Genomic DNA, 43,348 nt, shown 5'->3' with positions numbered 1-43,348 from the left:
SSRCCCCCCGACCCCCTCCCGCTTGCGGGAGGGGGGGAAGTGAGTCTCTGGACTTCCGCCGAGATCGCGGCCGCTACTGGCGGTGTCGCGTCTGGTGATTTCTCCGTCAGCGGCGTCGCGTTCGACTCGCGCGAGGTTGGCCCCGGCGATTTGTTTGTCGCGATGAAGGGGGAGGCCAGTGACGGGCACCTGTTCCTTGACCAGGCCTTCGCACAAGGTGCGGCGGGGGCGATCGTTTTCCAGCCTTGCGACCATCCGCACGTGCTCGTGGCGGACAGTTTTGCCGCATTGAACGCGCTTGGCGCCGCCAGCCGCGCACGCTCGTCCGCTAAGATTATCGGCGTCACCGGTTCCGTCGGCAAGACCAGCGCGAAGGAGGCTCTCTTTGCGTGTCTCGATCGCGGGGCGCCCGGCGAAGTGCATCGCTCCGTCAAGAGCTATAATAACCACACCGGCGTCCCGCTGAGCCTCGCCCGCATGCCGCGCGACGCGAAATTCGGCGTGTTCGAGATGGGGATGAACCATGCCGGCGAACTCGCCGAGCTGACCCAACTCGTCCGCCCGCACATCGCGATGATCACCGCGATCGCGCCGGCGCATACCGCGTTCTTCCCCGACGAAAGCGCGATCGCCGATGCTAAGGGCGAAATCTTCGCCGGGCTCGAACCGGACGGCGCCGCGATCATCCCCTACGACAGCCCGCATCGCGACCGCCTGCTCGGCCACGCCACGCCGCATGCCGCGCACATCGTCACGTTCGGTAGCGAGAAGGGCGCCGATGTCCGCGCGATCGAGGCCATGCGCCTCCCGACCGGCGGGACGTTCGTCACCGCGCGGATGGGGCAGGGGGCGGAGCACGAGCTGAGCTTCACGGTCGCGCAGCCCGGCGCGCATTGGGTATCGAACGCGCTGGGCGTGTTGGCGTGCGTGCAGGCGGCGGGGGGCGATCTCGGTTTGGCTGGGCTCGCGCTGGCCGAGCTTGGTGGGCTGCAAGGTCGCGGTGCGCGGTCGCTCGTCGAGGTTGGCGACGGTCAGGCGCTGGTGATCGACGAGAGCTACAACGCCAACCCCGCCTCGATGCGCGCAACGCTCAGCGTCCTCAGCCACGAACCCGGCCGGCACATCGCAGTGCTCGGCGAGATGCGCGAGCTGGGCGAGGGCTCGGACGACTATCATGCCGGCCTCGCCGAGCCGATCCTCGCCGCGCGCGTCGAAATGGCGCTGCTCGTCGGTGAAGCGATGGCGCCGCTTGCGCAGGTGCTTGAGGGACAAGTCGAAACCGTCCATGTGGGCGACGCTGCGGCCGCGCTCGCGTCGTTACGGACGATCCTGGCGCCGGGCGATGTCGTGCTCGTCAAGGGATCGAACGGAGTGGGCCTCGCCCGCGTCGTGGCTGGTCTTCAAGCTGGCCTCAAAGGCGGGATTAACTGAATGTTGTACTGGCTCGCCGAGCATCTGGGGTTTCCCGGCCTGCTGAACCTCATCCGGTACCAGACGGTGCGGACCGGCGGTGCCGTCGCGACCGCGCTGATCATCGGCCTGATCATCGGGCCGAAGTTCATCGGCTGGTTGCGCGTGCGGCAGGGCAAGGGCCAGCCGATCCGCGCCGACGGTCCGCAGTCGCACCTGTCGAAGCGCGGCACGCCGACAATGGGCGGGCTGATGATCCTGACCTCGATGTGCCTCGCGATCTTCCTGTGGATGGACCTGAGCAACCCCTATGTCTGGGCGTGCGTGTTCGTGACACTCGGCTTCGGGACGATCGGGTTCCTCGACGACTACGACAAGGTGCGAAAGGCGAGCACCGCGGGAATCAGCGGCCGCACGCGGCTGCTGCTCGAATTCGCGATCGCCGGGATCGCCGCGACGATCATCATGTCGCAGAACGGGCCGCATCTGTATCTGCCGTTCACCTCGCGCATGTATCTGGATCTGGGCTGGTTCTTCCCGGTGTTCGCGGCGTTCACGATCGTGTCGTTCGGCAATGCGGTGAACCTGACCGACGGGCTCGACGGGCTGGCGACGATGCCGGTGATCATTGCTAGCGTTGCGTTCATGGTGATCGTGTATCTCGTCGGGAACGTGAAGTTCGCGGATTACCTCGGCATCCCGCATGTGCCGCGTGCGGGTGAGCTGGCAATCTTCTGCGGCGCGATCGTCGGCGCCGGGCTCGCATTCCTGTGGTTCAACGCGCCGCCGGCTGCGGTGTTCATGGGCGATACCGGGAGCCTCGCTCTCGGTGGCGCGCTGGGCACGATCGCGGTCGTCGCGCATCACGAGATCGTGCTGGGGATCATCGGCGGGCTGTTCGTGATCGAGGCGCTGTCGGTGATCATCCAGGTGTTCTTCTACAAGCGCACCGGCAAGCGCGTGTTCCGGATGGCGCCGATCCACCATCATTTCGAACAGCTCGGCTGGGCCGAGGCGACCGTCGTGATCCGCTTCTGGATCATCGCGCTGGTGCTGGCGCTGGTCGGCCTCTCGACGCTGAAGCTGCGGTGATTATCGCGCAGGCCTGGCGCGGGAAACGCTTTGCGGTGCTGGGGTTGGCGCGGTCTGGGGCTGCGACTGTGCGGGCGCTGGTCGCCGGTGGCGCGAGCGTGGTCGCTTGGGATTCGGATGAAGTTCGGCGTGACGCAATCCTCCCCGGCACGGGGAGGGGGACCAGCTCTGCTGGTGGAGGGGGGGCGGTTTCGGGCGTTACGCTTGCGGATGCCCCTCTCCACCCCCAGCCTGCGGCTGGCGGTCCCCCTCCCCGTGCCGGGGAGGATTTGATCGTCGCGCCGTTGGAGGATCTTTCGGGGTTCGACGCGCTCGTCGTGTCGCCGGGAGTGCCTCTGAACACGCATCCGCTCGCCGCCGCCGCGCGCGCGGCTGGCGTGCCCGTCATCGGCGACATCGAATTCTTCGCGCAGGCCCAAGCCGACCTCCCCCCGCACAAGGTCGTCGGCATCACCGGGACCAACGGCAAGTCCACGACCACCGCGCTCGTCCACCACATCCTCAAGACCGCCGGCATGCCGACCCTGATGGGCGGCAATATCGGCCTGCCGATCCTCGAACAGCAACCGCTCCCCGAGGGCGGCGTCTATGTGCTCGAACTGTCGAGTTATCAGATCGACCTGACGCAGACGCTCGATTGCGACGTCGCGGTGTTGCTGAACATCACCCCCGATCATCTCGACCGCTATGACGGCTTCGAAGGCTATGCGGCGTCGAAGGCGCGGCTGTTCGCGATGCAGTCGGCCGAGCATGACGCGGTCATCGGGATCGGCGATGCGCCGTCCGCGCAGATAGCGCGCGGGCTGTTGGTGAAGGGCGAGCATCTTACCAAGATCGCGCCCGGCGTGTGCATGGATCAGAGCAACTGGCCCGCGCTCCAGGGTCCGCACAACGCGCAGAACGCGCTCGCCGCGATCGCCGTCGTGAAGGCGCTGGGCGTGAGCGAGGTCGATATCGATCGTGGCCTCGCCAGCTTTACCGGCCTGCCGCACCGTATGCAGCAGATCGCGTCCTATAGCGGCGTCGCCTATGTCGACGACAGCAAGGCGACCAATCCCGAGAGCACCGCGCCAGCCCTCGCCGCGTTCGACCGCGTCCACTGGATCGTCGGCGGGCGCGCGAAGGGCGACGACCTCGACGCGTGCAAGCCCGCCTTCGGTCACGTCGTCCGTGCCTACACGATCGGCGAGGCTGGCCCGAAGTTTGCCGAGATCCTGAAAGATTCCACGCCCGTCGAGAATGTCGGCACGCTCGACGCCGCCGTCCGCGCCGCCGCTGCCAACGCCAAGCCCGGCGACACTGTCTTGTTATCCCCCGCCTGTGCTAGCTTCGACCAGTTTCGCGATTACGAAGCGCGCGGGGCGGCGTTCCGCGCTGCGGTGGAGTCGCTGGCATGACCGATATGCGCGCTGGGACCATGGATATGGGTGTGTCCGGACAGAAGAACGGGATCGTCGCGAAGATGAAGCGGCGCGGCGGGCGGGGCGATCAGTCGCCGCTCGGCACGTGGTTCTGGGATATCGACCGGATGCTGCTGCTGCTGACGCTGTTCCTGATCGCGATCGGGCTGATCGCGGTGGCGGCGGCGTCGCCGGCGAGCGCGGTCCGCTATTCGGGCGAGCATCACAAGATCGCGCCACTCTATTATTTCTGGCGGCAGTTGATGTGGGTCGGCGTGTCGCTCCCCGTGCTGTTCGGCGTGTCGATGATGCCGGTGTCGATGGCGCGGCGGATGGCGATCGGCGGGTGTGCGCTGTTCGTGCTGATGCTGATGGTGACGCCGTTCATCGGGGTCGAGGCGAATGGCGCACGCCGCTGGCTCGGCTTCGGGTTCGCACAGTTCCAGCCCTCGGAGTTCCTCAAACCCCTGTTCATCGTCACGGTCGCGTGGCTGTTGTCGCTGCGCGCGAAGGATGCCGAGCTGCCGACCGTGCTGATCACCGGCGCGATGACCGCTGGCGTCGCGGTGCTGCTGATGCTGCAACCCGATTTCGGGCAGACGATCATCTTCTGTACGGTGTGGATGACGCTGCTGATGATCGCGGGGACGCCGGCCAAGGTGATGTTCGGGCTGATGGCGATGGCGCCGGCGGGGCTGGTCGCGGCCTATATCTTCTACGGCGTGGCGCGGTCGCGGATCGATGCGTTCCTGTTTCCGGGGGTCGAGGGCGAGGGCGCGGGCGATCATTTCCAGACCAATGCCGCGCATAATACGCTGACCGCGGGTGGCTGGACCGGGACGGGGCCGGGCGCCGGTGCGGCGAAGTTCGGGCTGCCCGAGGCACATACCGACTATATCTTCTCGGTGATCGGCGAGGAATTCGGGCTGATCGCCTGTTCGGTGATCGCGGTGATCTTCCTCGCGATCGTGGTGCGCGTGTTCGTCAAGCTGCTGGACGAGCAGGACGAATTCAAATTGCTCGCCTCCGCCGGGCTCGCGACGCAGTTCGGCGCGCAGGCGCTGGTGAGTATGGCGGTCAACACCGGCCTCGCGCCATCGAAGGGTATGACGCTGCCGTTCATCAGCTATGGCGGCTCGTCGATGATCGCGTTGTCGGTCGGCATGGGGTTGCTGCTGGCGTTTACCCGGCGCAATCCGTTTCTCACGCGGAGCCCCTATGTCGTCCGCTGGAGTGGTGAATGAACGTTGATCGGTCTCGGCATTACGTCCTGGCCGCCGGTGGCACCGGCGGACACATGGTCCCGGCAGCGGCGCTTGCCGCCGAGCTGACCAAGCGCGGCCACCGCGTCGCGCTGGTCAGCGATGCGCGCGGCGTGCGGTTTCCTGGGCTGTTCGAGGAAATTCAGACGCATATCCTGCCGGCTGGGCGCTTCAGTGGCGGGCCGCTCGGCTGGGCGAAGGCGACGCGTGAGATGTGGCGTGGGCGGGCGATGGCGCGCGAGCTCTACCGGACGTTCAAGCCGGCTGCGGTGATCGGCTTTGGCGGATACCCCGCACTGCCGGCGCTGCTGGCGGCGTTCGCGGACAAGATCCCGACTGCGGTGCATGAGCAGAACGCGGTGCTGGGCCGTGTGAACCGTTTCGTCGCGGGGCGCGTGGACGCGATCGCGACGTCGTCCGAGCCGACCGAGCGGTTGGCGCCGAAGCTGCTGGGGAAGACGCATCTGGTCGGCAATCCGGTGCGCGAGGCGGTGCTGGCATTGCGCGCGCGCCCGTATCCGTTGCTGGAGGAAGACGGCATCTTTCGCGTGCTCGTGACCGGCGGAAGCCAGGGGGCGAGCATCCTGTCGCAGGTCGTGCCCGACGGTCTGGCGATGCTGCCGGTAACGTTCCGGCGGCGGTTGCAGGTGACTCACCAGGCGCGGATCGAGGATATCGACGCGGTGCGCGCCAAGTACGCCGAGCACCATATTCCGGCCGAACTCGCGACGTATCTGCCCGATATGCCCGAGCAACTGGCGTGGGCGCATCTGGTGATTGCGCGCGCGGGGGCGTCGACGATTTCGGAGCTGACCGCGGCAGGTCGGCCGGCAATTTTGGTGCCCTTGCCGAGTGCGACCGACGACCACCAGACGGTGAACGCGCGCGAGATCACGAAGGCGGGCGGCGCGCGGACGATCGCGCAGGGAGACTTTACCGCAGTGGAACTGGCCAAGCAGATGCAGAAACTCGGGCTCGATCCGGCGGCGTTGCAGAATGCGGCGGGGCGCGCGCGGAGTTGCGGGCGGCCGAATGCGGCGAGCGATCTGGCGGATCTGGTCGAGAGCCTTGATGCGCCGGTGTCGCGGGTTCCGGTCGGTGCGCCCTCCAAGCCCAAGGCGCAGTTCGCATGAAGGGCGTCGCGACGGATATCGGCACGATCCACTTCGTCGGCATCGGCGGGATCGGCATGTCGGGCATCGCCGAGGTTATGAAGAACCTCGGCTACCGCGTGCAGGGATCGGACGTGGCCGAGGGCTATGTCGTGCAGGGCTTGCGCGACAAAGGCATTCCGGTGGCGATCGGTCACGCCGCGTCGAACATCGGCGACGCCGCTGTGGTGGTCGTGTCGACAGCGATCGTGCGCTCAAACCCGGAGGTCGAGGCGGCGTTGAACGCGCGCGTGCCGGTGGTGCGGCGCGCGGAAATGCTCGCCGAACTGATGCGGTTGAAGTCGACCGTCGCGGTCGCCGGCACGCACGGGAAGACCACGACGACGTCGATGGTCGCGGCGCTGCTCGATGCGGGTGGCGTCGATCCGACGGTCATCAACGGCGGGATCATCAACTCCTACGGCTCGAACGCGCGGCTGGGCGCGAGCGACTGGATGGTGGTCGAGGCGGACGAGAGCGACGGCAGCTTCCTGCGGCTCGACGGCACGATCGCGGTCGTCACCAATATTGATCCCGAGCATCTCGATCATTACGGCTCGTTCGACGCGGTGAAGGATGCGTTCGTCGAGTTCGTCGAGAACGTGCCGTTCTATGGCGCGGCGTTGCTGTGCCTCGATCACCCGGAGGTGCAGGGGATCCTGCCGCGGGTGCGTGATCGGCGCGTGGTGACGTATGGTTTCTCGGCGCAGGCTGACGTGCGCGGGGTGGAAGTGACGCCGATCCCGGGCGGCAATCGCTTTGATTGCGTGGTGCGCGAGCGTGACGGTGCGACGCGGACGATCGCGGGGATCGAGATGCCGATGCCGGGGCGGCATAACGTGCAGAACGCCCTGGCGGCGATCGGCGTGGCGCTGGAGCTTGGCATTGCCGATGCGACGATCCAGCAGGGATTCGCCAAGTTTGGCGGGGTGAAGCGGCGGTTCACCAAGGTGGGTGAAGTGGCTGGTGTCACGATCATCGACGATTACGGGCATCATCCGGTCGAGATCCGGGCGGTGCTGGCGGCGGCGCGCGAGGGCGTGAAGGGTCGCGTGATCGCGGTCGTGCAACCGCATCGTTATTCGCGGTTGGGCAATCTGATGGAGGATTTCCAGACCGCGTTTAACGACGCGGACCGGGTGTTGGTGACGCCGGTCTATGCTGCCGGCGAGGCGCCTGTGGAGGGCGTCGATGCCGCGGCTTTGGTCGAGGGACTGAAGCGGCGCGGGCACCGGTTTGCTGGTGTGGTCGCGGATGCGGATGCGTTGGCGGTGGAACTGGCGGCGACGATCGAGCCTGACGACATGGTCGTGTGCCTCGGTGCGGGCGACATCACGAAGTGGGCGGCCGGCCTCGCCGACGCGATTGCCGCTGAGCGCGCAAAGGTGCTGGCGTGAGCGGCGCGTCGCAAATCCTCCCCGGAACGGGGAGGGGGACCATGCAAGGCATGGTGGAAGGGGCTGTCCGCGAGCGTAACGCTTCTGGCGGCCCCCCCTCCACCACCTTCGGTGGTCCCCCTCCCCGTGCCGGGGAGGATTTGCGTGGGTCTCTGACGGCCAATGGCAGTCTGGCGGACTTTATCTGGTTTCGTACCGGCGGGCCGGCGGAGTGGCTGGTGCGGCCTGCCGATGTCGATGATCTCTCGGACTTGCTCAAGACACTTGATCCTTCCACCCCCGTGCTGCCGGTCGGCGTCGGCTCGAACCTGATCGTGCGCGACGGTGGTGTGCCGGGAGTCGTGGTGCGGCTTCCCAAGGCTATGGCGAAGGTTTCGGTCGAGGACGGTCGCGTGCGCGCAGGCGCGGGGGCGATGGGGATTACCGTTGCCAGCGCCGCGCGGGATGCTGGGATTGCCGGGCTTGAGTTTCTTCGCGGGATTCCGGGGACTGTGGGCGGCGCTGTGCGGATGAACGCGGGTGCTTATGGCCGGGATGTCAGCGACATTCTGGTCGAGGCTACCGTCGTTACGCGCGAGGGTTTGGTCGAAGTCTGGCCCGCGGAAAAGCTCGGTTTCACCTACCGGCATTCGGATTTGCCGGCGGGTGCCGTGGTCGTTGAAGCCGTGTTCTCCGGCACCCCCGGCGAGCCGGCCTTGATCGGTGCGGAGATGGACCGGATTGCCGCCGAGCGCGAGGCGTCTCAGCCGCTCCGTTCGCGCACGGGTGGGTCGACGTTCAAGAACCCCGAGGGGCATAAGGCGTGGGCGTTGATCGACGCGGCGGGGTGTCGGGGGCTGACTCGCGGCGATGCGCAGGTCAGTGAGAAGCATTGCAATTTCCTGCTGAACCTCGGGTCCGCGTCGAGCGCGGAGATCGAGGCGCTGGGTGAAGAGGTACGCGACAGAGTGAAGGCGCATTCGGGTGTGACGTTGGAATGGGAAATCCAGCGGGTTGGTGAGTACCTCCCCTCCCGCTTGCGGGAGGGGTCGGGGGAGGGCGGTCTGGATACCGGCATCTCCCATCAACCCCTCCCCCGACCCCTCCCGCAGGCGGGAGGGGAGCAGTGAGTGCGCCTCTTCACATCGCGGTGCTGATGGGCGGCTGGTCGGCGGAGCGTGAGGTTTCGCTGATGTCGGGCAATGGCTGTGCCGACGCGCTGGAGTCGCTCGGCTACCGGGTTACGCGGATCGATATGGGGCGGGATGTCGCTGCCAAGCTGGCCGAGGCGCAGCCTGACCTCGTGTTCAACGCCCTCCACGGCACCCCCGGCGAGGACGGCTCGGTGCAGGGGCTGCTCGACCTGATGGGCCTGCGCTACACGCACTCCGGGCTCGCGACGTCGGTCATTGCGATCGACAAGGTGCTGACCAAGCTGTTGCTCGTCCCCGCCGGTATCCCCATGCCAGGCGGGCGGATCGTCAAGTCGGCGGACCTGTTCGAGAGCGATCCGATGGCGCGGCCGTATGTCCTGAAGCCGGTCAACGAAGGCTCCTCGGTCGGTGTGGCGATCGTTACCGACAGCGGCAATTACGGCAACCCGATCGCACGCGACAGCGTCGGGCCTTGGGCTGAGTTCGATGAACTGCTCGCCGAGCCGTACATCCGTGGGCGTGAACTGACGACGGCCGTGCTCGGCGGCAAGGCGCTCGGCGTGACCGAGTTGAAGCCCAAGAGCGGCTGGTATGATTACGACGCGAAATACACCGACGGCATGACGGTGCACGTCTGCCCGGCGGAAATCCCCGACGAGATCACCGATGCCTGCAAGAGCCTCGCGCTCGAAGCGCACCGGTTGCTCGGCTGCAAGGGCGCGTCGCGGTCGGATTTCCGCTGGGATGACGAGCGCGGCGTCGACGGGCTTTTCCTGCTCGAGGTGAACACGCAGCCGGGGATGACTCCGCTGAGCCTCGTTCCCGAACAGGCGCGGCACATCGGCATGAGCTATGCCGAGCTGGTCCAGGCGATCGTCGATGAGGCGCTGGCGGATCATCCGCTTGCGCAAAGCGGGGCGCCATGAGCCGCACGATCAAGCGCGGTCCGCCGCCCAAGCGGCCCGCCCCGCGCCGGAAGGTCGCGGTCAAGAAGGTGTCGGCGATGGACCGGCTGGTCGGGATGCTCCCGGTCAGCGAGGACACGCTCCGGAAAATCGCTACCTGGTCGATCCTTGGCGCGGGCGGGGCTGTGGCGATCGCTGCGGCGACGTGGGTCGGCATCCCGGGCATGATCGGCGCAGCGGTGGCCGAAGGGGCCGGGCGTGCGGGCTTCAAGGTCGAGCAGATCGAGGTGACCGGCCTCAAGCGGATGGACCGGATGTCGGTCTATGCGGTCGCGCTGGAGGACAAGCAGAACCAGACGTCGATGCTGTCGGTCGATCTTGAAGCGGTGCGCCAGAAATTGCTGCGCTATGGCTGGATCGCGGACGCGCATGTCTCGCGGCGGCTGCCGAACACGATGCTGGTCGATATCGTCGAGCGCACGCCGGCGGCGGTGTGGCAGGATAATGGCCAGCTCACGCTGATCGATTCGTCCGGCGTGCTGCTGGAGCCGGTCCAGCCCGATGCGATCCCGAATTTGCCGCTGGTGATCGGGCCGGGCGCGGATCGGCAGGAGGCGTCGTACCAGACACTGCTGGCCGCTGCGCCCGCGCTGAAGCCACGCGTGAAGGCCGCGACCTGGGTCGGCAATCGACGCTGGGACCTGACGTTCGAGAGCGGCGAGACGTTGGCGCTGCCCGAAGACGGTGCGCCCCGGGCTCTCGTAAAGTTCGCCGAACTGGATGGGGCAAGGCCGCTGCTGGGGCGCGGCTGGATCCGGTTCGACATGCGTGATCCGACCAAGCTGGTCGCGCGCAAGCCGGGCGCGAGCCTGGCGCACAGCGTCGACGTGCCGGCCCCTGCCAGCGTGGGGACTAGCGCGCCGGCGGCAGGCGAGACTACGAATACTCCGTCGCAAACGGCGGGCGCGAACGTAACGGGCGGGGAGGGATGACATGGCAAAGGTGGCACCGGAAGGGCTGATTACGGCGCTCGATATCGGGTCGTCGAAGGTTTCGGCGATGATCGCGCAGAAGGGGGACGGCGGCGAGCTGATCGTGCTCGGCACCGGCCAGCGCGAGAGCCGCGGCGTCAAGCGCGGCTATATCGCCGACATGGCGACGACCGAAGCGGCGGTCCGCGAGGCGGTCGAGCAGGCCGAGCGGATCGCTGGCATCAACATCGAGAATGTCTGGGTCGGGTTCTCGGCCGGCGGGCTCGTGTCCGATGTCGCCGAGGTCGAGTTCGAACTGGGCGGCCACCGCGTCGAGCAGCAGGATATCGACGCGCTGCTCGCCGCGGGGCGCAACTCGATCGATCCGCAGGGTCGCATGGTGCTGCACGCGCAGCCCGCGCTCTATACGCTCGACGGGCTGACGGGGGTGAAGACGCCGCTCGGGTTGCATGCCGATCGGCTCGGGGTGCACATCCATGTCGTCGCGGCGGACGGTTCGCCAGTGCGCAATCTCGATCTCTGCGTGCGCTCGGCGCATCTCGAGGTGAAGTCGATCATCGCCTCGCCGGTCGCGACCGGGCTCGCCTGCCTTAGCGAGGAGGAGCGCGAGCTCGGCGTCGCACTGGTCGAGATGGGCGCGGGGATCACCAACGTGTCGCTGTTCGCGGGCGGGATGCTGGTGGGGCTGACGTCGATCCCGATGGGCGCGGCGGACATTACGGATGATATCGCCAGCGCTTTCGGCACGCGGCGGCAGAATGCCGAGCGGATGAAGTGCTTCCACGGGTCGGCCAACGCGAGCCCCCGCGACAATCACGACATGATCCCGGTCATGCCGATCTCCGCCGAGGACGGCGCGGGCGAGGGCGCGCAGATCACCAAGGCGCAGCTGATCGGCGTGATCCGCCAGCGGCTCGAGCATCAGATGGGTGAAGTGCGCAATGCGCTCACCAAGCTGAAGTTCGAGGGGCCGGTCGGGCGTCAGGTGGTGCTGACCGGCGGTGGTGCCGAGCTGAAGGGCATCGCCGATTATGCGCAACAGGCGCTCGGGCGGTCGGTGCGGATCGGTCGACCGCGCGGGCTGACCGCATTGCCCGAAGCGCATGGCGGACCGGCGTTCGCGACGCTAGCGGGGTTGGCCTTCTACGCGGCGACCAACCCGATCGACCTTCGCGGGCTCGCGCCGCAGCGGACGACGGTGCATCGGCCAAAGGGTATGGGCATGGTTCGCAAGTTGATTCAGGCGGCGCGCGCGAATTATTAAGAGTTTCGAAGCGTCTGGCGTTATTTCGGCTGGAACAGGCCGTGACGTTGGTGCACACAGATTAATCAGGGGCCCGGCCGTAGCGTATCTACCGGGTTGTGCGGAGAACGGCGATGAGCATCGAATTCCTTAGTCCCGAAGTGGACGATCTGGCCCCCCGCATCGCGGTGATCGGCGTCGGCGGCGCGGGCGGCAACGCGATCGCCAACATGATGCGGGCCGACGTCCAGGGCGTCGACTTCCTCGTGGCGAACACCGACGCGCAGGCGTTGAAGCAGTCGACCGCACCGCAGCGGATCCAGCTCGGCACCAAGATCACGCAGGGTCTCGGCGCCGGTAGCCGTCCCGAGATCGGCCGCGCGGCCGCCGAAGAGACGATCGACCAGCTCGCCAAGATGCTCGAAGGCGCACACATGTGCTTCATCACCGCCGGCATGGGCGGCGGCACGGGTACGGGCGCGGCACCGGTCATCGCCAAGGCAGCGCGCGACATGGGCATCCTCACCGTCGGCGTCGTGACCAAGCCGTTCGCGTTCGAGGGTAACCGTCGCGCCAAGTCGGCCGAGGGCGGCATCGACGAGCTGCAGAAGTATGTCGACACGCTGATCGTCATTCCGAACCAGAATCTGTTCCTGATCGCCAACGCTAACACGACCTTCAAGGAAGCGTTCACGATGGCGGACGAGGTGCTCCAGCAAGGCGTCCGCAGCATCACCGACCTGATGGTGATGCCGGGCCTCATCAACCTCGATTTCGCCGACGTCCGCTCGGTGATGCAGGAGATGGGCAAGGCGATGATGGGAACCGGCGAGGCGAGCGGCGACAACCGCGCGCTCGAGGCTGCACAGAAGGCGATCTCGAACCCGCTGCTCGAAGGCGTCAGCATGCGCGGCGCGAAGGGCGTCATCATCTCGATCACCGGCGGCGACGACATGCGCCTGCTCGAGGTCGACGAAGCCGCGAATCACATCCGTGACCTGGTCGATCCCGATGCGAACATCATCTGGGGCTCGGCGTTCAACCAGGAGCTCGAAGGCAAGATCCGCGTCTCGGTCGTCGCGACCGGGATCGACGCCGATGCGCGTCCGCCCGAGGTTGCACCCGAGCCGACGCGTTCGTTCAGCTTCGGATCGCGCAAGACCGACGAGAACACCTCGTTCCGTCCGAGCGAGCCTGCCGCCTCGTCGGCTGCACCCGCTGCTTCGTCGGTTGAGGAGGAGCCGCTCGACCTGAACGCGTCGTCGGAAGTCGAGCCGTCGAAGTCCGATGACGAACTCGTGCTCGGTGCCGAGACGATCGTGCCGCAGGCCGCGCCTGCTCCGGTTGCACCGGCACCGCAGCCGGCCCCTGCACCGCGCGCCTATGGCGATGAGCCCTATGGTCGCGGCCCGATCGCGCGTCCGGCTTCGGCATCGGTCGTGCCGCCGGCGCGTGCACCGATCGCACCCGCCGTTCCGGTGCCGACCCCGGCTGCGGACGAGGGTGGCGCCCGTCGCCGCTGGCTCGCTCCAGGTGCCGAGGCTGCGCCTGAGGTCGCCGCCGCCGCACCGCGCGTGAAGCTGGGCGGGACGCTGTTCGAGCGTATGTCCAACGCGGCCCGCGGCGCAGCGAAGGAGGACGGCGAAGCTGCCCCGCAGGACCCGCTCGACATCCCGCGCTTCCTGCATCGGCAGAACAACCAGTAAGCCGGAAATCGTCCCGACTTATCAATATCTTGCCTGAATATCGTCCTCACCCTTTTCACGGCCGGATGGCCGGGCGCCGCATGCTTCTCCCCGCGGGAGAGGCCAATGCGGCGATGGGTGAGGGCGAGGCAGACAGTGTAAACGTCGACATGCACCCCAAAACCCTGCACTCGTCGCCGCCGCGGCCCAGTTCGCCGCTTGCGTGCGTCGCGGGCGTTGCCGGTTCGGTCGGGCTGGCGTCTAGACAGATGCATCTCATGACTCGATCGTCCCACCATCTCCTGACCGCCGCGCTGGCGCTCGTCCTGGCCGCCGTGCCGTGCGCGGCCGTCGCGCAGGAAGTCGTGCAGGCGATCCCGGGCACGACCGACGCGGACAAGCTCGGCGACCTGATGCGCCGGGTCGCGAGCAATCCGCGCGACGTCGATGCGCTGATCCGCGCCGGCGACCTGTCGATGGGGCTGGGCGATCTCAGCGGTGCCGCGGCGTTGTTCGCGCGCGCCGAGAAGGTGAACCCGCGCGACGGCCGGATCAAGGCTGGCATGGCGTCGATCCTGGTGCGCTCCGAGCGGCCGGGCGAGGCGTTGCGTTATTACGGGCAGGCCGAGAGCCTCGGTCTCGATCCGCGCAACTTCGCCGCCGACCGCGGGCTGGCCTATGATTTGATCGGCCAGCAGGATCGTGCGCAACGCGATTACCGCGTGGCCCTGCGGACCGGACCCGATGACGAGACGCTGCGGCGCTATGCGCTGTCGCTCGGCATATCCGGCAAGCAGGAGCTAGCGATCCAGCAGCTCAACCCGTTGCTGCTGAAGAGTGATCGGGGCGCCTGGCGGGCACGGGCGTTCATCCTGGCGATGAACGGCGACGTATCGGGCGCGGAGAAGATCGCAACGACGATGATGCCGCGCGGCACTGCACAGGGCCTGCAGCCGTTTTTCCAGCGCCTCCCCAGCCTGCCCGCGAGCGACCGGGCGTTCGCGGTGCATTTCGGCGAAGTCCACGCGACGCCGGCGCGTCTGGCAGATGCACGGATGGCGCCGCCGCTCGGTCTGCTCGGTGCGGACCCGACCGCACCGGTGATGCTCGCCGCCGTACCGCAACAGCCGTCGGTCGCGGCCAGCGCCGTCAAGAAGGGCAGGCGCGATCGCCGGTCGAAGCCCGATCGGGTCGAGATGGCCGCCGCGGCGCGATCGTCGCCGGTGCCCGCGGCGACATCGACGACCGCACGCACCTCGACGCCGGTTCCCGCGACGGCGCCCTATGCTGCCCCGGTTCAACTCGCGGCGGCGCCGATGCAGATGGTCCAGGCGCTTCCGCCCCGCACCGTGCAAGCCGTTCCAGTCCCGCAGCCGAGCTATCGTGCACCCGACGCCGTCGTCCAGACCGCATCGCGCACGACGTCCGCGGCGGAAACCAACACTGTCGTCGCCGCTACCGTGCAGCCGGGCGTTTCGCCTGCCACCCCTCCCGTGTCGGTGGCTCGTGTCACGCCGGCGCCCGCGACGACCGGTGCGCTACCGGCCACCATCGCGTCGCAGATGGCGGCGATACCGGCGGGTCAGGCGCGGATCGACCCGACGCGCGCCGCCAACGCGCTCGCCGCCTCGGCCGCCGCAACGCCGACGGTCACCGCTTCGGTCGCGCCGTTGCAGCAGGCCTCTGTCCAGCCGCAACCGGCCCTCCAGGCGGCACCAGCCCAAGCCGTGCAGCAGGCAAGTGCCGTGCCGCTACCGACCCCCGGCTTCTCCGCCGGTGCGGCGGCGCCCTCGACGGCGCCCCCGACAACGCTGGCGTCGACCTCCTCGCCGACGCCGGTCGAGGTCGCCGCGGCAATGCCGCCGCGCGCGGTTGCGGCGAGCGAGGATTCGATCCTCGCGCGGATCGTTGCGGGGCTGTCGATCCCGGCCTCCGAGCTCGATGTCGCACCGATGCATCCTGCGCCCGTCGTGACGCAGGCCGCGGTGCCGGTCTCCGGCGATGCCGAGCGCGTGCTGGCGGAGGCGAAGGCCAAAACCGAGCGCGACGCCGCGGCGAAGAAGATCGCCACCGAGAAACTTGCCGCCGACAAGCTCGCTGCCGACAAGCTCGTCGCTGACAAGAAGGCGGCCGTGGACAAGAAGGCGGCGGCGCGCAAAGCCATCGCCGACAAGAAGGCGCTCGCCGAGAAGAAGGCCGCCGCGGCCGAGAAGCTTGCGGCCGACAAGGCTGCGGCCGAGGAAAAGCGGATCGCGCGCGCCAATCCCGCGCGGACCTGGGTGCAGGTGTCGACCGGCGCGACCGAGGGCGATCTGCCCAAGGCGTGGAAGAAGGCCAAGGCCAAGGCACCGACGGTGTTCGGCACCCGCGCCGGCTGGACCGCGCCGTGGAAGGCGACCAATCGCGTGCTCGCCGGGCCGTTCAAGACCGACGCGGAGGCGCGCAGCTTCGTCAATCAGCTCGCCAAGGAAGGCGTCTCGACGTTCACCTTCACCAGCGATCCCGGCGAAATCATCACGAAGTTGCCGCCCAAGTGAGTGATCGCGCGCCCTGGTCTTCGGACCCGGCGCGCAGCAAAGGTCGTCTCCAGAAGGAACAGAACGGGTCCGTCCGCGGGCCCCGAGACGCCTTCCAGCGCGACCGCGACCGGATCATCCACTCGATCAGCTTCCGTCGGCTTCGTCACAAGACGCAAGTGTTCATGGCGCCCGATGGCGATCATTTCCGTGTCCGGCTGACGCACAGCCTGGAGGTCGCGCAGATCGGCCGGACGATCGCACGGACGCTCGCGCTGAACGAGGATCTGACCGAGGCGCTGTGCCTTGCGCACGACATCGGCCACCCGCCGTTCGGCCATGCCGGCGAGGATGCGCTGAAGGCGGCGCTCACGGGGCAAGGCGGGTTCGATCACAACGGTCATACGCTGCGCACGCTGATGACGATCGAGCGGCCCTATCCGTTATGGAACGGGCTGAACCTGACCTGGGAAACGCTCGAAGGGCTTGCCAAGCATAACGGGCCGGTGCGGCACCCGGGCTGGGCGCTGGCGGCGGCGGATGCGGAGTTTCCGCTCGCGCTGACCAGTTTTTCGTCGCTGGAGGCTCAGGTCGCGGCGATCGCCGACGATATCGCGTACGACAATCACGACATCGACGACGGCCTGCGCGCCGGGTTGCTGACGCTCGACCAGATGCTTGCGGTGCCCTTGGTCGCACGAGGCTGGGACGATGTGCGGCGGCGGTTCCCTGATGTCCCGCCGACACGGCTGGTCGGCGAACTGGTCCGCACGCAGATCGGCACGATGGTCAACGACCTGATCGCGGAGACGCAGCAGCGGATCGTCGCGAGCGGCGTCAACAGCGTCGAGGACGTGCGCGCCGCCGGGCAGTGCCTGGTCGGTTTTTCGCCTGAAATGCGGGAGGCTGAGCGCGACCTGAAGCGCTTCATGTACGCCAATCTCTACCACCACCCGCGCCAGCTCGCGGCGGCGGATGCGGCGCACGGGATCGTGTCCGGGCTGTTCGCGGTCTATCGCGACGATCCGGCGACTATGCCCGACGAATGGCGGGAGCGCCTTCCGGCGGACGATCCGGACCGCAGTCGTCACATCGCCGACTTCATCGCCGGCATGACCGACCGCTACGCCGTCTCGCGCTACCGCGAACTGGTCGGCCCGATCGACCTGCCCGACGGATTCTGAGGCGGGGCGAGTTTCGGTCCATTCATCCTCCCCCGCCAGGGGGAGGTGGCGCCGAAGGTGACGGAGGGGGAGGTAAGCGACCACCTCTGCTCCGTGCCCTCCCCCTCCGTCTGGCAAGTGCCAGCCACCTCCCCCTGGCGGGGGAGGATCGCAAAACGGAATCCCCCAAACGCAAAACGGCGGCCGGACCGAGGTCCGACCGCCGCCTTATGCCGCCGCTTAGGGCAGGCGTTAGCTTAGCGCGCGACTGCTGCGACGCCGCCGGCTGCACCGGTGGCTTCGGCGGTCTTGAACGCGACCGGTACGCCGCCCGACACGCCCGAGACGCGGTTGCCGCGCACGATCAGGTGGAAGGCCTGGCCCGACGGATAGCGATGGCCGTCGATGACCTGGCGCTCGCCGGCCTGGGTCGAGGTGAAGACATAGGTGCTGCCTTCGTGGACGAAGCTCTTCTGCGGCTCGCCGGCCATGCCGATCGAGGACGTCAGGGCTGCCGCTGCTGCTGCGATGATCTTGATGGTATTGCGCATGATCGTGTCTCCCGCGTTGTGCGTTGAGCCGGATCAGGTCCTGTCCCAACTCTCGAATACGGGAAATATTGCAGTGCAGCATGAGTCGCAATTGCAAAGCCATCGACCGCGATTGCGTCAAATGCAACGGCGAGCCGGGCTGTCTGCGCGACCGGTGACATAGCGTGCAGGATCGTGACATATTCGTACGACATCTTCGGCGCATAAAGGTCTCGAAGGAGACGACCGGTGCCTGCTGCCAGTATAGCGCTCAACCGTTTCGGCCTTGGCGCAAGGCCGGGCGACAGCGTCATCGGTGATCCGGCGCGCTGGCTCGTGGCGCAGATCGAGCGGTTCGAGCCAAGGCCGCCTGCGATCGCCGACGCCGCGTCGAGCGCGACGATATCCGTCGGCCTGAGCAAGTATTTCGCGCAGCAAAAGGCGATCAGGGCGCAGTTCGGTCCCCGGGGACAACGTCCGGCGGCGGCGGCGATAGCGGCGCCCGGTCCTGCCATGTCCGGAACGGCACCGGCCATGTCCGGAACGGCACCGGCCATGTCCGGAATGGCACCAGCCATGTCTGGAATAACACTAGGAATGTCCGGAACGGCACCGGCGATGGCCGAGCCGGCCGCGATGGACCCCGGCGATGCCGCACGACAGGAGTCCCGGCGACTGGCGGGGCGGCAGAGTCGCGATGATTATGGCGGCGCCGTTGCCGCGCGCACGATCGCCGCGCTCACCACGGAGGCGCCGTTCGTCGAGCGACTCGTACACTTCTGGGCGAACCATTTCGCTGTCTCCACCGAAAAGCTGGAGGTCACCGGACTCGCCGGGCCGATGGAGTTCGAGGCAATCCGGCCGCATGTCCTGGGCAAGTTCGCCGACATGCTGAACGCGGTCGAGCGGCACCCGGCGATGCTGCTGTATCTCGACCAGACCGTCTCGATCGGTCCCGGCAGCGTCCTGGGCGTTCGTCGCGCACGGGGCGGCAAGCAACGGACCGGCCTGAACGAGAATCTCGCGCGGGAAATCCTGGAGCTGCACACGCTGGGCGTCCGCAGCGGCTATACCCAGGCCGATGTGACCGAGTTCGCGCGTGCGATGACGGGATGGACCGTGGCCGGTATCGGTCGCGGCCCCGGCGCGCGCGACGATGTGGCGACGCCCGGCGCGTTCGTGTTCGCCGCCGACGTGCACGAGCCCGGCGACCGCACGATCATCGGCAAGCGCTATCCCGCTGCGGGCGAAGCGCAGGCCCAGGCGGTGCTGGCCGATCTGGCGGTGCACCCCGCGACCGCGACGCATATCGCGACCAAGCTTGCACGGCATTTCGCGGGCGACACGCCCCCGCCAGCGATGGTGAAGCGTCTCCAGGCCGCGTTCCTGAAATCGGGCGGCGACCTGCCGACGGTCTACCGCGCGCTGGTCGCATCGCCCGAGGCGTGGGTGACGCAGCCGGTCAAATTCAAATCGCCGTGGGAATGGTATGTCTCGACGCAGCGCGCGCTCGGCACGACGACGATCCAGCCTGGCGTGACCGTAGGCATGATGAACCAGCTCGGCCAGCCGGTGTGGAAGCCGGGGCAGCCGGTCGGCTATGACGACGTCGCCGCCGCCTGGGCCGGGCCCGATGCGATCCTGCGCCGGGTCGAGGCGGCGGAGAGGTTCGCCGCGCGTGCGGGGCCGGTCGATGCGCGTGCGCTCGCGCCGACGCTGTTCCCCGCGTCGCTCAGTTCCGCCACCACGCAGGCACTCGCCCGCGCGGAAAGCCCGGCCCAGGCGCTTGCGTTGCTGCTCGTCGCGCCAGAATCGATGCGGAGGTAATCATGCTCGACCGTCGTTCCTTCCTCTCGACCGGTACGCTCGGCGTGCTGGCGTCCGCCTTCGCACCGCGCATCGCCTTTGCGAGGGCCGCCACCAACAAGCGGTTCGTCTTCGTCATCCAGCGCGGTGCGGCGGACGGGCTCGGCACGATCGGCGCGGTTGGCGATCCGGCGTTTGCGGGCGTACGCGGCGATCTTGCTGCGGATTTCGCGACGGGCACCAAGCTCGACGGTATGTTCGCGCTGCACCCGGCGATGGTGGCGAGCGCTGGCCTCTACAAACAGGGGCAGGCGCTGTTCGCGCATGCGATCGCGTCACCCTACCGTGACCGCTCGCATTTCGATGGGCAGAACGTGCTCGAGACGGGCGGCGCGAGTGCGTACCAGGTGCGCGACGGCTGGTTGAACCGGTTGCTCGGCGTGCTGCCGGCGGATCAGGCGCGCGCGATCGCGGTGGCGGCAACGGTGCCGATGGCGCTCCGCGGGCGGCGTGACGTCGCGTCCTATGCGCCGTCGAACCTGCCCGACGCGTCGGACGACCTGCTGCAACGCGTGGCGATGCTGTACGACGGCGATCAGCAGCTGCACGGCTTGTGGAGCGAGGCGATGGCGACGCGCCAGCTGACCAGCGATCTCGCGCAGGACGACGGTCGCAACGCCGCCGCGACCGGCGCACTCGCCGCGCGGTTGCTGAAACCCGACAATGGCGCGCGGATCGCGATGATCGAGACCGGCGGCTGGGATACGCACACCGGCCAGCGCGGAAGGCTCGCCGCGCAGTTGAAGGGCCTCGACGCAATGATCGCATCGCTCCAGACGGGGCTGGGGCCGTTATGGGCCGACACGATGGTACTGGTCGCGACCGAGTTCGGCCGAACCGTCGCGGTCAACGGCACCGGGGGGACCGATCACGGAACCGGCACCGCGACGATGCTGTTCGGCGGCGCCGTAAAGGGCGGACGAGTCGTGTCCGACTGGCCGGGCCTGGCCCCCGCCGCGCTGTATGAGGCGCGTGATCTGAAGCCGACGATGCAGCTCGATGCGTTCATCGGCGGCGCGGTGTCCTCGCATTTCGGGATCGAGCCGGCGCGGACGATGGCAGCGCTATTTCCTGCGAGTGCGAAGACCGCGGCGATGGAGGGCTTGCTGCGCGCGTAATCGTCAGCGTCCGCTCGTCGTCTGCCCACTCCGTTCGTCATCCCCGCGAAGGCGGGGAACCATATCCTCAACCGCCCGCGATCAATCGTGAAGCTAGCCGGTATGGGTTCCCGCCTCCGCGGGAACGACGGAGGGCTACGGGCGCAGCCTTCAACCCGGCTACGGGATTAAAATTGAGCGCCACGCCGCGATGGTCTAGAGCGCGCGTTTCCTTGACGTACCGGGACCGCCATGACGCTCTACACCCGTTTTGCCGCGCATATCGATGCGGCGCTCGACACGCTGACCGCGGCGGGCACGCTGCCGAGCGGGCTTGACCGCAAGAACGTCACGGTCGAACCGCCGCGCGACACGAGCCATGGCGATCTCGCGACCAACGCCGCGATGGTCCTCGCCAAGCCCGCCAAGACCAATCCGCGCGTCCTCGCCGATGCGCTGGTCGCCGAACTGTCGAAGCTTGAGGACGTCGCCTCGGCGAGCGTCGCAGGCCCCGGCTTTATCAACATGAAGCTGACCGACGACGCTTGGCGGGCCGAGCTCGCGGCGATCCCCGAGGCTGGCGCCGACTACGGCCGCTCGACGCAAGGCGCGGGCATCACGGTCAACATCGAGTATGTCTCGGCCAACCCTACCGGGCCAATGCACATGGGGCATTGCCGCGGTGCGGTGGTCGGCGATGCGCTTGCCAACCTGCTCGAATTCGCCGGCCACAAGGTGATCCGCGAATATTACGTCAACGATGCCGGCGGGCAGGTCGACGTGCTCGCGCGCTCGGTCCACCTGCGGTACCGCGAGGCGCTCGGCGAGACGGTCGAAATCCCCGAGGGCCTGTATCCCGGCGACTATCTCGTCCCCGTCGGCCAGTCGCTCGCGAAGGAATTCGGCGACCGCTACGTCGGCGCACCCGAGAGCGAATGGCTGGTTATCTTCCGCACGCAGGCGGTCGCCGCGATGATGGTGATGATCCGCGCCGATCTTGCCTTGCTCGGGATCGAGCACGAGGTGTTTGCCTCGGAAGCCGAACTCCAGGCCGCCAAGAAGCCGGAAGCGGCAGAGGCGGAACTGCGGTCGCGCGACCTCGTCTATGACGGCGTGCTCGAAGCGCCGAAGGGCGAGACGCCCGACGACTGGGAGCCGGTCGAGCTGCCGCTGTTCCGCTCGTCGCAGTTCGGCGACGATCAGGATCGCCCGATCAAGAAGTCGAATGGGTCGTGGACCTATTTCGGCGCCGATCTCGCCTATCACTTCCAGAAGAGCCAGAGCGCCGATCAGCTGATCGACATCTGGGGCGCGGATCATGGCGGCACGGTCAAGCGGATCGTCGCAGGCGTAGCGGCGCTGACCGGCGGCAAGACGCGGTTCGACGTGAAGCTGGTCCAGATGGTCCGGCTGTTGCGCAACGGCGAGCCGGTCAAGATGTCGAAGCGGTCGGGCAATTTCGTCACGCTCGCCGATGTCGTGCGCGAGGTCGGCAAGGACGTCGTCCGCTTCACAATGCTGACGCGGCGGTCGGATGCGCAGATGGATTTCGACTTCGCCAAGGTGGTCGAGGCGTCGAAGGACAATCCGGTTTTCTACGTCCAGTACGCGCATGCGCGGATCGCATCGCTGCATCGGCGCGCGGAAGAGGCGGGAATTACGCCTATTTCTGCCGATTTGTCCCGGCTTGATACGGACGAACTGGCACTCGTGCAGCTCGCGGCGCAGTTCCCGCGGCTCGTCGAGATCGCCTCGACGGCACGCGAACCGCATAGAATCGCGTTCTATCTCTATGACTTGGCCGCCGCGTTCCATGCGCTGTGGAACGTCGGCAACGACCGTCCCGATCGCCGTTTCCTGGTAATCGAGGATCCGCAGGCCACTGCGGCACGGCTTTTCTTGGCGTCCGCTATAGGGCAGATTATTCATAACGGCCTCGCCATCATGGGTGTCGAAGCGGTTTCGGAGATGAAGTGATGGCCGACGACATGGATCTACGCGAGGAAGACCGGCTCCCCTGGCTCGAAACCGTCGAGCCGGACGAACAGGACACCGTGGGCATCGGACGCGTCATCGCGCTCGTCGTCCTCGGGCTGGCGGTGCTCGCGGCGATCATATTCGGCATCTACAAGCTGCAGCAGCGCGCGCCGACCGGCGACGGCCAACTGATCGCGGCGCAGGAGGGCGACTACAAGGTCAAGCCCGACGAACCCGGTGGCCTGAAGGTCAAGGGAGAGGGCGACTCGGCGATCGCGACCAGCGCGGGCAAGTCCGGTAACGGCGCGATCGACCTGCGCGGCGTGCCCGAAGCGCCGGTGGCCGGCAAACGCGCCACGGCGCCCAAGGCGACCGAATCCGCGGGGCGCAATGCCGTCGCTCAGGTTCCTGCGTCGGGTGGTCGACTCGTCGCGACCGCGCCGATGGCGCCATCGCGATCAGGTGTCGCGGGCACCGCCAATGGCGGTTCGCTGGTCCAGCTCGGCGCCTATCCGAGCGAATCGTCGGCCAACGCCGCATGGACGAACTTCTCGAAGCGGTTCGCGTATGTCGCTGCGCTGGGCAAGTCGGTCCAGCCGGTCGCAACGGGCGGCCGCACGCTGTACCGACTGCGCGTCAACGCAGGCAGTGCGAACCAGGCGGCGGATATCTGCGGCCGGCTTCGTGTCGCAGGGGAAACCTGCTTCGTCGCAAGCTGATGGTGTCGGCTGATCGGGTGGCGGCCCGGTCAGTCTGATCCACGGATCGATAGTAATCTCAGGCGACGAGATAGCCCGGTTACTGTGCTAACAGTGATGCGTCCGAGCGCCCGCGCGCTGCCGTCGAGTTCGAGCGCCACCTGGCAGACGTTAGGCTTCTTTAGAACGAGATACGCCCAGGTATGCGACATGCAGGTCTCTGCATCCGCTGGAGGCTACCGCACGGCTCTCAGCACGTCACAGCTTTCAGCGCATGCGCGCAGACTCTTCCGCGCTACTTTTAGCGGCGATGCTTTCCGCCGTATTTGCGACCGATATAATCGCCGATCTGGGCAACCTCGGTTGCAGCAGCACGCGCACCGCTCATCTGGCAGGGCAGCGGATCGCTCTCGTGGTTTGCGACGCGCGCCTGAACCTTGTCGCAAAGCTCCTCGATGTCCGCGCGCGACAGGACATTCTTCTCGCGCAACAGACAGATCAGGCTCTGCAGGATGACGAGGTTCTTGTCCTCGGGATCGCTTTGGAGTTCCGGGTATGTCGCCATTTGACCTCTCCTTGCAGCAGGTTGGAACAGGATATGCCGAATCGGTTCGGGTGCAAGCGCTAAGATTTGCGTCATAAACCTGACCGACAGGCGATAGATTGGCGCTTTGACCATGCATCGATCGCTATCGGTTCGATCGCCATGGGGTGCACAAGTCCATTTCCGGGTATCCTTTTTGACCCGCGCTGGGCATCGACAAGCCTATCGGTTGTCAATCCATGTTGCCCGGATTGTCCGTCAGGCGACCACGAAACGTCAGGCAGGGTGACGTGCGGGGCGCGGACGCCTATCTCTGTCTTATGTACAAACCAAAAGCCGGTCTTCCGACGCGCGAGCAGATCCTCGACTTCATCGCCACCTCCGACGTGCCCGCGGGCAAGCGCGAGATCGCCAAGGGCTTCGGGCTCAGCGCGCAGGACAAGATCGGGCTGAAAGCACTGCTCAAGGACATGGCCGACGAGGGGCTGATCGACAACGCCCCCGGTCGCGCGTTCCACAAGATGGGCGGTATCCCCAAGGTGACGGTGTTGCGGATCGCCGATGTCGACGACGGCGGCAACGTCTGGGCGGTGCCCGAGCGCTGGGAAGCCGAAGGCGTGCCGCCGCCGCGTCTCCGTGTTCGCGAGCGCAAACGTGGTGCGCTGGGCGTCGGCGAGCGGATTCTCGCGCGGACAGAGGAGGCCGGGAACGGCTGGATCGCGCATCCGATGAAGGTGCTCGCGCCCGCGTCGGAGCAGGTGCTCGGCGTGCTGCGCGAGGAGGCCGGGCGGCTGTGGCTGACGGGTGTCGACAAGCGCGAGCGGCGCGAGTTCGCGGTGGCGGATGCGGGTGGTGCTGCGCCGGGCGATCTCGTGCTGGCGGAACTCGCGGGCAAGCCGCCGAAGATCGCCGCGCGCGTCGTGTCGAAGCTGGGCGATCCGTTTGCGGCGCGGAGCTTCTCGCTGATCGCGATCCACAAGCTCGGCATTCCGGACGTGTTCTCGCAGGAGGCGCTCGACGAGGCTGAGCGCGTGTCAAAACTGCCGCTTGGTGAGGGCCGCGAGGATTTGCGCGACCTGCCGATCGTCGCGATCGACCCTGAGGATGCGCGCGATCACGACGATGCGGTGTGGGCGGAGGCGGATGACGACCCTTCGAATGCGGGCGGGTGGAAGGCGATCGTCGCGATCGCCGATGTCAGCTTTTATGTGCGGCCGAAGTCGGAGGTGGACCGCGAGGCGCGGCGGCGCGGGAACTCGGTGTATTTCCCCGATCGCGTGGTGCCGATGCTGCCCGAAATCCTGTCGGCGGAGGTGTGTTCGTTGAAGGAGGGCGCGGATCGCGCGGCGCTCGCGTGCCATTTGCGGATCGGCAAGGATGGGTCGCTGAAGTCGTGGCGCTTCACGCGGGCGGTCGTGCGGATCGCGGCGAACCTGGCGTATGAAGAGGCGCAGGCGATCATCGATGGGATGGCGCAAGGGGATATTTCCACGGAGGATACCCTTGCGGATCGAGGTCCCGACTTTCGTCGGGATGACGAGCGCGTGGCCCAATCTCTGGTCCCCCTCTGGGCCTGTTGGCATGCGCTGGCCAAGGCGCGAGAAGCCCGTGCGCCGCTCGATCTCGACCTTCCCGAGCGCCGTGTCGTGCTTGACGAGAAGGGGCGGATCATGTCCGTTTCCCCGCGCGAACGGCTCGACGCGCATCGGCTGATCGAGGACTATATGATCGCCGCCAACGTCGCCGCTGCCAAGGCGCTGGAGGCGAAAAAGGCGCCGGTTATGTACCGTATCCACGAGCCGCCGAGCCGCGAGAAACTGGCAGCGTTGAAGGAATATCTCGAGACCTTCGACGTGCCGTTCGCGCTGGGGCAGGTCGTGCGGCCTGCGACGTTCAACCACATCATCGAGCGGATCGGCGATGCGGATTTTCGGCCGCAGGTGATGGAGCAGATCCTCCGTACGCAGACCCAGGCCTATTATGCGCCGGGTAATCACGGGCATTTCGGCCTCAGCCTGGGCAGTTACGCCCACTTCACCTCGCCGATCCGGCGGTATGCCGATCTGCTCGTCCACCGTTCGCTGGTGTCCGCTTACGGCCTCGGCGAGGGCGGGTTGCCTGCGGACGATGCGGCGAACATGGAGTCCGTCGGCGAGATCATCAGCCGGCTCGAGCGCCGCGCTATGGAGGCCGAGCGCGACACCACCGACCGCTACGTCGCCGCGTTCCTGTCGGAGCGCGTCGGCCAGGTGATGGACGTCCGGATCACCGGCGTCACCAATTTCGGCTTCTTCGCGACGGTCGAGGGGATCGGTGGCGACGGCCTGATGCCGGTGCGCGATCTGGGCGGCGAGTATTTCCGCTTCGACGAAGGCGCGCGGACGCTGACCGGCGAGCATAGCGGCGACGTTTTCGCGCAAGGCCAGACCTTGGAGCTGCGGCTAGCGGAGGCGAACCCGGTGTCGGGCGCGCTGCGCTTCGAGATGCCCGAGGGGAAGGGGGCTGCTCCCCCCATGCGCGGCGGGCGCAAGCCGGCTCGCGAGATCAAGCGGCGCGGTCGCCCGGCGAATATCCGTCATCAGGGCAAACGACGTTAGGATTTGGGCAAACACCCCCGCATTATGCGGTCCTGTCGTGGAGAGAGTAGTATGCAGCGTTTTATTCTAGGCCGGTCGCGACGACGGATCGTCAAGGATTTCGTTGCGGCGAAGGCAACGGCGCCCGAGCGCGCGATCGCGTACGAGGCGGAGGATGTGCGGACGTTCCGACGGCTGTGCAGCTATGGTGCGATCGTCGACGACGGGGCAGGGCGCTATCATCTCGACGCGCGCAGGCTCGGCGCGTTTCGTGGCGCGGTGCGGCGGCGGGCGGCTGCGATCGCGGCGACGTCGGGAGTCGTCGCCAGTGCGGCCGCCGCGGCGACGGTGTTCGCGCTGGCGGAGTGAGGGGGGCGAGCGCTCACGTTGACGAATGCGCGGGGTTTATCTCCGTCATCCCCGCGGAGGCGGGGACCCATATTCTCCAAGGTCTGCGGCCGTCTCTCCAGCTGGCCCGTATGGATCCCCGCCTGCGGGGGGATGACGTAACGTGGGGCATTCAGAACCAAGCTGCGACAGCGTTTCCAACGTAAGAAATTCACCCGACCGTAAAGCTCAGCCCCGCCTTCGCCACCAACCGGTCGCGCAGTTTCGCCCCCATGAGCGCACCCGGCGTCCAGATCCCGCCATCGCCCTCGACATCCTGCACGAGGCACAATGCCGCCTCCGCGATCATCTTGCTGGTCGAGCCATAGCCCGGATCGCGATCACCCGTGACGACCGCGTCGAGCCGCTCCCCGTCGGGCATGATGCCGACGAACAGCAGGTCGTAATGTCCGGCATCGCGCTCTTCCTTCGATGGTCCTTCGCCGGGCTTCGGCCCCTTGTCGCCTGAGAATGGATTGAACTTGGCGATAGCCTCCGCCGCGACCTTGCCGAGATCGCCCAGTCCCGCGACCATCATCTCGTCATAGACGAAGTCCGCGCCATACGCCTCGCCGAGCAGGAAATTGGTGCGATGGACGTTCTTGGTGTTGATCGGCGCCATCACGAATGGTGCCACCCACGCGGAAATGGTCGTGTCGTATTCGGGGATCAGCCCGGTCGGCTGGTGCGGTCCCTGGAAGCCGGGGGTGAGCGCGAACGGGCTCGTGAGCAGCTTGACGATACCGGGATCGCGCGCGGCGGCGGCGAGCGTCGCCTTGAGGCTCGCCGCGGTGCCGCCCGAGAACGTGCCCTGCATTTTCCGCACGCGACCTTTCACGCGGGGTGCGGGGATGCCGTATTTCGCCTTCGCGGCGTCCTGCAACGTCAGCACGCCGAGATCGAACGGGATTGAGTCGAACCCGCACGAGAACACGATCCGCGCGCCGGTCCGCGTCGCCTCGCCTTCGTGCGCGTCGATCATGTGGCGCATCCAGGCGGGCTCTCCGCAGAGGTCGACATAGCCGGTGCCGGTCGCGGCGCAGGCGGCGACGAGGTCCGAGCCGTACAGCTGGTACGGGCCGACTGTCGAGATGACGACGGTGGCGCGCTCGGCCATCGCGCGCAGGCTGGCGGGGGAGCCGGAGTCGGCAGTGACCAGCGCCGTATCGGCGGGTGCGCCGATCAGGTCACGGACCTCCTGGAGCTTCGCCAGCGACCGCCCTGCCATCGCCCAGCGGACGCCGGCCGGATAGGTTTGGACGAGGTACTCCGCGACGAGTCGTCCGGTAAACCCGGTCGCGCCGTACACGATGATGTCGAAGTCGCGCATGTCCATCTCCTGTTTCGCCGAGTTTGCGCGCGTGGGCGCGGCGTCGCAAGCGAAACGCCGTCGTCGATGCGCCTCGCCATCGGCACGCCGATCTGCCAGCATCGGCAGATGGCATCCGATCGCAAAACCGTCGCGTTCATCGTCGACCAGCTCGCTGCGGCGGGGGAGGTCTCCGCAAAGCCGATGTTCGGCGAATACGGGCTCTATTGCGATGGTAGAATGGTCGGCTTGATTTGCGACGACCAGCTGTTCGTGAAGCCGACCCCAGGCGGACGCGCGTTTGCGGGGGCGATTGACGAGGCGCCGCCCTATCCGGGTGCGAAACCGTGTTTGCTGGTCGACGCGAATCGCTGGGACGACGCCGAGTGGCTGGCCGAGCTTGTCCGCATATCGACAGCGGAACTGCCTGTGCCGAAGCCGAAGAAGGCGAAGGCAAAGAAGGGCTAGCGGGATCAATGGTCAGCGGTTGCAGGATGACAACCCAGTAGCTCGGTCGCCCCGAACTGTTCAGGCGGCTATCCCCCTCGAGCACCTAAGATTTGTTTCCCCGCGAAGGCGGGGATCCAGACTGGGCTCCCGCCTTCGCGGGAGAACAAGGTAGAGTGGACTGTCGTTCGAACGATGTCGGTGACGGAACGGTTTTACCGTAGCGTCGGATCAAGCCGCTGAACCTCGATCGCCCCCTAAGCCGCCTCGTTGAACTGCAAACTCGCCAGCCGCGCGTAGAGTCCGCTGTTGGTCATCAGCGACCCGTGCGAGCCCTCCTCGACGATCTGCCCGTCGTTCATCACTATGATCCGTTCGGCCGCGCGCACCGTCGCGAGGCGGTGCGCGATGACCAGGGTGGTACGGTTCGCCATCAGCCGCTCGAGCGCTTCCTGCACCAGCCGTTCGCTCTCGGCATCCAGCGCACTGGTGGCCTCGTCGAGGAGCAGGATTGGCGCATCGCGGAGGAGCGCGCGGGCGATCGTCACGCGCTGGCGCTGGCCGCCCGACAGTCGTGCGCCGCCTTCGCCGAGGAATGTATCGAGTCCGTCGGGCAGTTTCCGGAGAAACTCGGCGGCGTTGGCGGCTTCGGCGGCAGCCCAGAGCTGGTCGTCGGTTGCGGACCAGTCGCCGTAACGCAGGTTGTCGCGGGCTGACGCGCCGAAGATGATCGTCTCTTGCGGTACCATCGCGATGCGCGCGCGGACCTCCGCCGGATCGGCGTCGCGGAGGTCGATCCCGTCGAGCGTCACGCAGCCGGCGTCTGGATCGTAGAAGCGCTGGACCAGCTGGAACAAGGTGGTCTTGCCGGCTCCTGATGGGCCGACGACGGCGACCGTCTCGCCCGGCTTCACGTCGAGCGAGAAGCCGTTGAGCGCGGCGACGTCGCGGCGCGTCGGGTAGTGGAACTGTACGTTTCCGAACGCGAGTGCGCCGCGCGGCGGTTGCGGCAATGCGACCGGGTTGGCGGGTGCGGCGATCTCGGGCTTTTCGCGGAGCAGTTCGGACAGGCGTCCGGCCGCACCGGCGCCGCGCAGCAGGTCGCCATAGACTTCGGTCAGCGCGCCGAACGCGCCCGCGACGATGCCACCGGTCAGGACGAACGCGGCGATCGCGCCGCCGCTGATCCGGCCGGCGGCGACGTCGATCGCGCCTTCCCACAGCACGAGCGTGATCGACCCAAACACGAGCCCGATCACGATCGCGGTCATTACGGCACGCAACAGGATCCGCGCCCGCGCCGCGGCAAAGGTCGCGGCAACCGCGTCCGAGAACCGGATCGCCTCGCGGTCCTCCTGGCCGAATGCCTGGACCACCTTCATCGCGCCGAGCGTCTCGGTGGCGATCGAACCGACGTCTGCGACTCGGTCCTGCGAGGTGCGCGAATAGTTGCGGACGCGTTTGCCGAGCAGCGCGATCGGCAGGATGATCAGCGGGATGCCGATCATCAGCATGCCTGCGAGCTTGGGCGAGATCGCGAACAGGTAGATCAGCCCGCCGATGCCGGTGAAGGTGTTGCGCAGCGCGATCGACACCGTGCTGCCGACGACCTGTTCGATCAGCGCGGTGTCCGAGGTGAGGCGCGAGGCGATCTCGGACGGGCGGTTCTCCTCGAAGAAGCGCGGCGTCAGGCGGAGCAGATGGCGTTGCACGTTGGTGCGAATGTCCGCGACGACGCGCTCGCCAAGCCACGAGACGTAATAGAAGCGCACCGCGGTCGCGAGTGCGAGCACGACGACGATCATCAGCAGATAATGGAACGAGTTGGCGACCGATCCGCCTTCGCCGGGACCAAAGCCGCGATCGATCACGCGCTTGAACCCGTACGGGATGCCGATCGTCGCCGCGGACGTCGTCAGCAATGCGAGCCCGGCGAAGGCGATCTGGCGCGGATAGTTCGCGGCGTGACGCCACACCATCGCGAGATCGCCGATCCGGCGGGACGTCTTTTCTTCGGGTATCGGCTTGGCCATGCGCGGGACCTAGCAGTGGCGGGGGTGGCGCTCAACGACAACCGGGCAACGACACCTGGCAACGAGAATCGGGCGCGGTCGAGGATGGCGATCCCGTCGCACTAAGGGGAGCCCGGTCGATCGCGCGTTGCACTGCGGCAAAATTGCGTTACCACCGTGCAAAGCCCAATGAGGCGAGAGGATACCGCATGCTCTACGATGCCTATGAATTCCAGCGTTCGATGATGGCCGGTGCCAGCAAGATGGCCAGCTTCGGTGCCGATATGCTCAACAATCCGGCAAACCCGTTCGCCTATTTTGGCGGTGGTACGGTCGTCGCGTCGGCTCTCGAAGTGTTCGCACACGCGAATGCGACGCGCGGGAAACCTGCCTTCGGGCTCGACTCGACGACGATCGACGGCCGCGAGGTCGCTGTCCGCGAGGAGATCGTGCTGCGGAAGGATTTCGGGCAGCTGAAGCGTTTCGTCCGCGAGGGTGTCGAGGGCGGTCCGAAGCTGCTGATCGTGGCACCGATGTCGGGGCATTACGCGACTCTGCTGCGCGGCACTGTAGAGCGGATGCTGCCGTTTGCGGACGTTTACATCACCGACTGGCGCGATGCGCGCAGCGTGCCGGTGTCGGCGGGGCGGTTCGATCTTGACGACTATATCGATTATCTGATCGCGTTTCTCGAGCAGATCGGTCCGAATGAAGAGCAGGGGGGTACGCACATGCTGGCCGTCTGCCAGCCTTCGGTGCCGTGCTATGCCGCGGCGGCGCTGATGAGCGCGGACAAGAATCCGTGCCGCCCCAAGACGCTGACGATGATGGGCGGTCCGGTGGATACGCGTGAGGCGCCGACCGCGGTCAACACGCTGGCGACCGAGCGGCCGCATGCGTGGTTCGAGCAGAACGTGATTGCGACGGTGCCGGGCAATTATCCTGGTGCGGGGCGGAAGGTGTATCCGGGATTCCTGCAACTCGCCGGGTTCATGTCGATGAACCTTGGCAACCACATGGTCTCGCATTGGGAGATGTATAAGCATCTCGTCCAGGGCGATGGTGCGAGCGCATCGCAGAGCCAGGATTTCTACGAGGAATACCGCTCGGTCTGCGACATGACCGCGGAATTCTATCTCCAGACGATCGATGTGGTATTCCAGAACCATGCCTTGCCGCGGGGGATCATGACGCATCGCGGGCGGCTGGTCGATGCGGCGGCCATCACCGACATCGGTCTGCTCGCGGTCGAGGGGGAGCGGGATGATATCTCGGGTTTGGGGCAGACGAAGGCTGCGCTGACGCTGGCGACCGCGTTACCTGACGAGAAGAAGCGCTATCTGATGGCGGAGGGGGCTGGTCATTACGGGATTTTCAATGGATCGCGCTGGCGGGACAAGATCGCGCCAGTGGTGGAAGAGTTCATCACCGCGAATGGGTAGGGCTTTTAGTCCGTTTCAATAGTCCGTCACCCCAGCGAAAGCTGGGGTCTCCTCGTTGGTTTGCGTTGAGCCTCAAACCGGGAGATCCCAGCTTTCGCTGGGATGACGGAGGGGGAGGGGGCGGTAGTTTCTCGCCCCCTCCCCGGTGGTCTTATGCGATCGAGTTGACCACTGCATGGCTGCTCGACTCGTCCGACTGGATCGTACCGCCGAACAGCATCTTGAGGCGGCCGCCGATCGAGATGTCGGTTTCCCACAGCTCGGCGCTGTCGATGTCGAAGCGCAGCAGCGTCAGGTTCGGGTCTTCCTTGCCGCCCGGAAACCATGCCTCGACCTGGTTGTTCCAGAGCTTGTCGATCTGCGTGCGGTCGTTCGACGTCGAGACGTCGCCGGACATGCAGGCGAAGAAATCATGACCCTTGCCGACGAACTGCGCCATCGCCGCGCCGCCCTTGGCGATGCGGTTGTCGCGGCCGGCGAAGAAGAACAGCGTGTTGGGCTGATCGTCGTCGATCTGCGCGGTCATGGGCTCGGAATGCTGGCCGTCGTTGAGGCCGATCATCACGAACGGGCTGGCCTTCAGCTTGTCGATGAACTTCGCTGCGACTTCCTGCGGGGTATCCTTGTCGGCCATCGTCATTCTCCTAGTGGCTTGGATTGCCTGTGAGAACGGGTGGGGCGGAGGTTGGTTGCGATGCCCAAGCGATCGTACCCACGGTTCGCGGATCGATGATGCTTGGCATAATCGTTTCGCGCGCGTCATGATGGCAATGGCAGCGCATTTGCTGCCGAACAAGAAAGGTAAGGTGTATGCAACTTGCCGATCTGTGCTTGATCCTCGGCATGCTCTTCGCCTTCGCGACCTTGGTCGTGAAGATCATCGAAGTGTCACGCAAAGGCTAGGTGCACGGGAGGGGCTCGATCTAGCAGTCGAGTCCCAAACGTATTGAGCCCCGGCCGCTAGCACGACCGAGGCTCAAACAAGAAAGGCGGTGTATGCAACGCCGGTACAGTACATGCGCTACACCGGTGTGAATTTCAAGATCACAGCACCTCGAACAACCCGGCCGCGCCCATGCCGCCGCCGACGCACATCGTGACCACGACATACTTCGCACCGCGACGCTTGCCTTCGATCAGCGCGTGGCCGGTCGCGCGCGCGCCGGTCATGCCGTAGGGGTGGCCGATCGAGATCGCACCGCCGCTGACGTTGAGCAGTTCGTCGGGAATGCCGAGGTTGTCGCGGCAGTACAGCACCTGCACTGCGAACGCCTCGTTCAGTTCCCACAGGCCGATATCGTCCATCTTCAGGCCGAAGCGCTTGAGCAGCTTGGGGATCGCCACGACGGGGCCGATGCCCATCTCGTCGGGCTCGGTGCCGCCGACCGCCATGCCAACATAGCGACCGAGCGGCTGGAGACCGCGCTGCGAGGCGATCTTCTCCTCCATCAGCACCGACGACGACGAGCCGTCCGACAGCTGCGACGCGTTGCCGGCGGTGATCGTGAAGTCGGGACCCATCACCGGCTTCAGCGACTGGAGGCCCTCCAGCGTGGTGTCGGCGCGGTTGCCTTCGTCCTTGGTGATCGTCACGTCCTTGTACGTGACTTCCTTCGTCTCCTTGTTGACGATGGCCATGTTGGCGTCGACCGAGATGATCTCTGCGTCGAAATAGCCGGCGGCCTGCGCGGCGGCGGTGCGTTGCTGCGACTGGAGCGCGTAGGCGTCCATCGCGTCGCGGCTGATGCCGTAGCGCTTGGCGACGACCTCGGCGGTCTGCAGCATCGGCATGTAGACGTCCTTGTGCATCGCGATCAGCTGGGGATCGGGGGCGACGCGCATCTGCGGGGTCTGGACGAGACTGATGCTCTCGACGCCGCCGCCGATCGTGATGTCCATGTTGTCGGTGATGATCTGCTTGGCGGCGGTGGCGATCGCCATCAGGCCCGACGCGCACTGGCGGTCGACCGACATGCCCGAGACGGTGACGGGCAGCCCCGCGCGGAGCAACGACGTGCGCGCGATGTTGCCGGCCTGGTGGCCCTGCTGGAGCGCGCAGCCGAAGACTACGTCGTCGACTTCGGCGCCGTCGATGCCGGCGCGCTCGACCGCAGCCTTGATCGAATGCGAGGCCAACGTGGGGGCGGGGGTGTTGTTGAAGCCGCCGCGATAGGCGCGGCCGATGGGCGTGCGGGCGGTGGAGACGATGACGGCTGAACGCATGGGTGTTCCTCTTCTTCACTCCCCTCCCGCATGCGGGAGGGGTTGGGGGTGGGCGCCCGGCCAAAGCGGGCGAAACGGTCGTGGAGAGCGGCAGCCCACCCCCCGGCCCCCTCCCGCAAGCGGGCGGGGGAGAAGCATCAAACGAAGACCTGGCTGATCCATTCGGCGATCAGAGCTGGCTTTTCCTGGCCTTCGATCTCGACGGAGAAAGCGTTGGTCTGCTGCCACTGGCCGGGGCGCTTTTCGTCGAACGAGAGCAGCTTGAACCGGCCGCGGACCTTCGAGCCGGAGCGGACGGGGGTCAGGAAGCGGACCGAGTTGCCGCCGTAATTGACGCCCATCTTGGCGCCCTCGATGGTCGGCGCATCGGGCACCTTCGACGACAGTAGCGGCATCAGCGACAGCGTCAGGAAGCCGTGTGCGATCGTGCCGCCGAACGGGGTCTGCGCCGCGCGGACCGGATCGATGTGGATGAATTGATGGTCGCCGGTCGCGTCGGCGAACTTGTCGATCATGGCCTGCGTGACCTCGACCCAGTCGGAGACGATTTCCGTGCCGATACGGGCCTGCATCTGGGCGGTAGTGATCGTTGCCACGGGGTTCCTCTCTGGTTGGCGCTGAACGCTAATGCGTCTCTAAGCGCGTCATCAAGCCTCCTGCAAGCCTCGACCAACCTAAAAGTGGAAAAACCCGTATCTACCAAGGCGCGGGTGCGAACCCGATATTCTAAACCTCGGTGCGCGCCTGCCTGCCTTCGGGGTACGGCATCACCACCGAGCCATCCGGCGCGGCCATCATGTTGACCTGGGTCGGGAAGGCGATCTCGATCTTTTCGTCGTTGAACCGCTTCAGGATCGCAATGCCTACCGCGGTGCGGCCATCGTAGAAGCTCGCATAATCCGGCCCCTTGCTGTCGAACTGGACCTCGAAATCGAGGCTCGACGCACCGAAGCCGGTGAAGCCGGCGCGGGTGAAGATCTTGTCGTTGGCTTCGACGATCTCCTTCAGCATCGCGGGGATACGCGAACACACTTCCGGGGGCGTCGAATAGGTGACGCCGATGATGAATTTCGCGCGGCGGTGGTTGCGTTGCGTGTTGTTGAGGATCTCCTTGTTGAGGAGGTTCTTGTTCGAGATCACGCGCTCCTCGCCGTCGATCCCGCGGATGCGCGTGGATTTGAGGCCGATCGCCTCGACGCTGCCCGAGGCGGTGTCGTAGCTGATCGAATCCCCGCGACGGAACGGACGGTCGAAGATGATCGCCAGCGCTGCGAACAGGTCGGCGAAGATGCCCTGCGCGGCGAGGCCGATCGCGATGCCGCCGACGCCGAGACCTGCGACAAGGCCGGTGACGTTGACGCCGAGATTGTCGAGCACCACCACCAGCGCGACCGCGAACACCACGAAGGTGACGAGCAGGCGGATCAGGCCCATCGCCGAGAGCAGCGCTTCACCCGAATAATGTTCGGACTGCGTGCGGTGCTCGATCGCGCCGAGGATGATCTCGCGCACCCATACGGCGGCCTGGAACACCGCGGCGACGGTGAAGAGGAAGTCGATCGTCTTCGATACCTCGCCCGGCGCGGCGGAATAGCCGGACACCAGTTTCGCCGCGAGCATGACGATGAAGAAGTTACCGGTGCGCGCGATCGCCTTGCCGACGACGATGCCCCAGCCGTTGAGCGCGCGGGGGCGTTCGCAGAGCTTGCTGCCGAAGCGGCGTGCGGTGTGGAGGACGATCACGATGACCGCGCCGATCCCGAATGCGATCAGGATCTGGAGCCAATAGGCCTGGACCCACGCGAAGCTGGCGGTGACGAAGCCTTGGGCCTGATCGCCGACGTCGCTCGCGTCGAAGATCGGTTGTTTGGCGGCGGTAGTGTTGGACATGGGAATACTCGTCAGGCCGCTTTTGCGATGGTTGCGGGCGTGCCGGCTTCGAGGAAGGTGATCAGGCCACATTCCTCGCGGCTCATGTAGCGCTTGGCGCGGGGGAGGCGGAGGGCCTTGCGGAAGGTACTTTGACCGGTCTTCACGAGCGCGATCAACGACGGGTGAACATAACTCTTTCGCGCGATCGCATGCGTGTTGCCGAGCCGCGCGACGACGGGTTCGAGCATCGCCTTGAGGCTAAGGTCGCGCTCGGCCGACGCGAGCGCCTCGAACGCAGCGACGCTGGCAGCCCAGGTACGGAAATTCTTGGCGGTGAAGTCGGTGCCGGTGACGTCGCGGATGTAGCAGTTCACGTCGGTCGAGGTGACGGGATGCGCGACGCCCGCGTCGTCGAGCCACGCGAACAGATGCTGCTCGTCGAGGTCCTGGCATTTCTTGACGAAGCTGCTGAGTGAGCGATCGGTGATCCTGAGCGTCCGCATCTTGCCGGACTTGCCCTTGTACTGGAGTTTCAGCGTCGCGCCCTTCACCTCACCGTGGCGCTTGCGCAGCGTGGTCGCGCCGAAGCTCTCGTTCGCTTCGGCATAGGCTTCGTTGCCGATGCGGATGTGACCGCCATCGAGCAGGCGGATGACTGCGGCGACCGCGCGTTCACGGGTCAGCGAGCGTTTGCGAAGGTCGGCCTCGACCGCCTTGCGGATCTTGGGGAGGGCGTGGCCGAAATCGGCGCAGCGCTCGTATTTGGCGGCTTCCTGCGCCTCGCGGAAGCCGAGGTGATAGCGGTATTGTTTGCGACCCTTCTCGTCCCAGCCGACCGCCTGGATATGGCCGTTCGGCTTGGGGCAGAACCACGCGTCGCGGTAGGCGGGGGGCAGGGCGATCGCGTTCAGTCGGTCGATTTCGTCGCGGTCGGTGATGCGCTCGCCCTTGGCATCCCAATAGCCCCAGCCGTTCCGCATCTTCTTGCGGGTGATGCCGGGCTTGGAGTCGTCGGAATACACGATCTTGATGGGCAATGCGGGGGTCCTTCTCCTCTGGAAATGTTCGGGAGGTCGCATCGTTCCGGAACGACGGGCGTGGCGCGGTGTTGAGAGGGCACGGGATTCACTGGAGACATGACATGACCGATCTTTCCCAAGCTCGCGTATTGATGCTCGCTGCCGATGGTTTCGAGACTGTCGAACTGTTCGAACCGAGGAAGGCGCTGGAGGCGGCGGGCGCTAAGGTGACGCTGGCGTCGATCAAGACCGATCCGATCCAGGGCATGAAGGGCGACATCAACAAGGCCGAGACCGCGACGCCCGACCTGACGCTCGACGAGGTCGATACCGACGATTACGACGCGCTGGTGCTGCCGGGCGGCGTCGCCAATCCTGACACGATGCGTCAGGAAGAGCGCGCGATCGAGATCATCACGGAGTTCATGGAAGACGGCAAGATCATCGCCGCGATCTGCCATGCGCCGTGGCTGCTGGCCGAGGCGGATGTGATCGACGGACGCCGCGTAACGAGCTTCCCGTCGATCCGGACGGACCTGGAGAATGCGGGCGCGGACGTGGTGGACGAGGAGGTCGTGGTGGACGGCAATCTGATCACCAGCCGCAAGCCGGATGATATCCCTGCGTTCAACAAGGCGATCATCCAGGCGCTGGAAGAAGAGCTGGCCGACGAGCCGGTGGACTGATCTGTTCCCCTTCCGCTTGCGGAAGGGGTTAGGGGAGGGGAGCGGGCGCTAACCTTACGGCCGCCCCTCCCCCAACCCCTCCCGCAAGCGGGAGGGGAGCCTGTTGAGCCACCGTTGGGCGGGGCGTTCTATCAGGTGATAGAGCGCGATCGAGGCTAGCAGTACCAGCCCGAGGTACAGCGCGATCTTCGCTGCCGACACGGCATTTGCATCGCTGACGAAGGCGAGCTTGAAGGCTTTCCACAGGATGAAGTGGCCGAGATAGGTCGCGTAGCTGATCTCGCCGAGATAATGGATCGGGCGCGTTTCCAGCGGATTGTGCGGGCGGCCGGTAGTGAGCGCCAACAGCAGCAGAATGGCGGCGAAGAGTGCGGGGACGACCAGCGTTTCCGGCACGCCGACAGCCCAGAACGTTGCCAGTGCCGCAGTCCCGAGCGCGACAAATAGCGCCGCGCGCTTACCCCGCCATCGTAGCCACAGCGCGCAGACGATACTGCCGGTGGTGAATTCGACCAGGCAGCGCAGCAGGCCGTAGCGCGGGATGTCGGTGCCGAGCGTCGGCGCGTCGATCGCCAGATGCAGGCCGAGCAACAGCACCGCCGCGATCGCCAGCAACGCCACGCTCGGCAAACGCCGCCAGTCCACCGCCATCACCAGCAGCGGAAACAGCAGGTACGCGCCGAACTCCGCGCTGATCGACCAGGCGGGATCGTTCCAGGCAAGGTGATGGGTAAAACCCCAGTTCTGGAGCAGCAGGACGTGCAGTGGGAGTTCGGGAAACACGAATTGCGGATCGCTGCGGCCGGTAGCGCGCAGCACCAGCGCGAGCGCCACGGCGCCGGCCAGCGTCACCAGATGCAGCGGCCAGATCCGCGCGATGCGCTTTTGCAAGAAGCGGGGCACACCTGCCCACCCTCCATTCAGGCCGCCGGTGCGGAGGCGGTCGTTCCAGGTCAGCCAGATGACGAAGCCGGACAGCAGGAAGAAGAAATCGACCGCCAGATACCCCTTGGCGAAAACGTCGCGCATGCCGTCGGGCAGCCCGGCGATCGACAGGCGGATGTGGTAGAGCACGACGAACCACGCCGCGATCCCACGGACGCCGGTCAGCGCCCTTAGTTCGCGAACGGGCGGGCGGTCGGTCACGCCGGGCCGGTCACGCAGCACCGCGACGCATCGATCGGAAGCTCTGCTCGCCGCGCTTGCGAGTGAGGTAGGTGTCGAGGCCGATCTGCGCGCCGATCAGCATGTAGATGAACGGCTGGAACGCGATCGCGATGAACGCCGCGCCGAGCAGGTAGACCAGGTGACCGCTCTGCAACGCGGTCGCGAGCGGCCCCGCCCAGCCGAACTCGCCCTCCGGATCGCGATAGCGGCGGCGGATCACCTCCATGCGGAAAATACCGATGAGATTGATCGACAGCCACAGCGCGAGCCCAAAATAGCCCTGTTCGCCGAGCATCTCGAAATAGGCGCTGTGATAGGCGCGAGCCTTGTCCGCCTCGACCTTCTGGCCGGCGGGCAGGGGGCTGCCGTCGGCCGTTTTCAGGTCATAGCGGATGCGGTTGCCGCGATACGCCTCGAAGCCGCCGCCGAACGGATGCGTTTTGGCGTATTCGATCGTCCACTGCCACACCGCCAGCCGGGTCGAGGCGGATTCGTCGGCCTGGTAGGACTTGATGGTGTTCATCCGGTCGGTGAAGGTCGACGGCAGAAACGGCACCGCGGCCAGCCCGAGCACGGCCAGCATCAGCAGGTACAGCGTCTTACGCTTGACCGTCCGGATCGACAGGACCGCGAGCAGCCCGACGCAGAGCAGGCCGGTGCGCGTCGAGGTGCCGACCGGGATCAGCAGGCAGGCGAACACCAAAGCGACGCAATAGGTCTTCACACGCCAGTCGGGCTTGAAGATCGTCCCGTGACTCATGAACCAGATGATGATCGGGATGATCGCGACCGCGACCGCGCTGATCGTGCTGCCCTCGTAGAGCCCCGAATTATTGTCGACCATCAGGTTCAGCTGGCCATAGCCGCCACCGCCGCTGGCGATCGTCTTGATCCCGCCGACGATGACGATCGACGATGCCGACAGGATCATGAACAGCAGCAACGCCTCGATCCGCAGCCGGGTGCGCAGCGTCAGCGGCAGGAAGGCGGCGAAGATCAGCGCCTTCCACACCCAGTCCCACTTCTCCTTGGCCTCGGCGGGGAAGTCGGCGGCGAGCATCGTGATCCCGCAATACAGCATCAGCAGGACGATCAGCACCTGCCGCCCGCCGACCCGCGTATCGCGCTTGTCGTCGGCCAGCACCCAGCCACCGACCGCCAGCGCGACCGCGATCAGCGAGATCGGGACGGTGTTGAGCAACAGATAGGTGAGGCGCTGCGGCGAGACGATGTCGATATAGACATAGACGAGCACGAGCAGGAACGGCCGCTTGAACCCCATCGCGAAGAACGCGCCCAGGAAGGCGATGAAGGCGAGATCACGCACCGGGGCGGGGCTTCCCGGGCGGGCGCGTCGTGTCGGCCTTGTCGTGCGGGCTCGGTTCGCGGTCCAAGTCGGGGCGCTTGAGCAGCAGGAACGCGGCGAGCATCATCAGCCCGTGGCTGAGGCCGAGCGCGAGATTGTCGATCATGGGGACGGCCTCCTTCCTGTGAGGGCTTGCGAGTTTCGTGCGTAGCCATAGTCGGTTGACGCGCCGTTAAGCGATCTGTGGCAGATGCCGTCGACGATGCGTATTCTCCATATTCTCGATCACGGCCTGCCGCTGCAGAGCGGCTACACGTTTCGCACGCGGGCGATCCTCAAGGCGCAGGAGGGGCTGGGCTGGACCGTCGCGGCGGTTACCGGACCGCGGCACGGCAGCGCACCGGCCTCCGTGGAGTCGGTTGATGGCCTGACCTTCCACCGTACGGCGGCAGGGGTAAGGCCGGGCCCGGTCGGCGAGGTCGGGGGAATCGCGGCGTTTGCCAGGCGGATCGAGGCGGCGGTGGATGCCTTCAAGCCCGATATCCTCCACGCGCATTCGCCGGTGATCGACGCGCTCGCCGCGCTGATCGTCGCGCGCAGGCGGAAGTTGCCGCTGGTGTACGAGATCCGCGCGTTCTGGGAGGATGCGGCGGTCGGCAACGGGACGGGGACCGCCACGTCGCTACGCTACCGGGCGACGCGGGCGCTGGAGACTTGGGCGGTGCGACGTGCGGACGCAGTGGCGGTTATCTGCGAAGGCCTGCGCGGCGACCTGATCGCGCGGGGCATCGCTGCGGACAAGATCATGGTGTCGCCCAACGGCGTCGATCTCGACCTGTTCGGCACCGCGCCGCCGCGCGACGATGCGCTCGGCGCGGAACTGGGTCTCGATGGCGCGGACGTCGTCGGGTTCATCGGCAGCTTTTACGATTACGAAGGGCTCGACGATCTCATCGCGGCGATGCCGGCGCTGGTCGCAGCGCGTCCCAGGGCGCGGTTGTTGATGGTTGGCGGCGGGCCGATGGAGGCGGCATTGCGCGCGCAGGCGGAGGCATCGCCGGTGGCCGACGCGATCCGCTTCGTCGGGCGCGTGCCGCATCAGGAGGTCGAGCGCTATTATGGGCTGGTCGATATCCTCGCCTATCCGCGCAAGCGCATGCGGTTGACCGATCTCGTCACACCGCTCAAGCCGCTCGAGGCGATGGCGCAGGGCCGATTGGTGGCGGCGTCGGACGTCGGCGGGCACCGCGAACTGATCCGCGGCGGCGATACCGGCACGCTGTTTCCGCCCGACGATCCCGCGGCGATCGCGGCTGCGCTGGCGGGCATGTTCGCGGATCGCTCGGGCTGGGACGAGCGCCGGGCGCGCGGCCGCGCCTTCGTGCAGGCAGAGCGTAACTGGTCGTCAAACATTCGGCGCTATGATCCTATTTATAGACGGCTGATTGCAGCCGCTGCACAGGAAAACTGATGGTCGCGCATGTCCGCCAGACTTTGATCCGATCGCTGCCGCTTTATGGGGCGGTGGCTGGCGGCGTGATCGCGGCGATCGCGTTCCTGCTGCTGCCGACCGCGACGCTGGAGACGCTGGTGTGGACCACCGGCGTCGCGGCGCTGGTACCGGCCGCCGCACCGCCGCTCGGGACGACCGCGCGGCTGCTGCTCGCGCTTGGCAGCGGGGCGCTGGTCGCGGCGGTGCTGTGGTCGTCGCTGTTCCTGCTGTTCGGACCCGGCGGGCTGCTGGCCAAGCGGGTGCCGCGTGAGGATGGCGTGCCGGTCATCCGCCGCGCCGACGCACATCCCGATGCGCCGCCCCGCAAACCCATGTCCGCGGCCGATCTCGGCACGCCGATGATGGAGGTCGGCGTCGGCTCCAGTGGCGCGCGCGACGAGCGGACGATCCCGGTCGATCTCGATCTACCGCTCGCCGCGTTCGATCCCAAGGCGATCCTGCCGGTGCCGATGGAGCCGGTGCGCCCGGTTTCGCCGTTGGCGCCGGTTTCGCCGCTGGCTCAGGTGACGATGGTGGCGCCGGTGATCGAGGCGGCGGCGACGGCGGAGCCCGATACGTTCGTGACCGCCCCCTTGGTGGAGCGGGTGGAGCGTCCGGTCGAGGCGGCGCCCGACGACGCGCCTGAAATCTCGGAGATTCCGGAGATCAATGCGCCGACCCCGATTGCCCGGCCTGCGCCCATGGCGAGCGAGCCGACCACGCCGCCGACGATCGAGGCGCTGCTGCGGCGGCTCGAACAGGGTGCGTTGCGCCGCGGGCGTATCGGTACGCATTGAGGCGTAGCGTCGCGCTCGCATGAGCGAGCAAGCCTCGGTCAAACCTCAAGCCGCGAAGGCACTTTTCGACCCGGCCGCTTGGCGCTGCCATACCCGACCTGATCGAAAGCGCTTTTTCTCGCTTGCCTGCTCTGATACCCATAACTCGAAAACATCGAGGAGGGATCATGGCCGAAACCATCGCGGACGAGCCTGAACGAGGCGCGTCACGCTACGCCTGGTACGTTCTTTCGGTCCTGTTCCTCGTCTACGTGCTGAACTTCGTCGACCGCCAGATCATCTCGATCCTGGCCGAGGACATCAAGCGCGACCTGGGGCTGAAGGACCAGGATCTCGGCTTTCTGTACGGCACCGCGTTCGGCGTGTTCTACTCGCTGTTCGGCATCCCGCTCGGGCGCCTCGCGGACAATTGGCACCGGGTGCGGCTGATGACGATCGGGTTGTCGCTGTGGTCGGTGATGACCGCGCTGTCGGGATTTTCGAAGACCGGCGGGCATCTCGCGGCGGCGCGGATCGGCGTCGGGATCGGCGAGGCGACTGCGAGCCCTTCGG

The 43,348-nt window shown here is 66.7% G+C and carries 37 protein-coding genes (1 of these 37 only partly in view); 25 read left to right on the top strand and 12 right to left on the bottom strand.

All coding sequences use genetic code 11. The features are described 5' to 3' along the window. Window positions 1-39: 39 nt before the first annotated feature. The 13 genes from VH567_RS08420 to VH567_RS08360 all read left to right on the top strand — a co-directional run bounded on the left by VH567_RS08420 (window position 40) and on the right by VH567_RS08360 (window position 17,370). The gene (locus tag VH567_RS08420) at window positions 40-1,431 is read left to right on the top strand and encodes a UDP-N-acetylmuramoyl-tripeptide--D-alanyl-D-alanine ligase (RefSeq protein ID WP_423324973.1); all 1,392 of its coding nucleotides are present in this window, start codon (window positions 40-42) and stop codon (window positions 1,429-1,431) included. Further along, window positions 1,432-2,502: a phospho-N-acetylmuramoyl-pentapeptide-transferase gene (gene mraY / locus VH567_RS08415; protein WP_056486650.1), complete on the top strand. Its 1,071-nt coding sequence runs from the start codon at window positions 1,432-1,434 to the stop codon at window positions 2,500-2,502. Continuing rightward, complete coding sequence (murD, locus tag VH567_RS08410) at window positions 2,499-3,899, top strand: UDP-N-acetylmuramoyl-L-alanine--D-glutamate ligase (RefSeq protein WP_423324971.1); 1,401 nt, start codon at window positions 2,499-2,501, stop codon at window positions 3,897-3,899. Before mraY ends, murD begins: the two co-directional genes overlap by 4 nt. 65 nt (window positions 3,900-3,964) lie before the next feature. Next, window positions 3,965-5,146, top strand: coding sequence for an FtsW/RodA/SpoVE family cell cycle protein (locus VH567_RS08405; RefSeq protein WP_423325032.1), 1,182 nt, complete (start codon window positions 3,965-3,967; stop codon window positions 5,144-5,146). Then, window positions 5,143-6,297, top strand: coding sequence for an undecaprenyldiphospho-muramoylpentapeptide beta-N-acetylglucosaminyltransferase (gene murG / locus VH567_RS08400; RefSeq protein WP_423324970.1), 1,155 nt, complete (start codon window positions 5,143-5,145; stop codon window positions 6,295-6,297). The genes VH567_RS08405 and murG overlap by 4 nt, the downstream gene beginning before the upstream one ends. After that, window positions 6,294-7,712: a UDP-N-acetylmuramate--L-alanine ligase gene (murC, locus tag VH567_RS08395; protein ID WP_423324969.1), complete on the top strand. Its 1,419-nt coding sequence runs from the start codon at window positions 6,294-6,296 to the stop codon at window positions 7,710-7,712. Before murG ends, murC begins: the two co-directional genes overlap by 4 nt. Further along, window positions 7,709-8,821 carry a UDP-N-acetylmuramate dehydrogenase gene (murB, locus tag VH567_RS08390; protein ID WP_423324967.1) on the top strand — a complete coding sequence of 371 codons (1,113 nt, stop codon included), beginning with the start codon at window positions 7,709-7,711 and terminating at the stop codon, window positions 8,819-8,821. Before murC ends, murB begins: the two co-directional genes overlap by 4 nt. After that, the gene (locus tag VH567_RS08385; protein WP_423324965.1) at window positions 8,818-9,771 is read left to right on the top strand and encodes a D-alanine--D-alanine ligase; all 954 of its coding nucleotides are present in this window, start codon (window positions 8,818-8,820) and stop codon (window positions 9,769-9,771) included. Before murB ends, VH567_RS08385 begins: the two co-directional genes overlap by 4 nt. Continuing rightward, entirely contained in the window at window positions 9,768-10,742 is a 975-nt protein-coding gene (locus VH567_RS08380; RefSeq protein WP_423324963.1) for a cell division protein FtsQ/DivIB, read from the top strand. Before VH567_RS08385 ends, VH567_RS08380 begins: the two co-directional genes overlap by 4 nt. 1 nt (window position 10,743) lies before the next feature. Continuing rightward, a complete protein-coding gene (ftsA, locus tag VH567_RS08375; RefSeq protein ID WP_132897832.1) occupies window positions 10,744-12,006 on the top strand; it encodes a cell division protein FtsA in 1,263 nt (420 codons plus the stop codon). 113 nt (window positions 12,007-12,119) lie between these two features. Next, window positions 12,120-13,691, top strand: a complete 1,572-nt coding sequence (gene ftsZ / locus VH567_RS08370; protein ID WP_423324961.1) for a cell division protein FtsZ — start codon at window positions 12,120-12,122, stop codon at window positions 13,689-13,691. 257 nt (window positions 13,692-13,948) lie between these two features. Beyond that, window positions 13,949-16,207 (top strand): SPOR domain-containing protein, encoded by a 2,259-nt coding sequence (locus VH567_RS08365; RefSeq protein WP_423324959.1) that lies wholly within the window; start codon window positions 13,949-13,951, stop codon window positions 16,205-16,207. Continuing rightward, entirely contained in the window at window positions 16,204-17,370 is a 1,167-nt protein-coding gene (locus VH567_RS08360) for a deoxyguanosinetriphosphate triphosphohydrolase (RefSeq protein WP_423324957.1), read from the top strand. Before VH567_RS08365 ends, VH567_RS08360 begins: the two co-directional genes overlap by 4 nt. A gap of 236 nt (window positions 17,371-17,606) precedes the next feature. Here VH567_RS08360 and VH567_RS08355 read toward each other — a convergent pair whose 3' ends face one another. Further along, on the bottom strand, window positions 17,607-17,900 hold the full coding sequence (locus tag VH567_RS08355) for a hypothetical protein (protein ID WP_423324955.1): 294 nt from the start codon (window positions 17,898-17,900) through the stop codon (window positions 17,607-17,609). A 228-nt stretch (window positions 17,901-18,128) separates the two neighbouring features. Here VH567_RS08355 and VH567_RS08350 point away from each other — a divergent pair, with 228 nt between their 5' ends. The 4 genes from VH567_RS08350 (at window position 18,129) to VH567_RS08335 (ending at window position 23,538) form a co-directional block, all read left to right on the top strand. Beyond that, a complete protein-coding gene (locus tag VH567_RS08350) occupies window positions 18,129-19,706 on the top strand; it encodes a DUF1800 domain-containing protein (RefSeq protein ID WP_423324953.1) in 1,578 nt (525 codons plus the stop codon). Between the two features lie 2 nt (window positions 19,707-19,708). Next, complete coding sequence (locus tag VH567_RS08345; protein WP_423324951.1) at window positions 19,709-20,863, top strand: DUF1501 domain-containing protein; 1,155 nt, start codon at window positions 19,709-19,711, stop codon at window positions 20,861-20,863. A gap of 231 nt (window positions 20,864-21,094) precedes the next feature. Further along, complete coding sequence (gene argS / locus VH567_RS08340) at window positions 21,095-22,819, top strand: arginine--tRNA ligase (protein ID WP_423324949.1); 1,725 nt, start codon at window positions 21,095-21,097, stop codon at window positions 22,817-22,819. Beyond that, window positions 22,819-23,538: an SPOR domain-containing protein gene (locus tag VH567_RS08335; RefSeq protein ID WP_423324947.1), complete on the top strand. Its 720-nt coding sequence runs from the start codon at window positions 22,819-22,821 to the stop codon at window positions 23,536-23,538. Before argS ends, VH567_RS08335 begins: the two co-directional genes overlap by 1 nt. A 280-nt stretch (window positions 23,539-23,818) precedes the next feature. Here VH567_RS08335 and VH567_RS08330 read toward each other — a convergent pair whose 3' ends face one another. Further along, window positions 23,819-24,082, bottom strand: coding sequence for a hypothetical protein (locus VH567_RS08330; RefSeq protein ID WP_423324945.1), 264 nt, complete (start codon window positions 24,080-24,082; stop codon window positions 23,819-23,821). A gap of 299 nt (window positions 24,083-24,381) precedes the next feature. On the opposite strand from VH567_RS08330, the gene VH567_RS08325 reads away from it, so the two are divergent. Beyond that, on the top strand, window positions 24,382-26,658 hold the full coding sequence (locus VH567_RS08325) for a ribonuclease R family protein (protein WP_423324943.1): 2,277 nt from the start codon (window positions 24,382-24,384) through the stop codon (window positions 26,656-26,658). Window positions 26,659-26,709: 51 nt separating this feature from the next. Beyond that, entirely contained in the window at window positions 26,710-27,006 is a 297-nt protein-coding gene (locus VH567_RS08320) for a hypothetical protein (protein WP_423324941.1), read from the top strand. A 190-nt stretch (window positions 27,007-27,196) separates the two neighbouring features. On the opposite strand, the gene VH567_RS08315 is transcribed toward VH567_RS08320, so the two are convergent. After that, window positions 27,197-28,354 carry a saccharopine dehydrogenase family protein gene (locus VH567_RS08315; RefSeq protein ID WP_423324939.1) on the bottom strand — a complete coding sequence of 386 codons (1,158 nt, stop codon included), beginning with the start codon at window positions 28,352-28,354 and terminating at the stop codon, window positions 27,197-27,199. Between the two features lie 66 nt (window positions 28,355-28,420). On the opposite strand from VH567_RS08315, the gene VH567_RS08310 reads away from it, so the two are divergent. After that, window positions 28,421-28,801, top strand: coding sequence for a TfoX/Sxy family protein (locus tag VH567_RS08310; protein WP_423324937.1), 381 nt, complete (start codon window positions 28,421-28,423; stop codon window positions 28,799-28,801). 236 nt (window positions 28,802-29,037) lie between these two features. On the opposite strand, the gene VH567_RS08305 is transcribed toward VH567_RS08310, so the two are convergent. Beyond that, the gene (locus VH567_RS08305) at window positions 29,038-30,813 is read right to left on the bottom strand and encodes an ABC transporter transmembrane domain-containing protein (protein WP_423324935.1); all 1,776 of its coding nucleotides are present in this window, start codon (window positions 30,811-30,813) and stop codon (window positions 29,038-29,040) included. Window positions 30,814-31,001: 188 nt separating this feature from the next. On the opposite strand from VH567_RS08305, the gene VH567_RS08300 reads away from it, so the two are divergent. Next, window positions 31,002-32,234, top strand: coding sequence for a polyhydroxyalkanoate depolymerase (locus VH567_RS08300; RefSeq protein ID WP_423324933.1), 1,233 nt, complete (start codon window positions 31,002-31,004; stop codon window positions 32,232-32,234). Between the two features lie 151 nt (window positions 32,235-32,385). Here VH567_RS08300 and VH567_RS08295 read toward each other — a convergent pair whose 3' ends face one another. From VH567_RS08295 to VH567_RS08275, 5 genes are all read right to left on the bottom strand, one after another. Next, entirely contained in the window at window positions 32,386-32,868 is a 483-nt protein-coding gene (locus VH567_RS08295) for a pyridoxamine 5'-phosphate oxidase family protein (RefSeq protein WP_353435275.1), read from the bottom strand. A 410-nt stretch (window positions 32,869-33,278) separates the two neighbouring features. After that, window positions 33,279-34,457, bottom strand: a complete 1,179-nt coding sequence (locus VH567_RS08290) for an acetyl-CoA C-acyltransferase (RefSeq protein ID WP_423324931.1) — start codon at window positions 34,455-34,457, stop codon at window positions 33,279-33,281. A 137-nt stretch (window positions 34,458-34,594) separates the two neighbouring features. Further along, the gene (locus tag VH567_RS08285) at window positions 34,595-35,029 is read right to left on the bottom strand and encodes a MaoC family dehydratase (RefSeq protein WP_423325030.1); all 435 of its coding nucleotides are present in this window, start codon (window positions 35,027-35,029) and stop codon (window positions 34,595-34,597) included. 154 nt (window positions 35,030-35,183) lie between these two features. Beyond that, window positions 35,184-36,347, bottom strand: coding sequence for a mechanosensitive ion channel family protein (locus VH567_RS08280; protein WP_423324930.1), 1,164 nt, complete (start codon window positions 36,345-36,347; stop codon window positions 35,184-35,186). A gap of 11 nt (window positions 36,348-36,358) precedes the next feature. Next, window positions 36,359-37,408 carry a DNA topoisomerase IB gene (locus tag VH567_RS08275; RefSeq protein ID WP_423324928.1) on the bottom strand — a complete coding sequence of 350 codons (1,050 nt, stop codon included), beginning with the start codon at window positions 37,406-37,408 and terminating at the stop codon, window positions 36,359-36,361. A 62-nt stretch (window positions 37,409-37,470) separates the two neighbouring features. Between VH567_RS08275 and VH567_RS08270 the strand changes: the two genes are divergently transcribed. Beyond that, window positions 37,471-38,034: a type 1 glutamine amidotransferase domain-containing protein gene (locus VH567_RS08270; protein ID WP_423324926.1), complete on the top strand. Its 564-nt coding sequence runs from the start codon at window positions 37,471-37,473 to the stop codon at window positions 38,032-38,034. A gap of 54 nt (window positions 38,035-38,088) precedes the next feature. Here VH567_RS08270 and VH567_RS08265 read toward each other — a convergent pair whose 3' ends face one another. Genes VH567_RS08265 through VH567_RS08255 form a run of 3 tightly spaced genes read right to left on the bottom strand, consistent with a single transcriptional unit; the run spans window position 38,089 to window position 40,673 of the window. Then, complete coding sequence (locus VH567_RS08265) at window positions 38,089-39,180, bottom strand: acyltransferase family protein (protein ID WP_423324924.1); 1,092 nt, start codon at window positions 39,178-39,180, stop codon at window positions 38,089-38,091. Window positions 39,181-39,190: 10 nt separating this feature from the next. Continuing rightward, a complete protein-coding gene (locus VH567_RS08260) occupies window positions 39,191-40,528 on the bottom strand; it encodes a putative O-glycosylation ligase, exosortase A system-associated (protein WP_423324922.1) in 1,338 nt (445 codons plus the stop codon). Further along, window positions 40,521-40,673, bottom strand: coding sequence for a hypothetical protein (locus VH567_RS08255; RefSeq protein WP_423324920.1), 153 nt, complete (start codon window positions 40,671-40,673; stop codon window positions 40,521-40,523). The genes VH567_RS08260 and VH567_RS08255 overlap by 8 nt, the downstream gene beginning before the upstream one ends. A 96-nt stretch (window positions 40,674-40,769) precedes the next feature. On the opposite strand from VH567_RS08255, the gene VH567_RS08250 reads away from it, so the two are divergent. From VH567_RS08250 to VH567_RS08240, 3 genes are all read left to right on the top strand, one after another. After that, a complete protein-coding gene (locus VH567_RS08250) occupies window positions 40,770-41,978 on the top strand; it encodes a TIGR04063 family PEP-CTERM/XrtA system glycosyltransferase (protein WP_423324918.1) in 1,209 nt (402 codons plus the stop codon). Beyond that, on the top strand, window positions 41,978-42,796 hold the full coding sequence (locus VH567_RS08245; RefSeq protein WP_423324916.1) for a hypothetical protein: 819 nt from the start codon (window positions 41,978-41,980) through the stop codon (window positions 42,794-42,796). The genes VH567_RS08250 and VH567_RS08245 overlap by 1 nt, the downstream gene beginning before the upstream one ends. Before the next feature lie 167 nt (window positions 42,797-42,963). After that, window positions 42,964-43,348, top strand: the start of a protein-coding gene (locus VH567_RS08240; RefSeq protein WP_423324914.1) for a spinster family MFS transporter. Its footprint extends 1,178 nt past the window's final position; the window shows 385 of its 1,563 coding nt (coding positions 1-385); it begins with the start codon at window positions 42,964-42,966; its stop codon lies off the right edge, out of view.

The sequence above is a fragment of the Sphingomonas sp. 4RDLI-65 genome (assembly GCF_049472435.1).
Classification (GTDB): domain Bacteria; phylum Pseudomonadota; class Alphaproteobacteria; order Sphingomonadales; family Sphingomonadaceae; genus Sphingomonas.
This window is presented reverse-complemented; position numbering and strand designations above follow the sequence as displayed.

Excerpts from the sequence above, each read along its gene's own strand:
- mraY (WP_056486650.1), top strand. The coding sequence starts at position 1,432 with ATGTTGTACTGGCTCGCCGAGCATCTGGGGTTTCCCGGCCTGCTGAAC.
- VH567_RS08405 (WP_423325032.1), top strand. The coding sequence starts at position 3,965 with ATGAAGCGGCGCGGCGGGCGGGGCGATCAGTCGCCGCTCGGCACGTGG.
- murG (WP_423324970.1), top strand. The coding sequence starts at position 5,143 with ATGAACGTTGATCGGTCTCGGCATTACGTCCTGGCCGCCGGTGGCACC.
- murC (WP_423324969.1), top strand. The coding sequence starts at position 6,294 with ATGAAGGGCGTCGCGACGGATATCGGCACGATCCACTTCGTCGGCATC.
- VH567_RS08380 (WP_423324963.1), top strand. The coding sequence starts at position 9,768 with ATGAGCCGCACGATCAAGCGCGGTCCGCCGCCCAAGCGGCCCGCCCCG.
- ftsA (WP_132897832.1), top strand. The coding sequence starts at position 10,744 with ATGGCAAAGGTGGCACCGGAAGGGCTGATTACGGCGCTCGATATCGGG.
- ftsZ (WP_423324961.1), top strand. The coding sequence starts at position 12,120 with ATGAGCATCGAATTCCTTAGTCCCGAAGTGGACGATCTGGCCCCCCGC.
- VH567_RS08365 (WP_423324959.1), top strand. The coding sequence starts at position 13,949 with ATGACTCGATCGTCCCACCATCTCCTGACCGCCGCGCTGGCGCTCGTC.
- VH567_RS08355 (WP_423324955.1), bottom strand. The coding sequence starts at position 17,900 with ATGCGCAATACCATCAAGATCATCGCAGCAGCAGCGGCAGCCCTGACG.
- VH567_RS08345 (WP_423324951.1), top strand. The coding sequence starts at position 19,709 with ATGCTCGACCGTCGTTCCTTCCTCTCGACCGGTACGCTCGGCGTGCTG.
- argS (WP_423324949.1), top strand. The coding sequence starts at position 21,095 with ATGACGCTCTACACCCGTTTTGCCGCGCATATCGATGCGGCGCTCGAC.
- VH567_RS08335 (WP_423324947.1), top strand. The coding sequence starts at position 22,819 with ATGGCCGACGACATGGATCTACGCGAGGAAGACCGGCTCCCCTGGCTC.
- VH567_RS08330 (WP_423324945.1), bottom strand. The coding sequence starts at position 24,082 with ATGGCGACATACCCGGAACTCCAAAGCGATCCCGAGGACAAGAACCTC.
- VH567_RS08325 (WP_423324943.1), top strand. The coding sequence starts at position 24,382 with ATGTACAAACCAAAAGCCGGTCTTCCGACGCGCGAGCAGATCCTCGAC.
- VH567_RS08320 (WP_423324941.1), top strand. The coding sequence starts at position 26,710 with ATGCAGCGTTTTATTCTAGGCCGGTCGCGACGACGGATCGTCAAGGAT.
- VH567_RS08315 (WP_423324939.1), bottom strand. The coding sequence starts at position 28,354 with ATGCGCGACTTCGACATCATCGTGTACGGCGCGACCGGGTTTACCGGA.
- VH567_RS08310 (WP_423324937.1), top strand. The coding sequence starts at position 28,421 with ATGCGCCTCGCCATCGGCACGCCGATCTGCCAGCATCGGCAGATGGCA.
- VH567_RS08305 (WP_423324935.1), bottom strand. The coding sequence starts at position 30,813 with ATGGCCAAGCCGATACCCGAAGAAAAGACGTCCCGCCGGATCGGCGAT.
- VH567_RS08300 (WP_423324933.1), top strand. The coding sequence starts at position 31,002 with ATGCTCTACGATGCCTATGAATTCCAGCGTTCGATGATGGCCGGTGCC.
- VH567_RS08295 (WP_353435275.1), bottom strand. The coding sequence starts at position 32,868 with ATGGCCGACAAGGATACCCCGCAGGAAGTCGCAGCGAAGTTCATCGAC.
- VH567_RS08290 (WP_423324931.1), bottom strand. The coding sequence starts at position 34,457 with ATGCGTTCAGCCGTCATCGTCTCCACCGCCCGCACGCCCATCGGCCGC.
- VH567_RS08285 (WP_423325030.1), bottom strand. The coding sequence starts at position 35,029 with ATGCAGGCCCGTATCGGCACGGAAATCGTCTCCGACTGGGTCGAGGTC.
- VH567_RS08280 (WP_423324930.1), bottom strand. The coding sequence starts at position 36,347 with ATGTCCAACACTACCGCCGCCAAACAACCGATCTTCGACGCGAGCGAC.
- VH567_RS08275 (WP_423324928.1), bottom strand. The coding sequence starts at position 37,408 with ATGCGACCTCCCGAACATTTCCAGAGGAGAAGGACCCCCGCATTGCCC.
- VH567_RS08270 (WP_423324926.1), top strand. The coding sequence starts at position 37,471 with ATGACCGATCTTTCCCAAGCTCGCGTATTGATGCTCGCTGCCGATGGT.
- VH567_RS08255 (WP_423324920.1), bottom strand. The coding sequence starts at position 40,673 with ATGATCGACAATCTCGCGCTCGGCCTCAGCCACGGGCTGATGATGCTC.
- VH567_RS08250 (WP_423324918.1), top strand. The coding sequence starts at position 40,770 with ATGCGTATTCTCCATATTCTCGATCACGGCCTGCCGCTGCAGAGCGGC.
- VH567_RS08245 (WP_423324916.1), top strand. The coding sequence starts at position 41,978 with ATGGTCGCGCATGTCCGCCAGACTTTGATCCGATCGCTGCCGCTTTAT.